At 57.9% G+C, this 56255-nt stretch carries 60 protein-coding genes, 1 tRNA gene and 1 pseudogene (2 of these 62 only partly in view); 49 read left to right on the forward strand and 13 right to left on the reverse strand.

Annotation, left to right across the window (positions count from 1 at the left end):
* The 21 genes from tilS to ACRCJM_RS08195 all read left to right on the forward strand — a co-directional run.
* A protein-coding gene (tilS, locus tag ACRCJM_RS08095) for a tRNA lysidine(34) synthetase TilS (RefSeq protein WP_431464517.1) crosses the window boundary here: on the forward strand, positions 1-434 show its 3' end. 760 nt of this gene lie to the left of the window's left edge; 434 of the gene's 1194 nt are visible here — the last part of the coding sequence; its start codon lies beyond the left edge, outside the window; the stop codon is at positions 432-434.
* A gap of 84 nt (positions 435-518) precedes the next feature.
* Positions 519-1070 (forward strand): hypoxanthine phosphoribosyltransferase, encoded by a 552-nt coding sequence (gene hpt / locus ACRCJM_RS08100; RefSeq protein WP_237222136.1) that lies wholly within the window; start codon positions 519-521, stop codon positions 1068-1070.
* A gap of 213 nt (positions 1071-1283) precedes the next feature.
* Positions 1284-3377, forward strand: a complete 2094-nt coding sequence (gene ftsH / locus ACRCJM_RS08105; RefSeq protein WP_431464518.1) for an ATP-dependent zinc metalloprotease FtsH — start codon at positions 1284-1286, stop codon at positions 3375-3377.
* Positions 3377-3943 carry a GTP cyclohydrolase I FolE gene (gene folE / locus ACRCJM_RS08110; RefSeq protein WP_237242758.1) on the forward strand — a complete coding sequence of 189 codons (567 nt, stop codon included), beginning with the start codon at positions 3377-3379 and terminating at the stop codon, positions 3941-3943. The genes ftsH and folE overlap by 1 nt, the downstream gene beginning before the upstream one ends.
* 6 nt (positions 3944-3949) lie before the next feature.
* The gene (folP, locus tag ACRCJM_RS08115) at positions 3950-4849 is read left to right on the forward strand and encodes a dihydropteroate synthase (protein ID WP_431464519.1); all 900 of its coding nucleotides are present in this window, start codon (positions 3950-3952) and stop codon (positions 4847-4849) included.
* Positions 4850-5103: 254 nt separating this feature from the next.
* The gene (gene folB / locus ACRCJM_RS08120) at positions 5104-5514 is read left to right on the forward strand and encodes a dihydroneopterin aldolase (RefSeq protein WP_237196340.1); all 411 of its coding nucleotides are present in this window, start codon (positions 5104-5106) and stop codon (positions 5512-5514) included.
* Positions 5504-6010, forward strand: coding sequence for a 2-amino-4-hydroxy-6-hydroxymethyldihydropteridine diphosphokinase (folK, locus tag ACRCJM_RS08125; protein ID WP_237205597.1), 507 nt, complete (start codon positions 5504-5506; stop codon positions 6008-6010). Before folB ends, folK begins: the two co-directional genes overlap by 11 nt.
* Positions 6007-6534, forward strand: a complete 528-nt coding sequence (locus ACRCJM_RS08130) for a DUF3180 domain-containing protein (RefSeq protein WP_431464520.1) — start codon at positions 6007-6009, stop codon at positions 6532-6534. Before folK ends, ACRCJM_RS08130 begins: the two co-directional genes overlap by 4 nt.
* 227 nt (positions 6535-6761) lie before the next feature.
* Complete coding sequence (locus ACRCJM_RS08135; protein ID WP_237242761.1) at positions 6762-7319, forward strand: PH domain-containing protein; 558 nt, start codon at positions 6762-6764, stop codon at positions 7317-7319.
* Positions 7320-8975 (forward strand): PH domain-containing protein, encoded by a 1656-nt coding sequence (locus ACRCJM_RS08140; protein ID WP_431464521.1) that lies wholly within the window; start codon positions 7320-7322, stop codon positions 8973-8975.
* A gap of 120 nt (positions 8976-9095) precedes the next feature.
* Complete coding sequence (locus ACRCJM_RS08145) at positions 9096-9998, forward strand: Rossmann-like and DUF2520 domain-containing protein (protein ID WP_431464522.1); 903 nt, start codon at positions 9096-9098, stop codon at positions 9996-9998.
* Between the two features lie 90 nt (positions 9999-10088).
* A complete protein-coding gene (gene panC / locus ACRCJM_RS08150) occupies positions 10089-10955 on the forward strand; it encodes a pantoate--beta-alanine ligase (protein ID WP_431464574.1) in 867 nt (288 codons plus the stop codon).
* 97 nt (positions 10956-11052) lie between these two features.
* The gene (gene lysS, locus ACRCJM_RS08155; protein ID WP_431464575.1) at positions 11053-12510 is read left to right on the forward strand and encodes a lysine--tRNA ligase; all 1458 of its coding nucleotides are present in this window, start codon (positions 11053-11055) and stop codon (positions 12508-12510) included.
* 123 nt (positions 12511-12633) lie between these two features.
* The gene (locus tag ACRCJM_RS08160) at positions 12634-12831 is read left to right on the forward strand and encodes a hypothetical protein (RefSeq protein WP_326504093.1); all 198 of its coding nucleotides are present in this window, start codon (positions 12634-12636) and stop codon (positions 12829-12831) included.
* Positions 12832-13033: 202 nt separating this feature from the next.
* Positions 13034-13387 carry a histone-like nucleoid-structuring protein Lsr2 gene (locus ACRCJM_RS08165; protein WP_431464523.1) on the forward strand — a complete coding sequence of 118 codons (354 nt, stop codon included), beginning with the start codon at positions 13034-13036 and terminating at the stop codon, positions 13385-13387.
* A gap of 324 nt (positions 13388-13711) precedes the next feature.
* Positions 13712-16312, forward strand: coding sequence for an ATP-dependent Clp protease ATP-binding subunit (locus ACRCJM_RS08170; RefSeq protein ID WP_431464524.1), 2601 nt, complete (start codon positions 13712-13714; stop codon positions 16310-16312).
* 397 nt (positions 16313-16709) lie between these two features.
* Positions 16710-17216, forward strand: a complete 507-nt coding sequence (locus tag ACRCJM_RS08175; RefSeq protein WP_431464525.1) for an amino-acid N-acetyltransferase — start codon at positions 16710-16712, stop codon at positions 17214-17216.
* Positions 17217-17306: 90 nt separating this feature from the next.
* Positions 17307-17864, forward strand: coding sequence for a hypothetical protein (locus ACRCJM_RS08180; protein ID WP_237199729.1), 558 nt, complete (start codon positions 17307-17309; stop codon positions 17862-17864).
* Complete coding sequence (locus ACRCJM_RS08185; RefSeq protein WP_431464526.1) at positions 17849-18178, forward strand: hypothetical protein; 330 nt, start codon at positions 17849-17851, stop codon at positions 18176-18178. Before ACRCJM_RS08180 ends, ACRCJM_RS08185 begins: the two co-directional genes overlap by 16 nt.
* A gap of 25 nt (positions 18179-18203) precedes the next feature.
* On the forward strand, positions 18204-18770 hold the full coding sequence (locus ACRCJM_RS08190; protein ID WP_237211898.1) for a hypothetical protein: 567 nt from the start codon (positions 18204-18206) through the stop codon (positions 18768-18770).
* On the forward strand, positions 18764-19063 hold the full coding sequence (locus tag ACRCJM_RS08195) for a hypothetical protein (protein WP_431464527.1): 300 nt from the start codon (positions 18764-18766) through the stop codon (positions 19061-19063). Before ACRCJM_RS08190 ends, ACRCJM_RS08195 begins: the two co-directional genes overlap by 7 nt.
* Here ACRCJM_RS08195 and ACRCJM_RS08200 read toward each other — a convergent pair.
* Positions 19060-20025, reverse strand: coding sequence for an A/G-specific adenine glycosylase (locus ACRCJM_RS08200; RefSeq protein WP_431464528.1), 966 nt, complete (start codon positions 20023-20025; stop codon positions 19060-19062). The two genes, ACRCJM_RS08195 and ACRCJM_RS08200, sit on opposite strands and share 4 nt — an antisense overlap.
* Before the next feature lie 86 nt (positions 20026-20111).
* Between ACRCJM_RS08200 and ACRCJM_RS08205 the strand changes: the two genes are divergently transcribed.
* From ACRCJM_RS08205 to radA, 3 genes are all read left to right on the forward strand, one after another.
* Positions 20112-20912, forward strand: a complete 801-nt coding sequence (locus tag ACRCJM_RS08205) for a hypothetical protein (RefSeq protein ID WP_431464529.1) — start codon at positions 20112-20114, stop codon at positions 20910-20912.
* A gap of 95 nt (positions 20913-21007) precedes the next feature.
* Positions 21008-22075 carry a DNA integrity scanning diadenylate cyclase DisA gene (gene disA / locus ACRCJM_RS08210; protein ID WP_431464530.1) on the forward strand — a complete coding sequence of 356 codons (1068 nt, stop codon included), beginning with the start codon at positions 21008-21010 and terminating at the stop codon, positions 22073-22075.
* Positions 22076-22126: 51 nt separating this feature from the next.
* On the forward strand, positions 22127-23530 hold the full coding sequence (gene radA, locus ACRCJM_RS08215) for a DNA repair protein RadA (RefSeq protein ID WP_135011580.1): 1404 nt from the start codon (positions 22127-22129) through the stop codon (positions 23528-23530).
* Here radA and ACRCJM_RS08220 read toward each other — a convergent pair.
* The gene (locus ACRCJM_RS08220; protein WP_431464531.1) at positions 23527-24936 is read right to left on the reverse strand and encodes an FUSC family protein; all 1410 of its coding nucleotides are present in this window, start codon (positions 24934-24936) and stop codon (positions 23527-23529) included. The genes radA and ACRCJM_RS08220 overlap by 4 nt on opposite strands.
* Before the next feature lie 289 nt (positions 24937-25225).
* Between ACRCJM_RS08220 and ACRCJM_RS08225 the strand changes: the two genes are divergently transcribed.
* From ACRCJM_RS08225 to pstB, 4 genes are all read left to right on the forward strand, one after another.
* The gene (locus ACRCJM_RS08225) at positions 25226-26335 is read left to right on the forward strand and encodes a phosphate ABC transporter substrate-binding protein PstS (protein WP_431464532.1); all 1110 of its coding nucleotides are present in this window, start codon (positions 25226-25228) and stop codon (positions 26333-26335) included.
* 83 nt (positions 26336-26418) lie between these two features.
* Positions 26419-27387: a phosphate ABC transporter permease subunit PstC gene (gene pstC, locus ACRCJM_RS08230; RefSeq protein ID WP_237196385.1), complete on the forward strand. Its 969-nt coding sequence runs from the start codon at positions 26419-26421 to the stop codon at positions 27385-27387.
* A complete protein-coding gene (gene pstA, locus ACRCJM_RS08235; RefSeq protein WP_431464533.1) occupies positions 27387-28484 on the forward strand; it encodes a phosphate ABC transporter permease PstA in 1098 nt (365 codons plus the stop codon). The genes pstC and pstA overlap by 1 nt, the downstream gene beginning before the upstream one ends.
* A 60-nt stretch (positions 28485-28544) precedes the next feature.
* The gene (pstB, locus tag ACRCJM_RS08240) at positions 28545-29324 is read left to right on the forward strand and encodes a phosphate ABC transporter ATP-binding protein PstB (protein WP_431464534.1); all 780 of its coding nucleotides are present in this window, start codon (positions 28545-28547) and stop codon (positions 29322-29324) included.
* A gap of 205 nt (positions 29325-29529) precedes the next feature.
* Here the strand turns inward: pstB and ACRCJM_RS08245 are convergent, their stop codons facing one another.
* From ACRCJM_RS08245 to ACRCJM_RS08260, 4 genes are all read right to left on the reverse strand, one after another.
* Positions 29530-31014, reverse strand: coding sequence for a polysaccharide pyruvyl transferase family protein (locus tag ACRCJM_RS08245; protein WP_431464535.1), 1485 nt, complete (start codon positions 31012-31014; stop codon positions 29530-29532).
* A gap of 2 nt (positions 31015-31016) precedes the next feature.
* A complete protein-coding gene (locus tag ACRCJM_RS08250; RefSeq protein ID WP_431464536.1) occupies positions 31017-31994 on the reverse strand; it encodes a glycosyltransferase family 2 protein in 978 nt (325 codons plus the stop codon).
* Positions 31995-32088: 94 nt separating this feature from the next.
* A complete protein-coding gene (locus ACRCJM_RS08255) occupies positions 32089-33099 on the reverse strand; it encodes an inorganic phosphate transporter (RefSeq protein WP_237185216.1) in 1011 nt (336 codons plus the stop codon).
* Positions 33099-33716: a DUF47 domain-containing protein gene (locus tag ACRCJM_RS08260; protein ID WP_237196394.1), complete on the reverse strand. Its 618-nt coding sequence runs from the start codon at positions 33714-33716 to the stop codon at positions 33099-33101. Before ACRCJM_RS08260 ends, ACRCJM_RS08255 begins: the two co-directional genes overlap by 1 nt.
* Here ACRCJM_RS08260 and ACRCJM_RS08265 point away from each other — a divergent pair.
* Positions 33703-33843, forward strand: coding sequence for a hypothetical protein (locus ACRCJM_RS08265; protein ID WP_237207298.1), 141 nt, complete (start codon positions 33703-33705; stop codon positions 33841-33843). The genes ACRCJM_RS08260 and ACRCJM_RS08265 overlap by 14 nt on opposite strands.
* 367 nt (positions 33844-34210) lie before the next feature.
* Positions 34211-38110: a S8 family serine peptidase gene (locus ACRCJM_RS08270; protein ID WP_431464537.1), complete on the forward strand. Its 3900-nt coding sequence runs from the start codon at positions 34211-34213 to the stop codon at positions 38108-38110.
* Between the two features lie 125 nt (positions 38111-38235).
* On the opposite strand, the gene ACRCJM_RS08275 is transcribed toward ACRCJM_RS08270, so the two are convergent.
* Together ACRCJM_RS08275 and ACRCJM_RS08280 are read right to left on the reverse strand one after the other, a co-directional pair.
* A complete protein-coding gene (locus ACRCJM_RS08275) occupies positions 38236-38946 on the reverse strand; it encodes a hypothetical protein (RefSeq protein ID WP_431464538.1) in 711 nt (236 codons plus the stop codon).
* A gap of 39 nt (positions 38947-38985) precedes the next feature.
* Positions 38986-39738 carry an ABC transporter permease gene (locus tag ACRCJM_RS08280; RefSeq protein ID WP_431464539.1) on the reverse strand — a complete coding sequence of 251 codons (753 nt, stop codon included), beginning with the start codon at positions 39736-39738 and terminating at the stop codon, positions 38986-38988.
* A gap of 106 nt (positions 39739-39844) precedes the next feature.
* Here ACRCJM_RS08280 and ACRCJM_RS08285 point away from each other — a divergent pair.
* Positions 39845-39917: transfer RNA gene (locus tag ACRCJM_RS08285), tRNA-Lys, on the forward strand.
* 88 nt (positions 39918-40005) lie between these two features.
* Here ACRCJM_RS08285 and ACRCJM_RS08290 read toward each other — a convergent pair.
* A pseudogene (locus ACRCJM_RS08290) lies at positions 40006-40221 on the reverse strand (helix-turn-helix domain-containing protein); the annotation flags it as partial.
* Positions 40222-40334: 113 nt separating this feature from the next.
* Between ACRCJM_RS08290 and ACRCJM_RS08295 the strand changes: the two are divergent.
* From ACRCJM_RS08295 to ACRCJM_RS08345, 11 genes are all read left to right on the forward strand, one after another.
* Positions 40335-40577, forward strand: coding sequence for a helix-turn-helix domain-containing protein (locus ACRCJM_RS08295; protein ID WP_431464540.1), 243 nt, complete (start codon positions 40335-40337; stop codon positions 40575-40577).
* On the forward strand, positions 40574-40882 hold the full coding sequence (locus ACRCJM_RS08300) for a hypothetical protein (RefSeq protein WP_431464541.1): 309 nt from the start codon (positions 40574-40576) through the stop codon (positions 40880-40882). The genes ACRCJM_RS08295 and ACRCJM_RS08300 overlap by 4 nt, the downstream gene beginning before the upstream one ends.
* A 5-nt stretch (positions 40883-40887) precedes the next feature.
* Positions 40888-42045 (forward strand): hypothetical protein, encoded by a 1158-nt coding sequence (locus ACRCJM_RS08305; protein ID WP_431464542.1) that lies wholly within the window; start codon positions 40888-40890, stop codon positions 42043-42045.
* A 21-nt stretch (positions 42046-42066) separates the two neighbouring features.
* Positions 42067-42342: a hypothetical protein gene (locus tag ACRCJM_RS08310; protein WP_326504112.1), complete on the forward strand. Its 276-nt coding sequence runs from the start codon at positions 42067-42069 to the stop codon at positions 42340-42342.
* Positions 42343-42398: 56 nt separating this feature from the next.
* The gene (locus tag ACRCJM_RS08315; protein ID WP_431464543.1) at positions 42399-42695 is read left to right on the forward strand and encodes a hypothetical protein; all 297 of its coding nucleotides are present in this window, start codon (positions 42399-42401) and stop codon (positions 42693-42695) included.
* Positions 42696-42729: 34 nt separating this feature from the next.
* A complete protein-coding gene (locus ACRCJM_RS08320; protein WP_431464544.1) occupies positions 42730-43578 on the forward strand; it encodes an RNA polymerase sigma factor in 849 nt (282 codons plus the stop codon).
* Between the two features lie 92 nt (positions 43579-43670).
* Positions 43671-44630 (forward strand): hypothetical protein, encoded by a 960-nt coding sequence (locus ACRCJM_RS08325; RefSeq protein ID WP_431464545.1) that lies wholly within the window; start codon positions 43671-43673, stop codon positions 44628-44630.
* A gap of 100 nt (positions 44631-44730) precedes the next feature.
* Complete coding sequence (locus ACRCJM_RS08330) at positions 44731-45468, forward strand: hypothetical protein (protein ID WP_431464546.1); 738 nt, start codon at positions 44731-44733, stop codon at positions 45466-45468.
* Between the two features lie 90 nt (positions 45469-45558).
* Positions 45559-46215 (forward strand): AAA family ATPase, encoded by a 657-nt coding sequence (locus tag ACRCJM_RS08335; RefSeq protein WP_431464547.1) that lies wholly within the window; start codon positions 45559-45561, stop codon positions 46213-46215.
* Positions 46215-46559, forward strand: a complete 345-nt coding sequence (locus ACRCJM_RS08340) for a hypothetical protein (protein WP_431464548.1) — start codon at positions 46215-46217, stop codon at positions 46557-46559. The genes ACRCJM_RS08335 and ACRCJM_RS08340 overlap by 1 nt, the downstream gene beginning before the upstream one ends.
* A gap of 517 nt (positions 46560-47076) precedes the next feature.
* The gene (locus ACRCJM_RS08345) at positions 47077-47607 is read left to right on the forward strand and encodes a hypothetical protein (RefSeq protein WP_431464549.1); all 531 of its coding nucleotides are present in this window, start codon (positions 47077-47079) and stop codon (positions 47605-47607) included.
* Here the strand turns inward: ACRCJM_RS08345 and ACRCJM_RS08350 are convergent.
* Positions 47604-47708, reverse strand: coding sequence for a helix-turn-helix domain-containing protein (locus ACRCJM_RS08350; protein WP_431464576.1), 105 nt, complete (start codon positions 47706-47708; stop codon positions 47604-47606). The two genes, ACRCJM_RS08345 and ACRCJM_RS08350, sit on opposite strands and share 4 nt — an antisense overlap.
* Before the next feature lie 486 nt (positions 47709-48194).
* Here ACRCJM_RS08350 and ACRCJM_RS08355 point away from each other — a divergent pair, with 486 nt between their 5' ends.
* Entirely contained in the window at positions 48195-48482 is a 288-nt protein-coding gene (locus ACRCJM_RS08355; protein WP_431464550.1) for a hypothetical protein, read from the forward strand.
* Between the two features lie 158 nt (positions 48483-48640).
* Positions 48641-49123: a hypothetical protein gene (locus tag ACRCJM_RS08360; RefSeq protein WP_431464551.1), complete on the forward strand. Its 483-nt coding sequence runs from the start codon at positions 48641-48643 to the stop codon at positions 49121-49123.
* Positions 49124-49505: 382 nt separating this feature from the next.
* On the opposite strand, the gene ACRCJM_RS08365 is transcribed toward ACRCJM_RS08360, so the two are convergent.
* Together ACRCJM_RS08365 and ACRCJM_RS08370 are read right to left on the reverse strand one after the other, a co-directional pair.
* Complete coding sequence (locus ACRCJM_RS08365) at positions 49506-50066, reverse strand: recombinase family protein (RefSeq protein ID WP_431464552.1); 561 nt, start codon at positions 50064-50066, stop codon at positions 49506-49508.
* Positions 50067-50069: 3 nt separating this feature from the next.
* Positions 50070-50417: a hypothetical protein gene (locus ACRCJM_RS08370; protein ID WP_431464553.1), complete on the reverse strand. Its 348-nt coding sequence runs from the start codon at positions 50415-50417 to the stop codon at positions 50070-50072.
* Positions 50418-50888: 471 nt separating this feature from the next.
* On the opposite strand from ACRCJM_RS08370, the gene ACRCJM_RS08375 reads away from it, so the two are divergent.
* Positions 50889-51227: a ribbon-helix-helix protein, CopG family gene (locus ACRCJM_RS08375; protein WP_431464554.1), complete on the forward strand. Its 339-nt coding sequence runs from the start codon at positions 50889-50891 to the stop codon at positions 51225-51227.
* A 398-nt stretch (positions 51228-51625) separates the two neighbouring features.
* On the forward strand, positions 51626-51805 hold the full coding sequence (locus tag ACRCJM_RS08380; protein WP_431464555.1) for a hypothetical protein: 180 nt from the start codon (positions 51626-51628) through the stop codon (positions 51803-51805).
* Between the two features lie 49 nt (positions 51806-51854).
* Here the strand turns inward: ACRCJM_RS08380 and ACRCJM_RS08385 are convergent, their stop codons facing one another.
* The gene (locus ACRCJM_RS08385; RefSeq protein WP_431464556.1) at positions 51855-52259 is read right to left on the reverse strand and encodes a hypothetical protein; all 405 of its coding nucleotides are present in this window, start codon (positions 52257-52259) and stop codon (positions 51855-51857) included.
* Between the two features lie 463 nt (positions 52260-52722).
* Between ACRCJM_RS08385 and ACRCJM_RS08390 the strand changes: the two genes are divergently transcribed.
* The 3 genes from ACRCJM_RS08390 to mobF all read left to right on the forward strand — a co-directional run.
* Entirely contained in the window at positions 52723-53016 is a 294-nt protein-coding gene (locus tag ACRCJM_RS08390) for a hypothetical protein (protein WP_431464557.1), read from the forward strand.
* Between the two features lie 123 nt (positions 53017-53139).
* The gene (locus ACRCJM_RS08395; RefSeq protein WP_431464558.1) at positions 53140-53484 is read left to right on the forward strand and encodes a hypothetical protein; all 345 of its coding nucleotides are present in this window, start codon (positions 53140-53142) and stop codon (positions 53482-53484) included.
* Between the two features lie 529 nt (positions 53485-54013).
* Positions 54014-56255, forward strand: partial view of a MobF family relaxase gene (gene mobF / locus ACRCJM_RS08400; RefSeq protein WP_431464559.1) — the 5' end (the start) only. Its footprint extends 2993 nt past the window's final position; only the first 2242 of its 5235 coding nucleotides appear in the window; it begins with the start codon at positions 54014-54016; its stop codon lies off the right edge, out of view.

Here is a 56255-nt window from a genome sequence, read left to right on the forward strand (position 1 = left end):
TCGCCCGCACCGCTTCCATCGCCGGTGCGGACGCCGACTACCTGGCGTCCGCCGCCCAGCAGGCCCTGCAGGAGGTACTGGTGGGGGCGGACGAGCTCGCCCCCGCAGGCGCCGATATTGAAGGTCTGCTCGGGGTGGAGCCCGCCCGAAAGATGATCCTGCTCAACCGCGCCGCGCTCGCCGCCCTGCACCCGGCCCTGCGCACCCGCGTCCTCGCCCTAGCTCTCGAACAAGCCGGTGGCATCGCCCCGGGCTTCGAGCGTCTTGCCGCCCTCGATGCTTTCGCTGGCGACCACTCGACTGCCGGCCCCCTCCAGCTACCCGGCCATATTTCTGCCTACCGCCGCCGCCCCGGTACCACCATCACCCGGGCAGGTCAGAGCTACAACCTCAAGAAAACCGGCCTTATCGTTTTACTCAACACCGCCCCATAAACCATACTTAAAGATGAACACGCGCTTTGCCCTACCCAACAGGGCAGGGCGCACACCCTTTGAACCAGCAGAAAGCGATCAACCGTGGACGCACTCGACGTACAGAACGACATCAAGCACGTTCTCTTCAGCAAAGAAGAAATCGACGCCAAGATTAAGGAACTTGCCGCCCAAATCGACAAGGACTACGAAGGCCGCGACGTACTGCTGGTCGGCGTACTCAAGGGCGCCATCATGGTCGTAGCCGACCTCTCCCGCGCCCTCAAGGCCCACTACACCATGGACTGGATGGCCGTCTCATCCTACGGTTCAGGCACCAAGTCATCCGGCGTCGTCCGCATCCTCAAGGACCTCGACACCGACCTGACCGGCCGCGACGTGCTCATCGTCGAAGATATCATCGACTCCGGCCTGACCCTCAAGTGGCTCCAGCAGAACCTGGTATCCCGCGGGGCTGCCTCTGTAGAAATCTGCACCCTGCTGCGCAAGCCCAAGAGCGTCAAGACCGACGTTGAGGTCAAGTACGTCGGCTGGGACATCGAACCCGAATTCGTCGTCGGCTACGGCCTGGACTTCGCCGAGCGCTACCGCAACCTGGACTGCATCGTCACTCTGGCCCCCCACGTCTACTCCTAAACAGCGAGCACGCGTCAGAGAGCCCTGGCAGACTCCCCTCCGACGGTGCTTTAGCCCTGAGGTGAAAACCTTGAGGCATCAAGCAAGTACCCAGCAACTTTAGGTACATTAGATAGGTCTAGGCCCACCTGCACCCACTGCCGGGTGCTGGGGCTACCTTTGTGCGGGGCGCACACGGCGCCCCGCCCCGTTATTTTTGTGGAAGGCGCGGCTGTGCAGAATACGGATAACACCTCTGACCCCAAGAAAAAGGGGTTCTTCAGCAAGCTCATCTCAGGGCCCTGGTTCTGGGTACTGCTGGCAGTTCTCATTGCTGTGCCCATGATCTTCGCAAACTCTCTGGCAGCCTCAACCCGCGTTGATACCAACGTGGGTATCGGTCTGCTGAACGACGAGAAGGTCGTCAGCGCCAAAATCTTCGACGGTGACCAGCGCGTAGACCTGGAACTCAAAGAAGACTACGTGAACCCTGCCGGTGAGAACCAGGGCAAGAATGTAAGTTTCTACTACGTTCAGCCCCGCGCCACTGACGTTGTTGCGGCCATGGATGACGCCAACCTTGAGTCCTACACCGATCAGCCGGTGCAGACCAACTGGTTCACCTCCATGCTGTCCTTCATCCTGCCCTTTGTGATCCTGGTGGCCCTCTTCTGGTTCCTGATGTCACGCATGGGTGGCGGCAGCAACCAGATTATGAACTTCTCCAAGTCCCGCGCTAAGAAGTTCAACAAAGACAACCCCACCGTGCGCTTTGCCGACGTTGCCGGTGTTGACGAAGCCCTGGCAGAACTCGAAGAGGTTCGCGAGTTCCTGGCCGAACCTGAAAAGTTCACTCGCCTGGGCGCCAAGATTCCCAAGGGTGTACTGCTCTACGGCCCTCCCGGTACCGGTAAGACCCTGCTCGCTAAGGCTGTAGCCGGTGAAGCCGGGGTCCCCTTCTACTCCATCTCCGGTTCTGACTTTGTTGAAATGTTTGTGGGCGTGGGTGCTTCCCGCGTGCGCGACCTCTTCAAGGAAGCTAAGTCCAACAAGGCCGCTATCATCTTCGTTGACGAAATTGACGCCGTCGGCCGCCAGCGCGGCGTCGGCATGGGCGGCGGCAACGACGAGCGTGAGCAGACCCTCAACCAGCTACTGGTTGAGATGGACGGCTTCGACGGCACTTCTAACATCATCGTTATCGCGGCAACCAACCGCCCCGACGTGCTCGACCCCGCCCTGCTGCGTCCTGGCCGCTTCGACCGCCAGGTCGGTGTAGACGCCCCCGACCTCAAGGGCCGCCAGCGGATCCTCGAGGTGCACGCAACCGGCAAACCCATCGACCGCCGCGTTGACCTGGCCTCCGTCGCCAAGCGCACCCCCGGCTTCACCGGTGCCGACCTGGCCAACGTCATGAACGAAGCGGCTCTGCTGACTGCCCGCGACGGCGGCAACGTGATTGACGAACGCGCTATCGACGAGGCAATCGACCGCGTCATGGCAGGCCCCCAGCGTTCCTCCCGCATCATGAGCGAGCACGAGCGCACCGTCACCGCCTACCACGAAGGTGGTCACGCCCTGGTTGCAGCTGCCCTGCGCAACTCAGCACCCGTCACCAAGATTACGATTCTGCCGCGTGGCCGTGCCCTTGGCTACACCATGGTCATGCCTCAGGACGACAAGTACTCCACCACCCGCCACGAACTGCTGGACCAGATGGCCTACGCCATGGGCGGCCGCGCAGCCGAAGAGCTGATCTTCCACGATCCCTCAACCGGCGCATCTAACGACATTCAGAAGGCAACCGACACTGCCCGCAAGATGGTCACCGAATACGGCATGAGCGCAAAGGTCGGCTCAGTACGTCTAGCTGCCAAGGAATCCGACCCCTTCCTGGGCGGTGGTGTTGGCGGCGGCAACAACTTCTCTGACGAGATGGCCTACCTGGTGGACCAGGAAGTCGCCGCCCTGCTGGAGCAGGCCCACGATGAGGCCTACGAGATTCTGCGCGATAACCGCGATGTACTCGATGCCCTTTCCCTGGCCCTGCTCGAGAAGGAAACCCTCCTCGAGAACGACCTGGCAGAAATCTTCGCGGGCGTGCGCAAACGCCCCGAACGCGACCACTGGTACTCCAAGTCCAACCGCGAGCCCTCAACCCTACCTCCGGTTAAGGTAGCTAAGGCAGAAGCTGATGAGGCTCCTGCCGCTGAAGAGCCCATCGTTCAGCAGCCCACCGTGGACCCCATGGATCCCGGTAACCCCCACCCCGGTGCCGCAGGCCCCGCAGGTAACCCCGACGTTGACCCCCTGGGAGGGCCCCGTTAATGGCAGTTGACCAGCCCCGTATCGAGGCCGCCGTCCGCGAGATTCTGCTGGCTATCGGCGAAGACCCCACCCGTGACGGTCTGCTCGACACCCCCGCCCGTGTAGCCCGTGCCTACGATGAGATGTTTGCTGGTCTGCACCAGAGCGCCGGCGATATTCTGGGTACCACTTTCGACATCGACCACTCCGAGCTGGTTCTGGTCAAGGACATTCCCTTCTACTCGACCTGCGAGCACCACCTGGTGCCCTTCTTCGGGCACGCCCACATCGGTTATATCCCCGGTGGTGACGGCAAGGTCACCGGCCTGTCCAAGCTTGCCCGCCTGGTTGATATCTACGCCAAGCGCCCCCAGGTACAGGAGCGTCTGACCACCCAGGTTATTGAGGCTCTCGAAGAGCATTTGCAGCCCACCGGCGCGATTGTGGTGATTCAGGCTGAGCACATGTGCATGTCTATGCGCGGTGTGCGCAAGCCCGGGGCGAAGACGGTGACGAGTGCCGTCCGCGGGGCCCTGCGCGATCCCGCTACCCGTGCCGAGGCAATGAGCCTGATTAACGCCTCCTGATTTCTCATGACTCTTCCCCACGCGCACGGCTCCTACGAGAATCTGCCGACCGACCGCACCCTGATTATGGGTATTCTCAACGTCACCCCCGATTCCTTCTCTGACGGGGGCCTGCACGCGGACGCCGCCACGGCAGTTGCGCACGCCAAGGCCCTGGTCACCCAGGGGGCAGACATTATTGATGTGGGGGGCGAATCAACCCGCCCCGGGGCTACCCGCGTTGACCTGGCTGAGGAGCAGCGCCGCGTCCTGCCCGTTATTGAAGCTTTAGCTGCTGAGAACATCGTCATGTCGGTTGATACCCTCAACCCCGAAACCGCCCGCGCCGCCGTGGCAGCTGGCGCCCACATCATCAACGACGTTGCCGGCATGAACCTGCGCGAAGACATGATTGAGACTGTCGCCGAGCTGGGCGTGCCCTACATTCTCATGCACTCGCGCGGTACCTCCATCACCATGGACTCCCAGGCCGTCTACACCGATGTTGCCGGTGAGGTCTTTAGCGAGCTCTTTACCCTGCGCGAGCGACTGCTTGCCGGGGGAGTGGCACCCGAGCAGATTATTCTTGACCCCGGCCCCGGCTTTGCTAAGCAGGGGGAGCAAAACTGGCAGATTTTAGCGGGTCTGCAGACCCTGGCCGACGAGGGGCACCGGGTGCTGGTGGCTGGTTCCCGCAAACGCTTTATCGCCCGGCTTTTGCAGGAGCAGGACGCCGCAGCCTCCGGTCTGCCGGCAGAGCAGGTTACTGAGCGCCCGGCTACTGAACGGGATGTTGCCAGTGCAGCCCTTTCGGTGATGGCTGCTGAGGTAGGAGCCTGGGCCGTGCGCGTCCATAATGTGCAGGCGACCGCCGATGCCCTTGCCGTGCGCGCAGCCTGGCGGCGGGCGTCCGCTCTCTCAAGCTAGCCCTACCCCGCGTGACACAGAAGCGTCATAAATGAAAATGTCTTTGTGACTTTAAGCGCTTTAGAGGTGGTGCTTTAGACCCGCTTAAGTACTATCCTTCCCAGCAAATACCCGGGTGAGACTATCTTTAGGCATGTCGAAGGGCACACATAACGGTCACTAACGGTTGCCCCCGCTGCGTGGATAATGGCTACAAAGCACCGGCGCTTCAACTCTGAACTGCCACCGGTGACCAGACTCGGTGAAAGGTGACCATGCACGATCACAGCTCATCGGCAGATACGCGAGACTACTCGCGCGCTGACCGCATAACGCTCACAGGTGTGGGTAGCGTGGGCTACCACGGGGTGCTCGACTCTGAAAAGCAGACCGGCCAGCCCTTCTTCGTCGATATCACCATGTTCACCGACTTTACCCGGGCCGCTGCCACCGACGATGTGGCGCACACCGTCAACTACGCCGAAGTAGCTGAGGTCATCCGCGAAATCGTCACTGGTGAATCCCTGGACCTCATTGAAACCCTGGCTGAGCGTATCGCTACCGCTGTGCTTGAGAAGTTCCCCCTGCTGGCGGTTGAGCTGACCGTACATAAGCCCAAGGCCCCTATCGAGGTGACCTTCGCCGATGTGTCGGTGACGATTTTTAGGGAGAAGCATGCCGGTTAAAGCCATTCTTGCCCTGGGCTCTAACCTGGGCAATAGCGAAGACACCCTGATTAAGGCAATTGGCGATATCTGCTCCCACGAGAAAATCGCGGTGACCAAGATTTCCCCCATCGCTATCACAGCTCCCGTGGGCGGCCCTGCCGGCCAGCCCGACTACGCCAACATGGTGGTTGAGATTGAGACCAGCCTGCGGCCCTTCATGCTGCTGGAATACACCCAGCAGATTGAGCAGAAGCACCACCGCACCCGCGACGTCCGCTGGGGCCCGCGTACCCTGGATATCGACATTATCGACATCGCCTCCCTGGAGATGGACGACCCCGACCTCACCCTGCCCCACCCGCGGGCCGCTGAACGGGCCTTCGTACTGGAGCCCTGGGCCCGTATGGACCCCGCTGCCCTCCTTTTGGGTTCATCAGTGCGCCAGCTGGCAGATGATGCTGCGGACGCCGGTGGCATCCGCGAGTTCCACCCCGCCCCGGTGGTCTGCGCGTGAAACTGCGAAGCCGAGCTCTTGCCTTCCTAGCGGCTGTCGGGGTTGCAAGCGGTGCTGTACTGAACTTCCTGAGCGTGAGCTCTGGCGGGCCGGAGCTCTCCCTGCCCGCCCTGACCGTAGTAGCGGCTCTGATTCTTGGCTCCCTGGCCCTCTACTTCGCCCGGCAGGTGCTCAAATTCAGCCGGGTTGAGACTCGTAAGAATGCCGGTTCCATGAACCCCCTCATGGCCGCCCGTGTAGCGGTCTTCGCTCAGGCTCTTGCCCTCACCGGTGCCCTGGTGACCGGCTGGCAGGTGGCTATCCTGGTCTACCAGCTGGGTCTACTGACCTCCCGTGCTTCGGCGCAACCGCTGGTGGAAAGCTCTGTCGCTTTAGCCGGTGGGCTGGTGATGCTGGTTGCCGGTATCGTCGCTGAGAACTGGTGCAAGATTCCTCCGGGAGATAAGGACGCCGGTGGTGGGGTTGGCGAGGTCAGTCCGCAGACCGGTCCCCTGGCTCGCAATAAGCCGGACTCTTCTTCCTAGTCGGTAAGGTTTAGGCAAGCTTTCCCTCCGTGCCATAATGGTGTAGACCACATTTGAAGCATATAGAGGGTTTTTATAAGGTATGCCAGGCTCACGCTCGCTGCCGACCCTCTCGCTGGTTCGCTAGCGCTCACAAGGCGATTCACGCCAGCCCCGAGCCAGCAGCTTCGCTGTGAGCCTGCCTACCTACTTTTATGAATAAGCCTTATACGTAACGAGAGAGCACCATGAACGAGCCGCAATTTACACCTACCCTGCCCCCGCTCGACCTGGATGGCCTGGGCAAGCAGACTATAGATCTGCCCGAGGTCAGCTGGAAGCGGGTCTCGCCCAAGTACGTTCGGGTTAAGCTCATTACCTCTTTGATCTGGTCTCTTATTCTGTTGGGGCTGGCGTCCTTGCCGCTTATCATGACGCTTGTGGTGGAGAGCTGGAACTGGGCCCCTTGGGCCTACTGGGGCCTGTTCGGTCTGGTGCTTATCTGGCGCGTGTGGGCTCTGGTGCTGGTCAAGCGCCGGGTGCAGGCAATCGGCTACAGCGAACGTACTGACCACCTGCTCAAGCGCTCTGGCCTGCTCTTCCGCTCGGTCACCGCCGTGCCCTACGGGCGTATCCAGTACGTCGATGTTTCCTCTGGCCCCCTTGAAAACGCGCTCTCCCTGGCCAGCGTTGAGGTAAAAACCGCAGCGAACAGCATCACCATTCCGGGCCTGGCCAAGAGCGATGCTGACCAACTGCGCGAGGTACTGACCGACCTGTCGGACGCCAGAATGGCGGGCCTCTAAATGAGCGAACAGGTACCCACTTCAGAATCCCCGGCTGTTTCCACCGATATCACCGCCCGCGAAGAAGCCGCCCTCACCTGGCGTCGTGCCCACCCGCTCTCGCCCCTGGTACGGGCCTGGCTGATTATCGTCGTTTTCATCTACACCATCGCTAATAACCTGGTTGACGACCTCTTCACCGGCGAAGAACCCCTTGACCTGCGCGAGCTGGGTGAGGTTGGCCCACCCGACACTGTCTTCCTCTCCTGGACGAGCATCTTCGGGGGCTTCTGGTTCCTGGGTGTACTGGCAGTTTTCTTCCTGCTCCTTTTGCTGCCCTTCCTCTCAACCTGGTTCTTTTACCGTTTTGCTGTCGATGACCGCAATGTCTACATCAAGAGCGGCATGCTCTTCAAAACCGAGCGCAAAGCCCGGCTGGACCGTGTGCAGTCCATCGACGTGAACCGCCCGCTCATGGCCCGCTTACTGGGCTTAGCTGAGCTTAAATTCGATGTAGCAGACGGTGATTCCTCAGCCCTGCGCGTGCAGTTCCTCAAGTACTCCGAGGCCCGCTCCCTGCGCGAGCAGCTACTGGCTCAGGTGCGCACCCTCAAGGAGGGGTCAGCAACCTCACCGGCGGCGTCCGCCCCTGTTGAGCAACCTGCCCACCGCGATATTGCAGACCGCCTGGGTAACCATCTCACCGAGAATTTTCTGGGGGTTAAGGACGCCGGCGAGCAACTGATTGTCAAGGTACCAGTAGCGCGGTTATTAGGGTCCATGGTGCTGAGCCTGGGCTGGCTTGTGGGTCTTCTCTTCCTGCTGAGCCTGGGCGGCCTCATGCTCTGGGCAGAGATATCCTTGGGCGCTATATTTGCCTCGAACGCGGCTGTTATCCTGGCTATCGTCTCGAGCACCTGGAAGCGCTTTAACACCGGTTTTAACTTTTCACTCTCTACCAGCCCGGACGGGCTGAAAACCCGCTTTGGCTTTACCGATACCACCACCCAGACCCTACCCGAGGGACGCGTCCAGCGTATTTCGGTGGAGCAGCCCCTGCTCTGGCGTATAACCGGCTGGTACCGGGTCAAGGTGACCCTGCTGGGCAAGACCGGCGACCAGGGTGAGTTCGCCGGGGAGCTGCTCCCTGTGGGCATCCTTGATGACGTGATGCGGGTGCTACCCCTGGTGGTGCCGGCCCAGCAGGACGGTGGTGTTTCGCCTGCCCAGCTCATGGCCGGTTTGGCAGGTAGCGGCGCAGAACAGGACTTTACGGTCTCCCCGGCGTCCGCCCGCTGGTTTGACCCCCTGACCTACCGCCGCAACGGCTTCGCGGTAACACCCCTGCTCCTGCTGGTGAGGTCAGGTCGTTGGGTGCGCCGCCTCTCCTATGTTCCGCACCTCAAGGTGCAGAGCCTTGAACTGAGCCAGGGGCCCCTACAGAAGCGGGCTGGGCTAGCTCACCTGTCGTTGCGGGTTGCCGGGGGAGCCCTGTCTACCGCAGTGCATAACGCGGACGCCGAGGTCGCCCGCGCCCTGACCGTCCGTCTGGCTCAGCTGGGGGTTGCACCTGCGCCGGTGCCGACATCTGCGGAGGCCGGGAAAGTCTCCGGTACCTCTTCGCAGCTCCCGCCCTACGAGCTCCTACCTCTGCCCTACACAGCGACGGATAACTAATATACCCACCAAGACCCCGCCGATTCGCTCCTAACCCCGGGGAACATCACCATAGGAAGGAGTGAAACAGCGGGTCGGTCGGTAGACTAGGCATGCAGAACGCAGACAGAAAGGTGCCCCGTGCAAACCAGCAACCATCTTAAGCCCGCCCGCCTGGGCATTGGCGTGATCTCAGCAGGCAAGGTGGGGGCCGTGCTCGGCGCAGCCCTACGCGCAGCTGGGCACCTGATTACCGGCGTCCATGCCGTCTCAGAAGCCTCCCGTACCCGGGCTGAGGCTCTGCTCCCCGGCGTCCCCGTCTCCAGCATCCCAGAGATCATTACCACCAGTGAAGTGGTGCTCCTTGCCGTACCCGATGATGCCCTGCCTGATCTGGTTAAAGGTATCGCCGAAACCGACGGCTGGCGCCCCGGGCAAATCCTCATCCATACCTCAGGGCGGCACGGTACCTCCGTCCTTGCTCCCGCCACCGCTCAGGGAGCTATCGGCCTCGCCATCCACCCGGCCATGACCTTCACCGGCCTCTCCCTCGACCTGCCCCGCCTGGCCAACACCAGCTTCGGCGTCACCGGCCCAGCCCCTTTCACCCCCATCGCCCAGGCCTTGGTCGTTGAGATGGGGGGAGAGCCCGTCCTGATAGCCGAAGGCGACCGCCCCCTCTATCACGCCGCCCTTGCCCACGGCTCCAACCACCTGGTTACCATCACCGGCCAGGCCCTCCAAATCCTGGCCTCCATCGGCATCGAAAACCCAGCCCGCTACATAGAGCCCCTGCTCAGAGCATCCCTCGACAACGCCCTCGCCAACGGCGATAGCGCCCTCACCGGCCCCGTCGCCCGAGGGGACGCCCACACCGTTGCCGCCCACGCCCAAACCCTAGCCAGCTACGCACTCGAAGAAAACGCCGACGACGTCCCCGCCGCCTACCTGGCCCTGGCCCGCGCCACCGCCGAACGTGCCCACAGCCGCGGCGCCCTCACCGATGAGAGCTACCAGGCTGTGCTTAAAGCGCTCGCCGGGTAAACTAGGAGGGCGCAAAACACGAAAGGACCCCTCACCACCGTGACGAGTCAAACCCCCATCGCACACACCATCACCGACCTCGGCAACGAAATGCTCCTGGCCCTCACCACCGCCAGCCGCCGCCGAGACACCGGTGAAACCCTCGCCGCAGAGAAGCCCCTCACCGTAGGCTATGTAGCCACCATGGGTGCCCTGCACGACGGGCACGCCACCCTCATTCGCCGCGCCCGTGAACAAAACGATGTTGTGGTGCTCTCCATCTTCGTCAACCCCCTCCAGTTTGGGCCCAATGAAGATTACGACCGCTACCCTCGCACCCTCGAAGCCGATGCCGCCTTGGCAGCTGAAGCTGGCGTCGACGTCATTTTCGCCCCCACCGTTGAAGACATGTACCCCGGTGGCGACCCCAAAATCACCGTGGTCTCCGGTAAACTGGGCACCCTCTTTGAGGGCAAGACCCGCCCGGGCCACTTCGACGGGGTGCTGACCGTGGTCAATAAGTTCTTCAATATCCTCAAGCCCCTGGTCGGGGAGGCTAACCTCAACGCCTACTTCGGGCAGAAGGACGCCCAGCAGCTGGCCCTCATTCAGCGCATGGTTAAGGACTTCAACCACCAGGTGACCATCAAGCCTGTGCCCGTGGTGCGCGCGGATGACGGGCTGGCCCTCTCATCACGCAACCAGTACCTGAGCGCTGAAGAACGCGAAGCAGCCCTGGTTCTGTCCCGAACCCTGGCCACCCTGCGCGAAAAGTACATCACCGGTAGCTTCACCGCTGAGGATATCGCCCAGGCCCGTGCCACCATCGACAGCACCGACGGCGTACGCCTGGACTACCTAGAAGTGGTCGATACCGACACATTCGAGGCCCCCCAGAGCGAACAGGCACGTGTGCTAGCGCTCGTGGCAGCCTACGTGGGCTCCACCCGCCTCATCGATAACATGGAAATCAACTAAGACCTCTATACCCAACCTAAGAACAGGTACATCATTGACTGAACAGGGCAATACCCCCGCCGAAACCACCGCTTTCGACCACGGCGTCTCAGAGCAGATGCAGATCCGCCTCGAAAAGCGCGCCAAGCTGCTCGAATCTGGCCGTGAAGCCTACCCCGTGGGCGTCCCCGTCACCCACACCATCACCGAAATCCGTGAGAAGTACGACGGCAAGCTCGAAGCAGACCAGACCACCGGTGACATCGTTGGTGTGGCCGGACGCGTCGTCTTCGTTCGCAACACCGGCAAGCTCTGCTTCGCCTCCCTCCAGCAGGGCAACGGCACCCGCATCCAGGCCATGATTTCCCTGGCCAGCGTAGGCGAAGAATCCCTGGCAGACTGGAAGGCCCTGGTTGATTTGGGCGATTACGTCTTCGTCAAGGGCGAGGTTATTTCTTCCCGCCGCGGCGAGCTCTCCATCATGGCCGAAGAATGGCAGATGGCATCCAAGGCCCTGCGTCCCATGCCCAACCTGCACTCTGACCTGAACGAAGAGACCCGCGTGCGCCAGCGCTACCTTGATCTGATGGTGCGCGATGAAGCCCGCGACCTGGTGATTAAGCGCGCCAAGATTACCCAGACCGTGCGTAACGTCCTGAACGACCACGGCTATATTGAGCTGGAGACCCCCATCCTGCAGCTCATCCACGGTGGCGCAGCAGCCCGCCCCTTCGAAACCCACCTGAACGCTTTCGACCAGCCCATGACCCTGCGCATCGCTACCGAGCTCTTCCTCAAGCGTGCTGAGGTCGGTGGCCTGGAACGCGTCTACGAAATTGGCCGCGTCTTCCGCAACGAGGGCGTAGACTCCACCCATAGCCCCGAATTCACCACCCTGGAATGCTACGAAGCCTATGCCGACCAGTTCGTCATGGCCAAGCGTATGCAGGAAATTATCATGGCCTGCGCTGACGCCGTAGGCGTACACAAGATTGAAACCGAAGCAGGTACCATCGACCTCACCGGCGAGTGGAAGTGGCTGGGTGTCTACCCCGGTCTCTCTGAAGCTGTAGGCGTTGAGGTCACCCCCGCCACCACCGCAGAAGAACTGCGCGCTATCGCTGAGAAGCACGAGGTTCCCGTTGACCCCAAGTGGGACGCCGAGAAGCTAGTCGTTGAGCTCTTTGGCGAAATCGTGGAGCCCACCCTGATTAACCCCACCTTCGTCTACGACTACCCGCCCTCAGCCCAGCCACTGGCCCGCCAGCACCGCTCCGAGGCCAACCTGATTGAGGCCTGGGACCTGATTATCGGCGGTATGGAGCGAGGCACCGCCTTCTCCGAGCTCATTGACCCCGTGATTCAGCGTGAGCGCCTCACTGAGCAGTCCAAGCTGGCTGCCGGTGGCGATGATGAAGCCATGCAGCTCGACGACGACTTCCTGCGCGCCCTTGAATACGGTGCGCCCCCCATGGGCGGCCTGGGCCTGGGCATCGACCGCCTGATTATGCTCTTCACCGGCGTAGGTATCCGCGAGACCATTCTCTTCCCGCTGATGAAGCCCGAAGCCGAGTAAAGCGTCCTAACGCTCTTGTGCCAGCCTGGCAGCCTGCCAGGCGGGCTTTTGTTTGCCAGCCCCTCTACACCGCCGCCTAGGGTAGATTGGAGGGAGCATAAACCCGAGAAAGGTAGAGAAGAGATGGAATTCCTGATTGGCCTGGTTCCCTCCATAGGCGCGGGCCTGGTGCTTTATTTTATTTTGCGCTGGATGAATCGTGCTGACCGCACCGAGCGTGCTGCCCGCCGGGATATCGAAAAGGACGCCGAAGCCTGGTACCGCTCTGTAAAAAACGCGGACGGAACCCGGGACCCTTTTGGAACATCAGAAACTAAATAAAAGTCTTTTTGTTCTCTGAAGCGTGACTTTATTTCCTTTTTGAGAAAAGAATATGTACTATTTATTTTAGTCATCAAGGGTGACTAACTCGATTGCGTACCCCACAGAAAAGGGTAGAAGGCGGATATTCCCTATACGTCTCCCTGCCCAAAAACGCGGTTGAGTTCATATTCCCTAAACAGCCTCATCCAAGGAGAAAATAATGGCTCAGAAGGTCAAGATTATTCTTGAAGACGATCTCGACGGCGGCCCCGCAGAAGAAACCGTACGTTTCGGTCTCGACGGCGGCCAGTTCGAAATCGATCTTTCTAGCGCTAACGCTGCCCGCCTGCGCGACGCCATCCGTCCTTTCGCCGCTAAGGCCCGCCGCGTTCAGGGTGCCCAGCGCACTCCCGGCCGCCCCGCAGGTTCACGCACCACCGCTAAGCGCAACCCCGAAATCGCTAAAATTCGTAAGTGGGCCCAGGAAAATGGCTACGAGGTTTCAAGCCGCGGTCGTATCCACCAGAACATTCAGGATGCCTACTACAAGGCGATGGGCAAAGAAAGCAAGTAAATAATCTTCTTCTTGTCTCTCTGAGGCGGAACCCGGTCAGCGGGTTCCGCCTCATTATTTATAAGCAGCCTATAAAGCACGGGCATGGAAAATGCTGGATAAACTCCAGGCGCATCTGACCGAGTAAATATAGAGGGGTATCTAGATAAAAAGGTGGGCAACCTTGGAGTCGCGCAGCTGACTGAATACCAGCTCTCTTGTCGGCATAAGGCATGGGAGCTTTCCCTCCCTGCGAACACCATTCATTCCGTGGCGAACAGGGCCCCGCAGGCTGAGAAACGCGCGTAATCTTTTGGGTAATAGTAAGTTTCCAAGGAGTGTTCAATGTTTGAACGGTTTACCGACCGCGCCCGCCGCGTCATCGTGCTTGCCCAAGAAGAAGCACGCATGCTGAACCACAACTACATCGGCACCGAACACATTCTGCTCGGTCTGATTCACGAGGGTGAAGGTATTGCGGCTCGTGCTCTTGAGTCGCTCGGTATTAATCTCACTGCTGTGCGCGACCAGGTGCAGGACATCATCGGTTCCGGCCCCCAGGCTTCCAGCGGCCATATTCCTTTTACCCCGCGCGCCAAGAAGGTGCTTGAGCTCTCCATGCGCGAGGCCATTCAGCTGAACCACGGCTACATCGGTACCGAGCACATTCTGCTGGGTATGGTGCGCGCTAACGAGGGTGTGGGCAACCAGATTCTGACCAAGCTGGGCGCTGAGCCCGCTAAGGTCCGCCAGACCGTGATGGATCTGATTTCTGGCTACCCCGGCAACAACAACGGTGAGGGCGGCAAGGAGACCGCCGGTGTCGGCGCGGGTAACTCCCGCGAGGGCACCCCGGCTGGCTCTGCCATTCTTGACCAGTTCGGACGCAACCTCACGGCTGCGGCGCGCGAGGGCAAGCTTGACCCCGTGATTGGCCGCCACAAGGAGATGGAGCGCGTTATGCAGGTGCTCTCTCGCCGTACCAAGAACAACCCCGTGCTGATTGGTGAACCCGGCGTGGGTAAGACCGCTGTGGCTGAGGGCCTGGCCCAGGCAATTGTGCACGGGGACGTCCCTGAGACCCTCAAGGACAAGCACCTCTACACCCTGGATCTCGGTTCCATGGTAGCCGGTTCCCGCTACCGCGGTGACTTTGAAGAGCGTATGAAGAAGGTTCTGAAGGAAATCCGCAATCGCGGTGACATCATCCTCTTCATCGACGAAATTCACACCCTGGTTGGCGCAGGTGCCGCCGAGGGCGCAATCGATGCAGCTTCAATTCTTAAGCCCATGCTGGCCCGCGGCGAGCTGCAGACCATCGGTGCAACCACCCTCGACGAGTACCGCAAGCACATCGAGAAGGATCCTGCCTTGGAACGCCGCTTCCAGCCTATCCAGGTAGACGAACCCAGCCCCGAGCTGGCTGTTGAGATTCTCAAGGGTCTGCGCGATAAGTACGAAGCTCACCACCGCGTCACCATCTCAGATGAAGCCCTGGAAACCGCTGTTAACCTGGCCCACCGCTACATCTCTGACCGCTTCCTGCCCGATAAGGCCGTCGACCTGATTGACGAGGCCGGTGCCCGCCTGCGCATTAAGCGCATGACTGCCCCGCCGGAAATCAAGGTACTTGAAGAGCGCATCGCCAAGCTCAAGGGCGAGAAGGAAGAGGCTATCGCGGCTAACGAGTTCGAGAAAGCAGCTGACCTGCGCGACAAGGAGCAGAAGCTGGCTGCTGAGAAGGAAGAAGCCGAGCAACAGTGGCGCAATGCCGGCGATGCTTTCGGTGAGGTAACCCCCGAGGTTATCGCCGACGTCCTGGCCTTCTCCACCGGCGTTCCGGTCTACAAGATTACCGAGGAAGAATCCGGCCGTCTGCTCAAGATGGAAGAGGAGCTGCACAAGCGCGTCATCGGCCAGGAGAACGCCATCAAGGCTCTCTCCCGTTCAATTCGCCGTACCCGTGCTGGCCTCAAGGACCCCAAGCGCCCCGGCGGCTCCTTCATCTTCGCCGGCCCCACCGGTGTCGGTAAGACCGAGCTGGCTAAGGCTCTGGCTGAGTTCCTCTTTGGGGATGAGGACGCCCTCATCACCTTGGATATGTCGGAGTACCAGGAGAAGCACACCGTTTCCCGCCTCTTCGGTGCCCCTCCCGGCTACGTCGGCTACGAAGAGGGTGGCCAGCTGACCGAAAAGGTCCGCCGCAAGCCCTTCTCCGTTGTGCTCTTTGACGAGGTTGAAAAGGCTCACGCCGACCTCTTCAACTCCCTGCTACAGATTCTGGAAGACGGACGTCTGACCGACTCCCAGGGCCGTGTTGTGGACTTCAAGAACACCGTCATCATTATGACCACCAACCTGGGCTCCCGCGAGATGGCCCGCCGTGTACCCGTTGGCTTCCAGCAGGTGGGTGACGACCAGGGCTCCTACGAGCGTATGCAGGGTCGCGTGATGGAATCCCTCAAGGAGCACTTCCGCCCTGAGTTCCTCAACCGCGTGGACGACATCATCGTCTTCCCCCAGCTCTCCGAGTCTGAGATCCTGCAGATCGTTGACCTCTTCGTTGCCCGCCTGGCTAAGCGCCTGGCCGAGCAGGATATGTCCATCGAGCTGACCGATAAGGCTAAGGCTCTCATGGCAGCTAAGGGTTACGACCCCTCCATGGGTGCCCGTCCGCTGCGCCGCGAGATGCAGCGCAATCTGGAGGACCCGCTCTCTGAGAAGATCCTCTTCGGTGAGATCAAGTCCGGTGAGAAGATCACCGTGGACGTTGAGGGTGAGGGTGACCTGGCTAAGTTCACCTTCTCGTCAGCTCCCCTGGGTGAGCTGGACGCCGAGGCCTTTGACAAGGCCTTTGGTGAGGACGAGAAAGAGCTGCCCGCAATCCCCGAAGCTGAGGTAGCGAACGATACCGCCGAGCAGCGCTTCGAGGCCGACGAACGCTAACCTGCGTTTATAACCGTAAGCCGCCTGTGGCGTCCTGATACCAAGGACGCCGCAGGCGGCTTTGTGCTGCGCTGGTAGGTTCGTGATGTTTCTGTGATGGCGCTTGATAAATGTAACCAAAGCTTGACCAAGTTTTCAGCTTGTGCCCAGCTCTTTAAGGCTTGCGCTCAAGGCTGGCTTGCCATACTTGAGCCATACGGTTCGACAGAGCCCCTGAAGACTCAAAGCCCCGGTGTGTGGGGCTGCTTTAGGACAAGAAGACTCTTGTGTGTATGTGTGTGTAATGATGTAAATCAGCTCTCGCACCGCTTAGCGGTCGGGGGCTGATTTATTGTTTAAGGGCCTCTGCGTCTCACGCGGCTTTGGCCCCGAGCAGGCCGGGCAGTAGCCTTGAGGAATGACTGATGTGACCGTCCGCCCCGCCACCGTGCACGATGTGCCCGCTATTCAGGGCCTGGTGCGCCCCCTGGCCCTTGAAGGAATCCTGCTCGATAAAGAGGCTGTGGCCTACTATGAGGCTATCCAGGAGTTCCTCATCGTTGAGGACGCCGCCGGGCAGGTTCTCGGCTGCGGGGCCCTGCACGTGATGTGGCAGAATATCGCTGAAATTAGGACGCTGGCGGCAGCTCCCGCGGCACGCGGTCGGGGAGTGGGGCACGCCCTGGTCGCTGCGCTGGTAGAGCGGGCTAGGCAGCTTGGCGTAGCCAGTGTTTTCTGCCTGACTTTTGAGGTTGATTTCTTCAAGCGCCAGGGGTTTAGGGTGATGGAGAACCAGGATCAGATTGATTCTGAGACTTTTATGGAGCTGTTGCGGTCGCACGATGAGGGTGTGGCGGAGTTTCTTGACCTTGCCCGGGTAAAGCCCAATACGCTGGGGAATACCCGGATGATTTTGGAAATCTAGAGAAGGTGCTGGAGATTTTTCCTCTACAGGTCTAGAATGTGCCCAGCTTTTTGAGGTAATCTAGTTCACAACTTCTGAAAGGTGTGAACCATGAATCGTCAGGATTTACAGGGAACATACCGTCAGAAAAAGCGACCCGGCATCGTTGCCGGCGCCGCACTCGGCTTGAGCCTCTTGCTCGCCGTTGCTGCCTCGTTTTTCCTGGCGGGAACTTCAACTTTAGGGCGCTCACCGAGCAGCGAGCCTATTGAACACATTACGGTGACCCGCAAGGCAGCGGTCCCCGGCTATTCCGATGCCCAGTGCTGGCAGGCTTTCACCCGCGTTGCTGAAACGAATATTCTGGGCAAGGAGCTTCTGGCCCATAAATTCTCCGTTATCTGGTGTGCGAAGGACGGCGGCATCGTCTACCAGCAGGACGCCACCACGGTCGACTACACGGGCCCTAACATGCGCTCAGAGCCGCCTGCTAACCCCGATTATTCACTGGCCTATGAGCTGGATTCTCTCGAGTCATACCGCACGGTTATTAGCCGCATGGTGAATAACAGTAGCGGCCTGCCGAGCTACGGTTTCGAACGGTGCGTGGCCTTTACCCTCGATGCTGAGGGCACAGCGGAAGGAGAGCTCTCGTGCGTCGCCAACTAGATCTAGAGCAGGTACCCGGTACGGTTTTGGCAGAGAACGGTTGCCCGGTCTTTTTGCAGACAGTACCCGGCCTCTTTGCGACCTGGGTTTATCCGCTTGCTCTGATTCTGCTTTTGCTGGTGAACCAGCCCCTAGCCCTGTGGCTGGTGCTAGCCGCTGGTGTTTATGCCCACGGGGTGCGCTACCCCAGGGTCTATGAGGTCTTTTACCCGGTCTACTTCTATCTTTCGGTAGTGCTTGTGGCCCTCCTGCCCGTGGTGCATCTGGTGCTTACCCTGGCAACCGGGGTGAGTGTGACGGACGCGCGCCCCTAGCCCCGGAGAGAAAGCGAGGAGAACGGTGAAAACGAGGCATCACACCATCCTGCTGGGGCGGGTATGTACCGCCGTGCTGGTTATTCTGCCCCTCTTGCTGGGCTGGCTTGTCTCTAGCCAGCAAATGAAGAACTGGGACCACATGCAGAATAATGACGGTGCGCTACTTGTATCGGTGAGTCCCTGGAGCGTCAGCAACCTGGTGACGGGATCAACCCGCGATAAGATCACCGAAAAAGAGGCAGCCCTCTATGCAGACCATCAGTGCTGGCAGGCGAGCACACCGGTGACAGAAGAAAATCTGCTGGGTTCTGACCTGACCACCACGGTTTTCTCCCTGGGATGGTGCACCGACGGCTCCGCCATCACCTACCTGAGCAACCTCACCTACACCTCATCCAGCTTCTCCCTGCTTGGCGATAACTCGGTCTACGACAGGGAGCCTGAGATATGGGAAGAAAAGGGGCCTGCCGCCCGGGTATCGGTGGTGAGAGAGTTCAACCGCACCAGCCTCAACAGCTATGGCTACACCCGTTGCGTGAACTTCTCCATTGACAGCGAGGGCACCGCAGAAGCGAGACTGACATGCTAAAGAGAACAGACACCCACTACGACACCACCGGCCGTCAGGTTTACCTCAACTACCGGCCGGGCTTCTTTGCCCAGCCCTGGTACCCGGTGCTGGTCTTTGTGCTCCTTATTCCCTCTGCTCAACTCCTGTCCCTTATTCTGCTCATCGCAGGCACATACGCAAACGGGGTGCGCTACCCCCGCCAGCACGGGGTCTTCAAACGAGGCTACTTCTTCTTTTCCTTCATCGCCGGAGTGGTTATTCCCTTCGCAGCGATTTTCTGGGGCAGCGCAACGACCGTGAGCTTCGGTTAAAGGCTGACCCTGCCGCCCTCAACCTGCCGGGCGAGGCCGTCCGCCAGGAGTCCCGAGAAGCAACGCTCAACCTGCTCCGGCGGGGGAGTGAGCGCCCGCAGCTTCGCAACAGCAGGAACAAGACCCTCGGGAACAATCATATCTACCCGCCCCACACTGGTCAGCAGCTGGGCCGGCACCGGCTCCTGGGCGGCGCGCAGCACGCCCATCATGGCACCCCGCAACTGGCGGTCGGTACCGGCCCAAGCCTGGCCCTTAGGTACATAGTCGGCCTCGGGGCATCCTGCCGCAACCCAGGCACAGGAATCCAGCACAGGGCAGCGCTCGCAGCTTGGAGCTTTAGCGGTGCAGATGAGAGCCCCTAGCTCCATGACCGATACATTCCACAGGCAGGACGCCGCCAGATCGGCGGGCATGAGCTCGTCAGCTAAACGGGTTTCGGCTGCTGTGAGTGCCTTAGACGGCAGCGCCTTGCCCGAGATAAGGCGGGCATGGACCCGGCGGATATTGGTATCAATCACCGTGGCCCTTGCACCAAACGCAAAAACAGATATAGCTGCCGCGGTATATGAGCCCACGCCGGGTAAGGCCAAAAGCTCCTCATAGCTACCCGGAACCTGGCCACCGTGCTGCTGAACAATAGCCTGCGCCGCAGCGTGTAGGCGAAGTGCCCGGCGGGGGTAGCCCAGACGTCCCCACGCTCGCACAGCCTCGCCCGAATCTTCAGCCGCCAAATCAGCGGGGGAGGGCCAGCGCTCTAACCAAGTTTCCCAGACCGGCAAGACCCGCTTAACCGGAGTCTGCTGCAGCATAAACTCGCTGACCATCACCTCCCAGGGCGTATTACTCCCGGTACGCCAGGGCAAATCACGGCGGTGCTCCAGGTACCACCCGTTAATCTCGGTGTGCAGGTTTTCAAGTTCCTCGGGAGTGAGCTGGCTCAGCGGCAAAGTAAAAGACACTCCAACACTCTAAAACACCTGTAACCAGGAGGACGAACACAGCCCAAAAGTTCCGCAGGTGGCATAGAAAAAGGTACTCTAGATGTATGTCTGAAAACGTTGATTCACAGGTGGAAGAAGTCTCACCCGAGGTCTACCGCCGCCGCCGCATTGTTGCCGTCCTCATCCTGGTCCTTGTCCTGCTCCTCATTATCGGCCTCATCAGCTGGTTAGCAGGCCGCGGTAATAGCTCCGATAACGCAACCGCCACCGCAAGCACCTCAACCAGCGCCGAAGCTTTCAGCGACTTTAGCCAGCGCGCCACCGAGTCAGCGACCCCTTCAGAAAGCGCTGAAGCCAGCGAGTCCGCAAGCGCCAGCGAATCAGCGTCAGCCGAAGCCAGTGAATCAGCTACCGCTAGTGAAAGCGCAGAGGCTACCGAATCAGCCGAGCCTACTGAGTCTGCTGAAGCTACCGAATCAGCTGAACCCACTGCGTCCGCTTCACCCACCGAAGCCGTGGTAGCAGCCTGCACCGCAGCCGACCTGCAGGTAAGCCTGACCGCCGACCGCAACAGCTACGCAGCGGGCCAGAACCCCGCCCTGGCTGTCACCTACACCAACACCTCGGGTAACCCCTGCATCGTGACCGGCGGCGTTAACAACGTAGACGTTAACATCACCTCCGGCCCCGCCCAGGTCTACAACTACGCCCAGTGCTACGCCAACCCCGTAGAAGACGCTGAAGTTGCCGCAGGTGCCACCAACACCACCGCCCTGACCTGGAACCGCTCCCTCAACGTCCTGGGCTGCAACACCTCAGCAACCATCCAGCCCGGCTACTACTGGGCAACCGCAACCGTCAACGGCGTGACCTCACAGCCCGTCCGTATCATCGTCACCGGCTAAGAACCTTAGCCTCACAGACCGCTACCGCCCCGGCCCGCCCTGCGCGTGCCGGGGCGGTGCTGTTTCTAGCCCCTCTGTGCACTAAAATTGGTGGAGTGCTAACGGTTTATAGTGAATCCCTGCTGAAAACAATCGCCCAAATCGCCCCCGGTACCGAACTCCGCGAGGGCCTGGAACGAATCTTGCGCGGCCGCACCGGTGCGCTGATCGTGCTGGGTAGCGATAAGACCGTAGCGCAGATGTCATCGGGCGGGTTTGCTATCAACACCGAATTCTCTGCCACCCGCGTGCGGGAGCTCGCCAAGATGGACGGCGCGATTGTTTGCGACAAGGACGCTTCCACCCTGCTGGCTGCAGGAGTGCAGCTGCTGCCTGACCCGTCCATCGACACCAATGAGTCGGGTACCCGCCACCGCACCGCAGAACGCGTGGCAAAACAAACCGGCTTCCCCGTCATTGCGGTGAGTGCCTCGATGTCCCTGATTTCGGTCTATACTGAGGGGATTCGTTACACGGTCGAAGATACCCAGTCGCTCATGAGCCGCGCCAACCAGGCTATCCGCACCCTCGATAGCTACACCGAACGCCTTGAACAGGTGCTCCACCAGCTGTCCTCCCTCGAAATCGAAGCTAACGTAACCCTGCGCGACGTAGCCAGCACCCTACAGCGCATGGAAATGGTTCGTAGAATCACCGTAGAGGCGGGCCATTACGTGGTGGAGCTGGGCAACGTGGGCCGCCTGGTCGCCCTGCAGCTTGAAGAACTGACGACCCATAACCTGCCAGCCACCTGGGTAGTGCTGCGCGACTACCTGCCGTCTGAGACTACCCCTGAAGAGCTTCAAGCCGCTGTAGATGCCCTGGCCCAGCTCGACGATAAGGAAATCGTTGACCCCCTGACCATCGCCCGCACCGCAGGGTTGGGTGAGGAACTAGACGCTCCGCTCCACCCCCACGGGCACCGCCTACTGGCCGGTATCAAGTCCATGCCCGGGGCGGTCGCTGACCGCCTGATCGACCGCTTTGACGGCCTACAGTCGCTGATGGCTGCCAGCCTCGATGACCTGCGGGCTGTTGAGGGTATCGGTGAACAGCGCGCCCGCGTAATTCGAGAATCCCTCTCCCGCATGGCCGAAAGCTCGCTCTTAGAGAGATTTATGTAGGCTTTAGCTGGCAGCGCTTAAAGTGTCAGCCACCGGCCTTATGCTGTTGATATGGCTACCCGTAAAACAACCCGCTCACGCTCCGCTAACGCCTACCGCTGCACCGAATGCGGCTGGACCACCGCTAAATGGGTGGGGCGTTGCGGCGAATGCCAGTCCTGGGGCACCGTAGAAGAAGCTGTCGGGCCGGTTGCCGCTAAAACCACCGTGGCATCGAGTGTGCAGACCCCCGCCCAGCCCATTGGGCGGGTTGATTCCACCGTGGCTCAGTATATGAGCACCTGCAACCCGGAGTTCGACCGTGTCTTAGGCGGCGGCCTGGTGCCCGGGGCCGTGATTCTCATGGCCGGTGAACCCGGCGTCGGTAAGTCCACTCTGCTGCTCGACGTGGCCGCTACCTTTGCCCGCGGTGAGTCAACAGGAAAGCCCCACAACGTGCTGTATGTGACCGGCGAAGAATCAGCCGCTCAGGTCAAGCTCCGCGCCGACCGCATTGGCGCCCTGGCCGATACCCTCTACCTGACCAGCGAAACCGATCTCGGCACCGCCCTGGCCCATATCGAGCAGGTCAACCCCGACCTACTGATTGTGGACTCGGTGCAGACCCTGGCCTCATCCGAGGTCGAGGGGAGCGCTGGCGGCGTCACCCAGGTGCGAGAGGTGGCCGCCTCGCTGATTGCTGCCGCTAAACGCCGCAACATGTGCACCCTGTTAGTGGGCCATGTGACAAAGGAGGGCACTATCGCTGGCCCCCGCCTGCTGGAGCACCTGGTTGATGTTGTCTGCCAGTTCGAGGGCGATAAGCACACCCCTATCCGTATGCTGCGGGCTATCAAGAACCGCTTTGGCCCCACTGACGAAGTGGGCTGTTTCGATATGCACGAGGACGGCATCGCCCCCGTCACCGACCCCTCGGGTCTCTTTGTCTCCCGCACCCCGCACCCGGTCTCGGGCACCTGCGTCACCGTCACTATGGAAGGCCGCCGCCCCCTGCTCGCCGAGGTTCAGGCTCTGCTCGACACCAGTGCCACCCCGCAGCCCCGAAGAACCACCAGCGGCCTCGACAGCTCCCGTATATCTATGCTGCTGGCTGTGCTCCAGAAGCGGGCCGGGTTCAACGTGGGCAAGCTAGACTGCTATATCTCAACGGTGGGCGGAGCTAAGATTTCTGAGCCGTCCGCCGACCTGGCCTGCGTCATCGCCCTGGCCTCCGCCGCCCAGGATAAGCCCCTGCCCCGCAAACTGGCGGTCTTTGGCGAAGTCGGTCTAGCGGGCGAGGTACGAGCTGTTCCCGGCATCCGCCAGCGTATCGCCGAGGTCGGGCGACTGGGCTTTACCCACGTGATTGTGCCTGCCTCACCGGCCGGTGTGGGTGATGTACCCGCCGGGGTGTCGGTACGCGAGGTCGCCTCACTGGGGGAGGCTCTGGCCCTGCTCTTCCCCGGCCAGGGCTAGTCGCCCTTCTCCTTCTTGAGGTTCTGCTCGATTACGGTCAGCTGGGCTGTGTTCAGGGCCTGCTGCTTCTCAACCCTAGCGGCGCTGTCGAGCATCTGGGAGGACGCGTCCGCCCCGGTTCCCGCAGGCGGTACGGCAGGCATACTGCGGGGGTCGCGTACCGAGGCTTCGCGAATCTCCCGAATGGGGGCGCGGTCTTTTGCGCGAAGAACCGTGGTGAGCTGACGGGTATCGTCCCGGTGCTTCTGCTCCACCCGCTGCCGTTGGGAACCCTGCTGACTACCGGCATCCGCATCAGCCTGCACCGGGAGCATCGTAGTGGTGGGGGCGTGCTCCGTCATGGAATCACCCAGGGGCACCAGCATATCGACCGCCTGCTGGTGGGTCAGGCCCGAAGCCTCCAAAAGGTCGACCACCAGGGGGCGGAGCATCAGCACCAGGGCCTCAGCCTCCATGGTGCGCACACCCATCATGTGCGGCTCCAGGCGACCAGCCAGATGTGAGAGATCACGGCGGGCCTTTATCTTCCGCTCGGTACGGACGTCCGCATCGGGGGCAGACATACCCTCACCCAGCGCCTCCACCGCGTCACCAATACTCTTGAGCGCCTCAGCGATAGAGGTGATAGCCTCTTGCGAAACCTGCACGTTATTGATGGTTGAAGCGAGTCGGCGGTTGAGCACCCGGGTGTTGCGGATAGCGTAGTCAATCTTGCTCAGAGCCTGGGAATAGCGGTCGAGCTCCTTCATATGAGACCGGCCTGTCCAGGCCAGCTGGGCCATGCCCTTTGAAGTAATAATGTCCTTCTCACAGGTGTTATAAAGCGGCTGTAGACGACGGGCGGACGCCAGGGCATGCCAGGCCTCCTTGCCGTCGTAGTGCTCCATGGCCTCACCGGCGTCGCGGAAGACCGTAGCAAAAGCTCTCATCATCTTTTTAGCGTTCTCACGCGGAGTACGACGGGGATCCTTGGGGAAAAGGAACATGAGCAAGAAGGCACACAGCCCACCCACAATGCCATCTAGACTACGAGCAAAGGGGCCATCAACATTTGGAGGAAGCAGCACCACCAGGCAGGACTGCAAGCCCATCTGAATGGTGAAGAGAATACCGTTATCCAAAAAACGGGCCAGCATAATCGACAGGAACATGACCAGGCCCGCCTGCCAGATACCCCGACCCAGGGCGAGCATCATCATATCGCCCATCAAAATACCCAGGGTCACACCCAAGGAAACCTCAAGAATGCGGCGGGCATGGGTCGCCCCGGTGATGTACCCCAGAGACACAATCGCAGCGGTTGCCGCAAAAATCGGTTCGGTATGCCCCAGCACCTTTTCTGCAAAAAGATAGGCTCCGATACCCGAGACCACAATCTGGAGCGACTGGAAAAAGCCATCCTTCATGCGGTGCCACCCCAGACGGCTCCGCTCCCGCGCTCGCTCCCTTAAATTCTCAACCTGCTGACCAAAACCCATACCCACCATTCTAGCCCGCCCCCGAAACCCGGCCACCGGCGTCCTTAACCCTAACTGTGTGCCCCCTGTTCACCCACCGTTCACCCACTGCTAGCCCACCTGCTACCTAACGCTCCTAAAGTCAGATGCGTTAGACACCGTTCCCACCTGCTCACGGCCTCGCCACAGTTCACATCACGAGGCTGGGCAGGGCACACAAACTCAAAGGAAATCACCTGTGAAGGCTAAGTCACTTGCTCGTTGGGGCTCACTTGCAGCTGTAGGCGCACTCGCATTCACCGCTTGCGGTTCAGACAACGCAACCGGCACCGCCACCTCATCAGACGCAGGCTCCAGCGCAGCTTCCCTGCCCTCCACCCCCCTGACCGGCGTCGGTGCCTCATCCCAGCAGGCCGCAATCACCGCTTGGGAAACCGGTTTCGCTAACCTGGGCGGCACCGTACAGTACTCACCGGACGGCTCCGGTGCAGGCCGCGAGGCCCTGCTCGCTGGTGGCGCTAAGTTCGCCGGCTCAGACCGCGCTCTCAAGGCTGAGGAATGGGAACAGTCCAAGGAGGTATGCGGCGACGGCGGTGCTATCAACATCCCCGTCTACATCTCCCCCGTAGCCGTAGCCTTCAACCTGCCGGGCGTCTCGTCCCTGAACCTGGACGGCGAAACCATCGCCAAGATCTTCAAGGGCGAAATCACCACCTGGAACGATGCCGCTATCGCCTCACAGAACGAAGGCGTTACCCTGCCCGACACCAAGATTACCGTTGTCCACCGCTCAGATGACTCCGGCACCACCCAGAACTTCACCGAGTACCTGGCTGCCGCCTCTAACGGCGCCTGGGACGTAGAAGCAGACGGCAACTGGCCCTCCCAGTACGCCGGTGAATCCAACAAGGGCACCTCCGGCGTTGTCTCCACCACCTCATCCACCGAGGGTGCTATCACCTACGCGGACGCCTCAGCCATCGGCGACCTGGGCAAGGTCAACGTCAAGGTCGGTGACTCCTACGTTGAACTCTCAGCAGAAGCCGCTGCCAAGACCGTAGAACTTTCTGAGCGCGTAGGTGGCCAGAACGAAAACGACATGGCGATCGAGATCAACCGCACCCCCGAGGACTCCACCGCCTACCCCGTTGTGCTGGTTTCTTACCACATCGTCTGCTCCGGTTACTCATCTGAAGACGACGTCACCCTGGTCAAGGCCTACGAGAACTACGTAGTCTCCGAGCAGGGTCAGCAGGACGCCGCCGATGCAGCCCAGTCAGCCCCCCTGACCAGCGCACTGACCGCTGACGCCCAGAAGGCTATCGAATCCATCACCGTTACCCAGTAACACCGCGTTCATCAAGGTGCGGCCAGGTTTCCGACCCGGTCGTACCTTGACCCGCGTCAAAACGACAAAGGTTTCACATTCCCATGTCAACCACAGCAGCACCGCAGTCGGGCACCAGCAGCGCCCGCGCGAAAACCAAGGACCTTCCCGATGTAGGAAACCCGGCGGCAGATAAAATCTTCTCGGGTATCTCCCTCGGCGCCGGCGTCCTTATTCTTATTGTCCTGGCAGCTGTCGCTATCTTCCTGGTCGCCCAGGCCCTGCCGGTTTTCACCGCAGACCCAGCAGACCTCACCAGCGGCAGCTTCATTCAGTACATCATCCCGCTGACTATCGGCACCCTCATTGCCTCGACCATTGCCCTGCTCCTGGCAACCCCCATTGGTATCGGCGTGGCTCTGTTCATCTCCCATTACGCCCCCCGCAAGCTGGCTAAGGGTATCGGCTATGTGATTGACCTGCTGGCCGCTATCCCCTCCGTTATCTTCGGTGCCTGGGGTGCCTCAGTACTGGCCCCTAAGATTGTGCCCTTCTACGACTGGCTCGCCACTTACCTGGGCTTTATCCCTATCTTCGAAGGCCCCGCCTCACAAACCGGTAAAACCATTCTGACTGCGGGCATCGTGCTGGGCATTATGATTCTGCCGATTATCACATCCATGTGCCGCGAAATCTTCATCCAGACCCCTACCCTGCAGGAAGAGGCAGCTCTGGGTCTGGGCGCAACCCGCTGGGAAATGATTCGCATGACCGTCTTCCCCTTCGCCCGCACCGGCATCATCTCCTCCGTCATGCTGGCCCTGGGGCGTGCCCTCGGTGAAACCATGGCAGTGACCCTGGTGCTGGCGTCCGGCCCGCTGACCGCCTCCATCATCAAGTCCGGGAACCAGACCTTCGCCTCAGAGATCGCCCTCAACTTCCCCGAAGCCTACGGCCTGCGCATGTCAGAGCTTATTGCAGCAGGTCTGGTGCTCTTCGTCATCACCCTCATCGTCAACATCCTGGCCCGCATGATCGTGGCCCGCTACAAGGACTTCTCAGGAGCTAACTAATGTCTGTAGCTACCACCTCATCCCGCTTCGCCAGCCGCCAGGCCCCCAAGTGGCTGCCCCTGGCCGTCGGCGCAGGCTCCCTGATTCTGGGTGCCGCCGCCAGTGCCCTCACCGGCTTCTCCATCGCAACCTTCGCCCTCTTTGCAGGCATCATCTTCGTGATTGCCGGCCCCCTGGCCGTCACCTCCTTCGAAGGCAAGCGCAAGGGCCAGGACGCCTTCGCCCGCTACCTGGTCTACGGCACCTTCCTCATCGCCCTCATCCCCCTGGTCTCGGTGCTCTACACCGTACTCGCCAAGGGTGTCCCCGGCCTGTCAGGTAACTTCCTGAGCACCTCTATGAAGGGTGTCACCGGCGTACACGATAACGCCGCCGCTGCAGGCGAAGGCCCCGTGTTTGGCGGTATCTACCACGCCATCATCGGTACCCTCGAAATTACCCTGCTGGCCACTGTCATCTCGGTACCCATCGGCCTGCTCACCGCCATCTACCTGGTGGAATACGGCCAGGGCAAGTGGCTCTCCAAAGCCATCACCTTCTTCGTGGACGTCATGACCGGCATCCCCTCCATCGTGGCGGGCCTCTTCGCAGCCTCCTTCTTCGCCCTGGTATCAGGTAACCCCATGAACCGTATGGGCCTGGTGGCTGCGGTCGCCCTGTCCGTCCTCATGATCCCCACCGTAGCGCGTAACGCCGAAGAAATGCTGCGTATCGTGCCCAACGAACTGCGCGAGGCGTCCTACGCCCTGGGCGTCCGTAAGTGGCGTACCATCATGAAGGTCGTTATCCCCACCGCTATCTCGGGCATCGCATCGGGCGTAACCCTGGCTATCGCCCGCGTCATCGGCGAAACCGCCCCCATCCTGGTGACCGCAGGCTTCGTCACCTCCATCAACTGGAGCGCCTTCAGCGGCTGGATGGCAACCCTGCCCACCTACATCTACTACCAGATCATGACGCCCACCAGCCCCACCGCCGCCTCGGTCTCAGAGACCCGTGCCTGGGCTGCCGCACTGATCCTGATTATCATCGTGATGGTACTCAACCTCATCGCTCGAGCCATCGCCAAGATCTTCGCCCCCAAGACCGGCCGATAAGACCCACGAAAAGCCTATGAGCTTTACCCGGCCCCAAGACTTTTAGAAAAAGGAAACTCCATGTCAAAGCGCATCGACGTTGAAAACCTGAACGTGTACTACGGCGACTTCCTCGCGGTAGAAGACATCTCCATGGAAATTGAACCCCGCACCGTCACCGCCTTCATTGGTCCCTCAGGTTGCGGCAAGTCAACCTTCCTGCGCACCCTCAACCGCATGCACGAGGTAATCCCCGCCGCCCGTGTTGAAGGTAAAGTGCTGCTCGACGGCGAAAACCTCTACGGCAAGGGCGTTGACCCCGTGGTCGTCCGCTCCCAAATCGGTATGGTCTTCCAGCGCCCCAACCCCTTCCCCACCATGTCCATCCGCGAGAACGTGCTAGCGGGTGTGAAGCTCAACAACCGCAAGATCTCCAAGACCGACGCAGATGAGCTGGTCGAATCCTCCTTGCGCGGCGCTAATCTCTGGAATGAGGTCAAGGACCGCCTCGACAAGCCCGGTTCTGGCCTCTCCGGTGGCCAGCAGCAGCGTCTGTGCATCGCCCGTTCCATCGCGGTCAAGCCCGATGTGATCCTCATGGACGAGCCCTGCTCCGCCCTCGACCCCATCTCAACCCTGGCCGTTGAAGACCTCATCAACGAGCTCAAGGAAAACTTCACCGTCGTCATCGTGACCCACAATATGCAGCAGGCAGCCCGCGTCTCAGACAAGACCGCCTTCTTCAACATTGCGGGCACCGGCAAACCCGGCAAGCTCATCGAGTACGCCCCCACCCAGGAAATCTTCAACAACCCCAGCCAGAAGGCCACCGAAGACTACGTCTCAGGCCGCTTCGGCTAAGCCTAGCGCCCCGCTAGCCGCCCGTTAGAAGCGGGCATACAAAACTTCCCTCACCCCGTAGCTGTGCGGGGGAGGGAACACCATGGGAATGTGTGTGCCGCCCGGCCCCGTAACTCCTTTCGCTGCTGGAAAGGACGGGGTCGGGCGGCTTTTTAGCGTGGCACCCCGGCTTATACCGGGGTGTCGCGTATCTGCCGGTGCTTGGCTACTCGCCGCGCATCTTGCGGCGCATCCAGCCGCGCAGGGTGGCGTTTTCTTCGGCCTCAATAAGGGAGTCAGCCAACTCGGCGTTACGACGCTCCAGCTCATCGGCACGAGCCTGAGCTCGGTCGCGCTGGAGTAGACGCTGGTAGTCCCAGGAGAGGGCCCGGTCGGTTTCTGCGCTGGCACGGGCAGCAGCCAGTGAAATGTCTGCGATATCGTCGCGCACTAGCAGATTGGTTATGTTCCACTCGCCGGTAAAGATGGTGGGGGTGTTGCCCAGTTCGCGGACGGCGGGAGCCGCCTGCCCTGCCCCGTGCAGGAGGACGTGGGAGGCGGCGTCCCACCAGCTAGCGGAGAAGCCGCGGAGCTGCTCAGCCCGTGCTAGCAAGGTTTCAGAGAGCTCATTGCGGAGCTGAATGACCTCGTGCAGGGCCTCGGCAGGTGCATCAGAGTTGAGCAAAGCCAGAGGGATAGCGTAGTTTTCAGCCCCGTACTGCTCCATCATGCCGCGTACCCGCATATCGGTGAAGGCATCGGGTAATAGGGCGACAAAGGGAACACCTGCTGACAGGGAGAAGACGCCGGGATGGTAGCGGGTAGAGACCGCGATGAAGGCACCGCGGTGAACCTGCACGGCGTCGTCCGCGTGCACCATGGGTAGCTGCACGGGATCGGAGAACATGTGTGAAGCGATTTCGGCGTGCACTGCCGCATCGCCCTGGTCGGTCAGGGGCTCGCCCATGTGGGGCAGGAAAACGGTGCGGAGGCCGTATTCGCGGTGCATATCGTCAAGCAACTGCCCGATAACCCGAGCCTGCCCCGGGGCAAGACCCGAGAAAGTAGCGCAAATGTAGTGTTCGGGCAGATCAACGACCGGACGGCCCGGTAGGGAGCGCTTCTGATGCTGGTAGAAGGTGGCGTCATCCACAATCAGGTGGGCTTGAACACCCTGCTGGGTAGCCCAGGTATAGGAGGACTTTTCCCGCATACCCACAAGCTGGGCAGAAGAAAGCATGTCGCGCAGGGTGTCGGCATCGGCCTCTGTAAGTACCGGCCCCACCGACTGGCCAGAAATCACCAGGGGAATCTCATGCTGACGGGCGATGAGTGCATAGGCTGCCCGCTCGTACAGGAGCCAACCGTAGGTTGAGTTCATATTACCGCCACCGGCGATCACGATGCCGTCCATATCGGCAACCTGGCGCACAAAATCAGCTATTTCAGGGCGGGCACTGTCACCGGCGAGGTAGGCCTTGAGGTCGCCCAAAAAAATTTCGCGCTCTGCAGGCGGCCAGGGGAATTCGAGGGTTTTAATGTAGCCAGTAGCGGAACCAATGTAGGCCTGGGAATGCTCAACAGAGCGGGTAGCGATATAGACTTCGTAGCCGCGGCGGGTGAGCTCAGCGGCGGTTGCGATGCCCATAGCTTCGTCGCCAACGTGGTACACAGACTGCCCTAGGTCTGCGAGCACAAGAATGCGAGGCATGATTAGCGGTTTCCTTTCACAAAGCGTGTGAGGCGAGACTTGAGAGACAACGCCCGCTCGATGCGTTCGAGCCGCTCTGAGGTGGTGCGAGTGGTTTCTTCTATACGGTCTAGTTTGACACTAATCGTCCTCAGCTCGTCAAGAACACGGTGGGTGAGGTCGATGTTATGCCCCACGCTGCCATCAACCTGGTTTGCGAGATGAGCCTGGTAGAGGTAGGAACCGAGGTGGCCGTTGTTTGCTAAATCATCACGAATAGCTTGCGCCCGCACACGCCCGTCGTAGATTCCGTGCAGAACTTTGCCCGCATGAACGCTATTAGCGAGTGCACCCTCTGTCTGGTCAGGGCGTTGCGACCAGTGAGCAAGCAGCTCGTCGATAAACAGAATGGGGTATCGGGCCGCGACGCGTAGATTGAATTCCCAGTCGCCTACCACGGGTAGGTTCTCATTATAGAAACCAAGTTCATCGTGGAGGGACCGGCGGTGCAGGATTGAGATAGGAACTGCGCGGTTGATACGGGTCAAATCTTGAACTGTGATGTCCTTAAGAATTGCCCAGAAAGGGCGTGAGTCGATGAACTCGAATGTTCCGTTGTCGGTAATGCGTTCAAAGTATTCGTCAGTGCGTACCGTTACCATGTTTTCCCCGGTTTCTTCGAGGCGGTGAACGGTTGTTTCGAGGAAGGTGGGTTCCCATAGGTCATCGTCATCATGGATGGCGATATAAGTGGACTGTGTAGCTTGAATGCCTTGGTTTGAGGCGGCCTCCATGCCTCGTGACTCTTCATTGTGAATAGTCAGCAGCTCTTTGATACGGGGTTCTTGGGCTATGACGCGCTCTACGGTTTGTTGGTTGCCACCGTCATTCACTACCGCAACAACATAATCGGTAAATGTTTGTTCCGCGATGTTAGCTAGGGCTCGCTGGAGGAAGATGGGGCGGTCTTTTGTGCGAACAATGATTGAAACTGTAGGCATGCTGCTCTTTCACGTGGACGGTGCGTAGTCTTAGTCCCCAATATATCGAAGAGGTGGCTTTCTTGCCGAGAGCGCGCCGGAGCAGGTAGGAGCGCTACAGCAGGGGGGAGAGTGCCAGGAAGAGAATAGCGGCGAGCAGAAAACAGGCTGGCATGGTGATAAACCAGGTGAGGATGATGCGGAGCACGATTTTGTGGCGTACCGCGGCGAAGCGCTGGTTGACTCCTGAGCCGAGGACGGCGGAGGCCGCTAGGTGGGAGGACGAGACCGGGGTGTTGAGGAAGAACTGGAGAAATACCAAGGCCAGGGCTGTTGAGCTTTGGGCTACTGCCCCGCGGAAGGGGTCAACTTTAACCATTTGGTGGGCGAAGGTGTAGCCGATGCGAGAGCTGCCCCGGGCGGTGCCGAAGCCCAGCACCATAGCAAGGAAGAGGGCGGAGATGATGTAGGTGGTGGGGTGAACTTCGAGTCCGGCGGAGAGCAACAAGACGGCGTAGATGACGACAGCGCGTTGGCCGGTTTGAATTCCGTGAATCAGGGAGATCAGCGAGTTGGCGAGGGACAGCACGCTGCGGGAGAAGCGGTTGACGGTGGAGGGGTAGGAGCGTTGGAGCAGACCGTAGAAGGGGAAAACTGCCGCCCAGGCCAGAACGAAGAGGACGATGGGGGCCAGCACGAGGGGTACGAAGAGGAAGGTGGCAAGGGGCTCAGAGAAGGGGCTGAAACTGCCTAGATCGGTTGAGCGTGCGGCCCAGGCAGCGCCCGCAAGCCCCCCGATGAGGGCGTGGGTAGATGAGGACGGGATGCGGAACCACCAGGTGATAATGCCCCAGGCTACCGCTGAGATGAGGGCGGTGAGTACCAGCCCCAGACCAGTGTTGTTGTGGGGGACGGTCAGCCAGTGGGTGGTGACTGAGCCTAGCATGATGCCGGTCATGGCCATGCCGACGGCGTTGAAGAGGGCGCTGGTTCGTAGGGCGATTTTGGGGGTGAGGGCCCTGGTTTTCACGGGTATGGCGGTGGCGTTGGGGGCGTCTCGAAAGCCGGTGACGAAGGTAAAGGCAATCAGTGCTAGGCAGCCGAGGGTGAAGAGGGCGAGCGTCACTAGGATTCCTGCACGATAATGCGGCCGATTTCGGTGGCAACGGTACGCATAGCTTCGGATGCTTCGATGAGCTTACGCACGAACTGGGTGGTTTGCAGGTAGCGGGTCTGCTTGTAGCGGTCCTGAATGTCGGCGTCGTATTCTTCAGCTATGCGTACGGCCTGCTTGGCGATGCGGAGCATAGTAATCCAGTAGTCGTCCAGGTCGCGTAGGGTGCTGAGTTTGGGGATGATTTCGGTGGTGAGTACAGCCTGGCGCTGGATGAGGTCGAGCAGGGTCGCTGCCTTGGGGGAGAACCGCACGATGTGGTAGAGGTGCAGAATGTTGGCGGCTGAGGTCAGCTTCTCAACGACATTGTTGAGTGAGACAGCCAGGGTGTAGATGTCTTCGCGGGGGATAGGAGTTGAGAAGGAGCTGCGCACAGCGGTCATGGTGGTGTGCAGCATGTCGAGGGTGGCAGCTTCGTGGGTGAGAGTGCGCTCGAGTAGCTCGGGGTAGCGGTCTTCGGGGGAGCCCACCATTTCTGAGAGCAGGGCTGCAGCACCTGTAACCTGCTCTGAGAGTGTGGCTAGGGCGGTCAGCGAGGTGTTCTCTTGGGGGAACATGCGTTGGAGCATGGGCCAGCTCTCCTGGGTGTGGGCGGGTGGGCAGGTGCTGAGCTTATGGTACCGCGCCAAGGTTAACGGGGGAGAGCTCGGTGAGATTCCCGGTGCGGACGCAAGTGCCGAGCTACCTGCCTCATAGAAAGAGAGGCGGAGCCCGGCACCGCGATATGAAGTTTAGCGATGTCAGGCTGGGAGCGCCTCTCGGCGGAAGGCCGCTCGAAGCGGCTAAAGATTTGGAGCCCGGGGCTACTTAGCAGCCTGACATCTTGGTATCCATCATTCTCCTGTTGGAGTGGGATGTCAACCCTGGGTATGAAAATGGTTTCCTTGAAGAGACTTTGGGTTGACATGGATGGATATCTCATATTGTGACAAGTTATATAAAAATTTCGAGCAAAATCCGGGTTGGGTATTGACCAGCAGTTGTGATGTGAGTCATGGTTGAAGCACTCGTAAATTTAGCGGTATACACCACAACGGATCACTTGGATAAAGGAAATCCTTCCATGACGAAAAAATACACACCCAAGAAGGTAGCCCGCAGCGGTGCGGCCTCCCTGCTTGGCCTCGGTATGGTTCTCTCTATGGGCCTGCCTGCGGCTAACTCTCTGACCGATGCTGACCTGTTCCAAAGTGCTACTCAGACCATGAACGAACAGGTGCTCACTCCTTCCATGAAAGCGGCTGAGGGTACCGTTAGCGTATTTGTCCAGTTCAAGGGCAAAGGTGCCTATGAGAGCACCCAGCCTGCCGCCGTCCTGCAAGGTAAGCAGGCTCCTGTCGATGCCCAGGCAGAAGTTCAGGCCATTGCTGCGGCCGTTGAGCGTCAGGGGCGAGCAGTGGCTGCTGAAACTGGCGCAAGCGTCCTCTACACCGCCCATAACTCTGTCCGTGGTGTAGCAATTCGCGGTGACGCTGAGAAGATTCGTGAACTGGCTTCTCGCAGCGATGTTGTCATGATTTCCCCCATCGTGTCGAAGACTCCGTCCAATACCGGCACCGTCATCGATACCCAAGCCATCACCAGCTGGCAGCAGACCGGCTACACCGGTAAGGGCGTCAAGATCGCTATTATTGACACCGGTGTTGACTACACCCACACCCAGTTCGGTGGCCCAGGTACCGCTGAAGCCTACGAAAAGGCTTCCAAGATGACCGATATGCCGGCCGCTGACTCTGGCCTATACGACCCCGAAAAGTACCTCGGTGGCTATGACCTTGCCGGCGACAACTACGACTCAGGTAGCGATGCTGCTGATGCCTTGCCTCAGCCTGATAATAACCCGCTTGACTGCCGCTTTGCAGGGCACGGTACCCACGTTGCAGGTACCGCAGCGGGCTACGCTGTCAACGCTGACGGCAGCACCTTCAAGGGCGACTACACCAAGATCACCGAAGAAGAGATGAAGGGCATGAAGATCGGTGCTGGTTCAGCTCCGGGCGCCCAGATCGTTGACTTCCGTGTCTTTGGCTGTGAAGGGTCCACCGACCTCACTGGCCAGGCCCTCGACCGCGCCCTAGACCCCAATAACGACGGTAAGTATGACGACCGCGTTGATGTAGTTAATATGTCCCTGGGCTCTGACTACGGTGCTACCGACGACCCCGAAAACGTCATTGTTGACGCCCTGACCCGCCAGGGTGTCCTCTCTGTCGCTGCAGCTGGCAACTCCCGTGCGGCTAACGGCAACGGCGATACCTACTCTATTTCCGGTAACCCGGCTAATGCCCGCTCAGCTCTGGCTGTTGCTAACTCCATCGGTTCTACTGCCGCTATCGACAAGGCTAAGGTTCATTCCCCTGCAGGTCTTGCCGGTGACCTCAGCGGTGACTACTCTGTCAGCTTCGATTACTCAGCTGCTACCCCTGAGCAGCTGATTGGTGAGGTTGTCAAGAGCACCCCCGAGAACCCCTTCGGTTGTGATGCCTACCCCGAGGGCACTGACTTCGGCGGCAAATGGGTTTTCATTGACTGGACCGATAACTTTGAAACCTTCCCCTGTGGCTCGGCTGTCCGCTTCAACAACATTGAAAAGGCAGGCGGTAAGGGCGTAATCCTTGCCTCCAACCTGAATTACGAGACGGTCGGTATCGCAGGTAACTCAACCATCCCTGGCATCCGCCTGGTTGCTCAGGATGCTGAAAAGGTTCGTGCCGCTCTCGACGCCGGTGAAGAAGTCAAGATTGAGCTGAAGAACGAATGGATTTCCTCCGTTCTCGTTGAGCACGGCCTCTTTGACCAGGTCAATGAATCAACCGGCCGCGGTGTTCACGGCACCGCCGGTTACACCAAGCCGGACGTCGCCGCCCCTGGTACCGGCATCGGTTCAGCTGCTGTTGCAGGCGGCTCCGAAAAGGCTGTCATGTCAGGTACTTCCATGGCATCTCCCCACGTTGCAGGTGTTGCAGCCCTGGTATACGAAGCCAACCAAAGCTACTCAGCTCCCCAGGTCAAGGCTGCCATCATGAACTCAGCTGTTCATGACCTGACGACTGAAGACGGCGCCGTCCACTCCGTAGAGCGTGTTGGTTCTGGCCGTGTTGACGCCCTGAAGGCCGTCAACCAGAAGGTTCTAACCTACAGTGCTGACCACCCCGACCAGGTCTCTGAAAGCTTCGGCGTGATTGAAGTTCTCCCCGATGCTGGTGTTCAGACCTTTACCCGCAAACTCACCGTCGATAACTCAGACAACAAGGCTCATACCTACGAGGTTTCATTCGCTGCTTCCTCCGACCTGCCCGGTGTTGAGGTATCGGCTCCTAAGACCGTATCTGTTGAGGCTGGTGGAAAGACCACCTTCGTCGTTACTGTCACCGTTGACCCCTCCAAGCTGGAAAAGAAGCTTGAATCGGCCAGCTCAGCCCAGCAGCTGGGTTACGATCGCCAGTTTATGAGCATTGAATCTGGCCGTCTCCTGCTGACTGAGAATGGTAACGAGATGCGTCTGCCCCTGCAGATTGCACCCAAGCCTGTATCAGATATGAAGGCTGCTGCAAGTACCGTTGAATTCGGGGAATACAGCCTTAAGAGCACCATCGACCTTGAGGGGACCGCCGTTAATCAGGGTGGTTATAAGTCTCTGGTCGGTGCTTTCGAGCTCGGTGCTGTTTCTGAACGCAAGAAGACCTCTACCCTGGGTGCTGTTACCAGTCAGCGCGTTGACCTTCAGTACGTCGGTGCTTCTACCAACGTTCCTGCCCTGCAGGCAACTAGCGGAGATGTCGCCAAGGACGGCATGATGAGTATCGGTGTCTCCACCTGGTCCAACTGGGAGAACCTCACTAACCCCACCAGCATTGAAGTAGCTTTCGATGTTGATGGCAATAACCGCGCAGACTACTACGTCTACACTAACCGCATTGCTGGTCTTGACTACCCCGTTGCAACCCTGGTTGGCTATGTCAATGGTAAGCTGACCGCCCTGGACCACCAGCCCATCAATGGGGCTTTCGGTAGCGTTGATACCAACACCTTCGACAGCAACGTCCTAGCCCTACCTGTACAGCTATCCAAGATGGGTATTACCGCTGATAACGCTGGCGACCTGCGCTACAAGGTAGACACCTACTCCTGGTACGAGAACGGCCGCCATACCGATGCAACTGACTGGGTTTCCTTCAATCCCCACAGCCCCAACCTGTGGTTCGAAGGCACTGCGTCTGACGCAAGCGGTTTGTTCATTGACGCCCCCGAGGCTGATATCACGGTTAACCGTGGCAGCGTCAACGTCAAGGATGCTCAGGCACTGCTCCTGCACATGCATAACGGTACTGGCGACCTGAGTGGCGTCAAAGCCGGTGAAGACGGCGGCAAGGCTGAAATCGTATCACTGGTTCAGGAAGAAAAGATTCAGAACCCCCGTTTCAAGGACGTCAGCCCTGACGATCAGTTCTACAAGGAAATCGCTTGGCTGGCTGAGCGCGGTATCACCACCGGCTACCCTGACGGCACCTTCAAGCCCCTAGATAATGTAGAGCGTGGCGCTATGGCTGCCTTCTTCTACCGCTTGGCCGGTAGCCCCCAGTTCACCGCTCCGAGCGAGTCTCCCTTCAAGGATGTAGCTACTGACCACCAGTTCTACAAGGAAATTGCCTGGATGCACGCTTCTGGTATCAGCACCGGTTGGGCAGATGGTACCTTCCGTCCCCATGATTCCGTCAACCGTGACGCTATGGCTGCCTTCTTCTACCGTTTTGCAGGTGAGCCTGAATATGTGGCACCCCAGGGTGGCCAGTTCTCTGACGTTGCTCCCAGCACCCAGTTCTACAAGGAAATTTCTTGGCTGGCTGAGTCTGGTGTAACCACCGGTTGGGCTGACGGTACTTTCCGTCCCGTTACCCCCATCGCCCGTGATGCAATGGCTGCCTTCCTCTACCGTTTCGACCAGAATGTTTCTCCCCGCTAAGGTTGGTGGTGAAAACTTCATCTGGGTCCTGTAGCTAGGTTTCTAGCAAGACCTGTTGAAACAAGACTCGGCCCCCTCTTCCAGCTGGAAGAGGGGGCCGAGTCTTTTTTGCTATTGGGCCTATATTAGTCCAGGGTTCCAGCCCGCCAGTTGATAGCGGCTTCTTCGAGCTCGCGCGCGGTTCCGGTGAGCCTACGGGCAGCGGTTCGCAGGCGGACGGCCCGCGCAGCGGCCTCGTCGCGCACCTCGGCTGAGGGGCGGTGTAACTCGGCCACCTCATCGGGGTGACCGCCCCTGGGCGAGACCCGCTGGCCGTGCCTCAGCTCCAGGGCGACGTCGTCCTGCCCCAAAGCCAGCACGCGGCAGAAAGCCGCAAAGCGGTTGAGGGCGACGTCGAAGTCGCCGGTGTAGGCGCCTGCCAGAATAGCATCGACGGTGGTGCAGATTTCGTCGGCGGTAGGCGGCGAGGGCACCCCGGCCAGGGCCTGAGCCAGGTAGCTGGAGTGCATGCCGCGCTCGTAGTAGTGGCTCATGAGCTGGGAGTTAGCACGAATGACGCCGCGCAGGGCATAGATACGCCAGAGGGCCCCGGCAACGGTCACGGGGGCTGCCCGCGACCAGAGTTCAGCTACGGCCTCGATACCGAACTCGTCGGTGTAGTGCACCAGGCGCTTGGTGACGGAGGGGTCTTCGTTGGCGCGTCCGCGGGCTAGCAGGGCACGGGCGGACGCCTGGGCGGCGGCAGCTAGGTCTTCTGGGCTGCCAGCACCCTGGTAGCGTTCGAATTTTTCGGTGGAGAGGCGGACGGGGCGGTGAAAGCGGGCGTCAGAAGGCATGCCTACCAGTGTAGAACTGCTGAGGTGCTCAGCGGAAGGCTATGCGCTGAGAGGTAAAACTCGGGTGCGGGTGATAATGCTGGTGAGGATCAGGGCTGCGATGGTTCCTGCCAGGGTTTGGCCTGCCAGGACAGCGATTTGGAGCTGGGCGGCGAGCAGGGGAGAGGCCCCTCCCATGAGGGCGCCGACGAAAGTTCCGGGCAGGGTGACGAGGCCGGTAGCACGGGTCTGGTCAAGGCCGGGTGTGAGGGCCTCGGTGATAGCGGTTTTGGTGATGTCGCGATAGGCGACCGGGGCGGTGGCTCCCAGCGCTAGCCAGCCTTCTATTTCGCCTTGTCGGGCGGTGGCGAGGGTTGTGAAGTTGCGCGCGGTAAGGGTTGTGATGGTCATGGTGCCGCCGATGATGATTCCTGCAACCGCTACCAGGTTTTGGGTGGAGTAGGGCACCAGGCCAAGGGCGAAGATCAGCAGGACAGCAAGGAGGGCGCCTACGGTGATGGAGAGAGCGGTAGCTGGCAGGCCCCGGTGGAGCTGTTTGCTGTGCCTGCCGGAGGTGATGGTGGCGGTGGTGAGCATGAGGGCAACGAAGAGCACTAGCGCCCAGGGGGCAGCCAGAATGCCCTGTAGCAGGAGAGCAATGATGGCAAGCTGTAGGCAGGCCCGCAGAATCGAGAGATAGGGCTGCCAGCGGAGCTGGATCTTCTGGGTGGCAAGCAGGGCTGTGGTGAGGCCAACGAAGAGCAGCAGGGCTGCGGCGTAGTGGGTGATGGGGCTGTGCAGGAGTGCGTTCACACAGCTATTAGAGCACGGCGGCGGCGCGGACGCCTGCTGCGGCCGGGTTTTTGGAGCTTTGCGTCACGGGGTGTATAGTGGAAGACGCTGAGTTTACTCAGTGGATGCGCCTTTAGCTCAGTTGGTAGAGCATCGGACTTTTAATCCGTGGGTCGTGGGTTCGAGCCCCACAGGGCGCACATCTTCACCCCGTTCCGGCGACGCCGGAGCGGGGTTTTCTGCGTCTGGGCTGAGAAGCGGGGTGTGAACTAGGCTCCCAAGTAGGTCAGCTAGGGTGATTCCCAATGCTGCGGCGATGGTGCCGAGATCATTGATGGAAAAGGCATTGATGCCACGAAGCTTCTTAGAAGCGTTCGATGGGGAAATGGAGAGAATTGTGGCTAGGTCTTTACCTGTTAGGCTTCGTCTTCCCATCCACGCTTTGATTTCATCGCGAATGGCAAGCTCGAACTCTGACACGGGGGAAGTCGTTGACTTGGGCATAAGCTTTCTCCTTTGTTCTTCTAGGAAGATTTTACACCTAGAAAGACAAAAAAGGAGTTAAAAGTGCAGTAAATTTCTTGCTCAATGTCTCTTAAGGACATACCATGTAGTTTATGGACATTCGAGAAGAAGTTACACGAGAAACCATCGCCCGCAACGTCCGCCGAGCCATGTTCGAAGCAGACCTAACCCAAGCAGCCCTCGCAGAACAAATGACCATCACCCGCGAGACTCTGCGCCACCGACTCAGTGGTAAAAAGCCTTTCACTACTGACGAGCTGGCTCAGATAGCAGTCGCTACCGGGGTTCCCTTCTCTGAGCTTGTCAAAGTCACTGAAAAGGCAATAGCAGCATGACCCACCAACCAGCCAGCGACCTAGGCATCAAGCCAGCAAGACTCAGCGCAGGCAAGCAGGATGGCAAACAGAATCATCCGCTTCACAAGGAGTTGCAAGCCCTGCTAGAAGATACTCACCGGCAACAGAAAATAGCTACCTTCGAGCAAACCCATAGGCTCCCCGTCCTTGAACCTTCACCTACGGCTCCACATGCCCGAGAAATCCGCTACCTACTCACCTCAGATAGTGGCCCCATCCTTATCGAGGCTGCCCGTAAAATCACCTACCCACCCCTCTGGTACGCCCTAGCAGGAATCAGATAGAAACCATGTCCCTAGAAATGATCACCTGGGCAATGAAACAGGACGTCAAAAACTCCCAGTTTCAAGTGCTCATAGCTATCGCTAATGAAGCAGATTCAGACGGCCTGTGCTTCACAGGCCAGGCCAAGCTTGCATACAAGGCTAACGTCACCGAGCGAACCTTGCGTACCTGCATCGTCCAGTTCCGCGATATGGGTCTACTGCACACAGAACGACGAACGATGACCTTCGGCCGCGGACGTAAAACTGATGCCATCATCCTCCACCCTGAGGTCACCGCCTACGAAAAAGCCCCCTACCCTCATGCAGAAGCAGACCGTAAAAAAGCTGCCTACAACCGCAAGAAGTACGAGGTGGTAGACACTTTCGAACCTGTGGATAACTCACGTAGTGACCAACCGGAAAATTTTTCCGGTAGAAAAGAAATCCCTAGTCAGGCTCAACCGGAAAATTTTTCCGGTAGAACGACCAACCGGAAAACTCACGCTGACCAACCGGAAAACTCAGGTATTTCAACCGGAAAAATTCAACCTTATCCACAAGGTGCCCTTAAAAGGAACGCGCGCGCGTTTAACCCGTTTAAAGACCCGTCAGTCCCTCAGTCGGTCAGTAGCACCGCACCTGTGGATAAACCACAGGTGGACGGACTGATCGACAGAAAGCACATCAAAGAAATCTCTTCGGCTGCAACCGATGTGGTAAACGCGTCTAAGGCTCTTGAGGTAGCACCTGAACCGGCGCAGACCCCGGCCTGGATTACTCGAGGGGTCAACCACACCAAGCTCCGCCAAGAGCTACACCAGGCCCAGCTGAACATCAGCAGCATCAACGATGACATTCTCAGCCAAATGATTATCATCGTCCTCTCCCGTGCCACCCAGCCCGTCCGCAGCCCCCAGCGATTCGCCTACTCTTGCATCGCAAAAGAGTTCTACGAGCTGATCTCCCTCGCTCAATCAACCCTCAAACCCCAAGAGACTGCCTACCTCGCTTTCTGCGAAGTGCATACCCGTGAGCACAGCGGCACCTGCCCGCTTTGCGTGAAAGAAACCACCGGCCATTTAGTCACCGTTGAAACCGAACCTCCGGCTGACCCTGAAGCCGGTAAAGCCCTGCTGGCTAAACTGCGTGCTCGCCGCCTAGCCCAAAACCCAGCCACCTAACCACGAGGGAAGAACACACCAATGAACGCCAACAAACCCGCCCAGTCACCAAGCATCATCCGCGTCATCCTCACCAACATCACCGGCTACCTACTACTGTGCTTCTGCGCCCTGGTATGCATGGTAATCGGTGGTCCAATTGCCCTAAAAAACCACAACCCCGCACTAGAAGCGCCCGGCGATGAAGAAATCATCTATGCCACCGGTGGCCTCTACCTCTTCTACGCAGTGATGGGCCTCTACTTCATCGGAAAAACCATCCGTGAGCTGTACCGCCGCAAGAAACTAGCCGCCTAAACCACCCCTTGGCAACTAGCTAAGCCACCATGACCGCACCCACAGGAGAAAAACCCATGGACACCACCCTCAGCCCCGAAGAAGCCTTCCGCCTAGGAAGCTTCATGCGCTGCGACTGGATAGCCATAGCCCTAGGCTACAAGCTTCGTATCTGGGAAATGATCGGTTATGAAAGCTGGGAAGAGTACCTAGCCTGCGAACACTGGGAGTTGAACTATCAACCTGGCCGATTCCAAAACCCCGACCTAGCTTTCTGGGCTTCTTATGGCATGAGCGTAGAGGCCATTAGCCGGATTACCACCTTGGAACCTGAAATCATCCGCGCTGAACTAGCAACAGCTAACGCTGCCTAGCCGGCAGGCGAAAACAGCAGAAGAGACAACCACTATGCAGACAACCACCAGCGCCTTCTGGACACCAGAACGCCTAGAGACCTGGCAGGGCACCAGCAAAGTCATTTACACAGTGCTGGCTAAATTCCCCCATATCCACGACCTGCCAGCAGCGGTAGAAGATACTCACCAAGAAACCTTCCTAGCAGCCCATCAGGGACTGCATACCTTTGACGAAACCAAAGGGGACTTTGGACCTTGGATTCGTAGCATCGCCGTCAGGTGCGCCTACGCCCACCTGCGAAACCTCAAAAGCGATGACCGCACCCAAGCAGAAATCACAGCCGAAGCAGCCCTCACAGGTTTGACCTCAGAGTCATCTCTCGAAGTTCTGCTGGCCCTAAGCCACGTGGAAGAGAAACTTCAGGACCTAGCAGCGGTGCTAGGTATCGCAGTCAAAGCCCTCGGAGACGTCGAGCTCATCACCCGAGTGCTGAACCTGATTCTGGCTGAGGAGCCACTGAGCTACCGAGCCACAGCCGAGGTGCTCGGTATCGCCGAGAAAACTCTTTATAAGTCCAGCACCAAAGTACTCATGTACACCGAGGTCATTTACCGGGCCCTGCTGATTCACCGCTACCGAAAGGAAGAAGGGCTGGGGGCAGCACCGGTACTCATGCAGGAGGTCATCTCCTGTCTGCCCCAGAGCAAACTGGGCAAGGCTCCGCACTTTACGCACAGGGTTACCGAGGCCACCCTGGACGCCGGACACGTAGACGATATTGACGTGGTAGCCCTAGCCGGGACCTGCAACTGGAGCTATGCCTACGCCCAGCGGTGCATTTCCACGACCTGTCAGCTTTTCAATCTAGCCTTAGCCGTTATTCAGCGAGGAGACATATAGAACAGAACAAAACACAACAGAACTATATAAAACACAATTGTTTAGTTATGGTCCCGTAACTACCATACAATCCACGATAAGAAAGAGACTCTATGAAAACCCCTCACGTCACCGGTACAGCGGTAGCTCTTGCCGCAACTTCCCTACTAGCGCTGGGCCCAGTAGCTTTTGCCGATGAAAATGCTCAGCCAGTGCCTGCTGCAAGTGCTGCTCAGCTATCCACTCTGGCCCAGACCGCACCCACTGCTGAAGACCAGAAGCCAGCTGAGGAGGAAACTCCTGAGCCAATCGAGGTTATTCCAGTGCCTACTCCATCTGATGACGCTGAACCTACCCCGGCCCCTAGTGAACCAGCAGAACCTTCACCGGAACCTACTGAGCCACCCGAGGAGACCCCAGAGCCTATCGAGGTTGTGCCGGTACCTAGCCCTGAGCCCTCAGAACAGCCCAGTGAACCAGCAGAACCCACCCCCGAACCGGTTGAGAGTGAAACTGCAACCGCAGAGCCCACCGCTGAACCAACTGCCGATGCAACTGTCGAACCTTCAGCTGATCCCAGCGAGTCTGACAATGCCCCGGTGCCGGTAGAAACCATCGCACCGACGTCAAGTGCCTTTGCCGAAGAGGCAGCACCTGAAGCCAGTGCTGAAGCTGTTCCGGTTCAGGTGGACGCCGAGCAGAACATTTTGCTCACTGGCACCGTTACGCAGGAGCAGACCACAGAAACCGGCGAAACTATCGTGGTAACTGAAGAAGTCACCGCAGCAGGAGAGCAAGTCACCACTGAATTTGTGGTTAACCCAGCAGAAGGACAGACTACCGTCACCCAGACTGTGACTAACCCTGCTACCGGCGAGAAGAAAACTACCGAGCGTAAGGTACCTGCAACCACCTTCAAGGCAGGCGGCGCAGCATCTATCGAAGCGGCCTCCGCCCCAAGTCGAAAGAGCGAAGCAGCCCCCCTTCTTCTAGGTATCGCAGGTGCTCTAGGAATCACCCTGGCCGCAGCAGGAATCATCCTCTACCGCCGCCAGGCAACCACCGCTTCCTAAGAAGCTATAGAGAAAGCCGGGGGTGCTATCGCCTGCGAGAGTACCCCCGGTTCCTCCCCTCCCTTCCCCTTCCCTCTCTGAAGACAAAAGGCTAGAGCCCATGAAAAAATATCAGGCACTTCTACTCACCGGCACTGCCTTGACCCTAGCGGCAGGAGGCGGGTTCGTACTCACACAGGCATATCAGGAGCCAGCCCCAGCCGTCGTGCAAGAAATCGCCCAAGCGCCATCACCTGATCGTGAGTTCATGGACTACCAATGCCCACCACCAGAGCAACTACCGCAGGATGTAGACATAGCCCCGGGCAGCTGGTACTCACCAGCACTAGAGGCTGGAGCCAGCTTTAGCCCGAGTAATTATCTGCCCGCTGAGTCCATCAGTGATGATGGAATCATTTACGCTGCTTCAGAAGCTGTCGAATCCCCCGAAGGGGCGTCCTTGTTGGTCGGGCATGTTGATTTACAGCCGGGAGTCAAAAGCCCTAAAGGTGGTGAGCTTACTGCCTGGGGCAACCTGCATAAGCTCCAAGCCTGCGATCTGATTTATACCAAGGCAGAGGATGGGACCTTAGTTATCTCGCAGGTCACTAGCGTGATTGTGGCTCCGCAATTTGACCCAGAGTTAGAAGCTAAAGCAGTGGCAAACCCAAGTGACACAGCCCTAGCTGAACAGTTACGGGAGCAGCGAGATATTGAGGCCCGGATATTCCGTGCGACGGGGAAGAAGACTATCGACCTAATGACTTGCTCAGGCCCCTCTGTTGAGGACGTCGGGGGAGAGTTTCAGTTCCGCTACGCCGACAACCTCATCATTGAAACTACTCCAGTCAGTCTGTAAGCCGCCACTGTTCACCATTACATAGAACTCAACAAAACAAAATTGTTTTGTTCTGTTGTGTTGTGTTCTATTAGCTGTTAGGATGGAGCCATGATTTTACTAATTGCTCACCACAAAGGCGGGGTTGGCAAGTCCACTCTCGCTGTCAATCTAGCCGTAGCTTTTCAGCAGCTCGGTAAAAAAGTTCACGTCTTGGAGACCGATCCGTCAGTGCGTACTGCTTCCCGTTGGGCAGACGATCGAGAAGAGCTGGGGCATGCCCCGGTTATCACCACCCGCAAAGAAGGCAAGCTCTCAGCCACTCTCAAAGAGATGGACGAGCAGAACGATATTGTCATCATCGACACGGCGGGTAAGGATTCCAAGGAGACTCGCTCAGCTATGATCGCAGCCGATATTCTTCTGGTGCCCACCGGAACCTCACAGGCTGACTTGGACTCCACACTTGATTTGGCGGATACTATCGACACCGCGAGAGACTTTAACGAAGGACTCAAGACTCTTATCGTGATCTCCAAGGCTTCAACTCATGCTTTGAGCGATGAAATTCAAGAAGCGCGAGACTACCTAGAGGACTTCCCCCAAGGTATCGAAGCTGAGGTAGCCGATGTGGTGATCTATCACCGCAAGGTTTATCAAAGTGCCATGAGTGAAGGTATCTCTGTAGTGGAAGCTAAAGACGCAAAGGCTAAGGCAGAAGTGCAGCTGCTGGCCCAAGAAATCCTGACCCTGAAAGAAGGCCACTAATGGTTCGTAAACGCAGCACTGAAAAAACTGCTGATGACTTCATTGAGGCAGCAGAAAAAGATGCCAGCTGGAAACAAGAAGAGCCCCCAGTAGCTGTCAAGAAGGTTGCTAAGACCCAGGCGGTAGAGATGCCTGCTGATACCAAAGATCGGGTCAAAGCCCGAGCTAAAGCCAGCCTCAAGCGCGGTATCTACACCATCCAGGCTACTGAAAGCCAAAAGGAGCTGATGAACTACGCGGCAGAGCAGCTGGATATCAGCAAGGCACGGCTTTTAGAGCGCTACTTCTTCACTGCCCTAGAAGAAGAGTTTGGGAATGATGTCCCTATCACTAAAGAAGCGTAAGTTGCTATGCGTCGTTATCCGCCGCAGTACAGGAAACCACCACTGAGATACCGGCTCTGGGAGTTCGTGCGGACAGTCCATCGGGTTATCTGGATGATGGGGTTGTTCGTGGGGATTCCTGCGGCCATGATTCCTGTGCTGGGGCGGTTCTCTCAGATACGCCAAGCTATTGGATATTGCATCCTCTGGGGCCTGGCTATAAGTTTCATCGTTTACCTTGTTCGCTCCCTCATATCAGGTGAGAGACCACTGGGGGTATGAGACATCTGGGGGAGAGATTGAATTATCCCGTACAATGGGTGCTGGCGCTTTAGGCGCTAGTAAAATCATGGCACTTACTCTGATTCTCTGGTGTTTTCAAACCCTTTCTTGCATGAGGGGCTCTCTTGACACCGGGGGAGAGGGGCTAATGCCTACATCTGCCTGAATCTTGTGGTGAGATGATGGCAGGAACGCCGCTCTGTTTCTTGGAAGCAGGGCGGCGTTTTTTGTGTCTCTATGTGCCTATGATGAAACTATGAGTAATTGGAACTTACCGAAGGAAGTAGTTGCCCTATCCCGTGCTGATAATTTCGAGGCAGCCCGGCACGAATGGGATCTGATAGACCGAGATATTGACCCTGATTGCTTGCAAAACTGTGTTTGTGGCAAAGATGGGCTGAGGTATCTCTTCACTATCCGTAACCGTGAGACCAGGGCAAAGCTCTATCCCATCGGCTCTAGCTGCATTGAGCTGTTCGGGCGCAAAGACCTTGACCAGCAAGTTAGCGTTGCTAGGCAGATGTATGAGGTCCTTGCAGAGTACAGGGAAACTGAATCCTTGAGGCTCAACGGTGGAGCCATAACAAGAGCTGTGTTGAAGCAGCTGTATGAAGAGGGTTGCTTTGCCCCTAATTCATATAATGATGGCAACCCTGATGTTGATTATCAGTTCTTGGTCAAGATGTTCAATCGGCGTAATGAGCTTAGTGAAGGGCAACGAAGGAAGGTCTGGGTGTTGCTCAATAGGACTGTTGGGCCTTATTTGGAGCGCACCCTAGGGTCCTAGCTGTTACGATTCTTTGCCTTGAGACGAGTAATCGTAGAACGCGAGACCCCTAGCATGGTGGCTACTTGGTTCTCGCTCATGCCGTTGTCGATAAGGTACAGCGCTGCTTACTGGGATCTAAAGCCGTGGATTAGAGTTCTCTCTAGTCCACGGCTTTATCGTTGGTTGGGTCTATGGGGGCCTACGCGGCCCCCAAACCCCCGCGCAAGCTGTCCCCAGCTTGACCGGGCCTGCCGCGTGTTTCGCTACGCGACTCCCAGCGCTGGGGCGCTGTGAGCCCTCCGGGAACACTTGCCTAGGAAAAGTGTGGGCAAGTAATGCTATGAAGAGGAAGATGGTAGTTTTCGAAGTATTGAAAGTTGTTCTGTGGTGGGCTTGAAAGGGGCCTGTGATAAGGAGGAACACTGTTTGATGCTTGATTTCTTCTTTGTAGTCTGTGGGTGTTTGGTGTGGCAAATTTTTCCATTTACCCCGAGGGGAAACCTACCGCATTTAGTTGATGTTTGATATACTATAAGTGTAGTTCAAGGGGAGGTAGAAAACCCCACGAACCACACCCCAACAAGCACCAACAAAGGAGAATCAAAGTGTCAAACATCGACTTCTGGGCAAACATAGACACCTTCCTTGCGCAGGCCAAAAAGACCAGCACCGCCCAAGAATTGATTGACCTTATGCATACACGCTTCCCCAATGAAGAATATGTCCAAGGTGACGCCTTTTTTCCTGGCAGTGGCGGAGACGGCAAGCTCTCTCACTCTCTGCGTGAGGCTGGGTGGCTCGTGAAATACATTGAGGGTAGCTACTGGTGGGGGGCCAAAGCCCTCAATGGGGATATAGTCGAATATATCGAGGGTGATGTTTACATTCGATAAACCCCATAATGGCCTGGTCAAACCTTTTTGGCCAGGCCATTTTTTTGCCCAAACTACTACCCCTTTTAGTTGATATTTGATATACTATAAGTGTAGTTCAAGGGGAGGTAGAAAACCCCACGAACCACACCCAACAAAGACCAACAAAGGAGTCCCCGATGACCAGCAAGGCAACCGCCACCCAGCTAGACCAGCTCAACCTAGAAACCGCAGCAGCACGCAACAAAGCAGTGATCGACCACAAGGTTTCACTGATTCAGCTACACAACCAGGCGAAAGAAAAATTTTCAAACGACCCCCAGGCCGCCCGAGCCCTACGTTACTTTGAAGAATCAGCAAGTGCAGTCACCCCCGCAGGAATCCCAGGCGCAACACAGGCAGACTTGGAGATAGGCCGAGCAGTCGTTGCCTGCCACATCCGCCAAATCACCGAAAAGCAATTCCAGGACACCGCCCATCAGCTCACCGACGCCGAGCTAGGGCGCCGCTACCTCTCAGAAGAGGTCAGCGAATGGGAAAAAGTCATTATCGAAGGCCACCTTACCGACCGCTACGAAGAGCAGCAGGGCGAAGATGCCTTAGATGAAATCTTGGAAGATGTGGACGGGGTGGAGGCCATCGCCAACAGCTTTACCAAGTAACCACCACCAATAAAAGCCCCCTGGCAGGCAAGCGGCTAAAACAGCTACTTGGTAGAAAATGCCAGGGGGCCACAACACCCAACAAAGGAAGGAGTGTTATGGGTAAGACTACCAAAGAAACAGCAGTTTTTTACTCCGCCAAGGAGGCCGCAGCGCTCTTAGGTATTAGCTATCAGGGTTTTGTGCAGCGACGCGAGAAGCCGGAGCCTGACGCGCGAATAGGTAAGCATGTGGGCTGGACTAAAGAAACCTTGCTTGCTTGGGACGCCACTGTGAAAAAGACCCCAGGGAGGGCCCCATCTAAGGCCCGTAAAGACGTATGACCATAAGGGTAAAGGAAGGGGGCTACACGCTATAGCGTGTAGCCCCCCTACTGTGTTCTTTATTGTTTGTTGGCTCGTTTGAGTCTAGTGATGGTGGAGCGAGAGACCCCAAAAGTCTGAGCCACCTGGGCCTCACTCATTCCACTAGCTAGGGCGGCAAGGGCCGCCTGTTGTTGTGTTTCATCGAGCTTGGGGCGACGCCCGCCAACCCGGCCCTGTGCTCTGGCATGCGCTAGGCCCTCACGGGTGCGCTCTACGATTAGGTTGCGTTCAAATTCAGCCATTGACGCGAGAACCGAGAGCACCAGCCGCCCCGCAGGAGTGCGAGTGTCTAGCTGGGTATCCAGAGCTTCTATGGTTATACCGCGCGTGTCCAGGTCTTGAACGGTACGGAGAATATCGACTGTAGAGCGCCCTAGTCTATCGAGTCGGGTTACTACTACAGAATCACCTTCTCGTGCGTAGTCTAGTGCGGCTGCAAGACCGGGGCGACTACTGCTAGCTCCTGAGATTCGGTCAGCATATATCTTTTTACAGCCATAGCCTTCCAGCGCTAATTTTTGAGCATCTAGCGAGTCCTGCTGATGATGCGTTGATACACGCGCGTAGCCTATTTTCACTGACTACTTAGTTTCAGCAATTCCTGTTCGGATTAGTTGATTGACTTCATCAACTACCCGGTTGTAAATCTCCTCGTAGCTTCCCATACCGCTTTTTTCTGGGTTCGTGTCGTATGAGGTATCACCGAACAGAGTCGTAATGTCTACGACTGATTCAGTGGGGGATTCATGGAACACTCGGATAGAGGAGTCTTCAGGGTGTCGCCAACCTCCGGCATTCACTACGTGCACTTTTGCGCCAGTCTCTAGGTTAATCCAGGATTGGGTGCTCAGATAGTCATCGTTACTTGTAATTGTGATGCCCATCTTCGCATGTAGTTCGGGGATGTCATGCACTTTTACCCAAGTCATTTTTACTCCTTGTGGGTGTCAATAATGTTCGTTTTTGACGCAACCTAGTCTACCGGCGTCGCGGGGGAGTGGGAAGCCCTCTTTCTTGCGTCAGAAGTCTGAGTCAAAACCTGAGTGAGTCATAACCTGTCAGTGAACATTTTTGACTCAGTTCCTGTGCGGCTATTTACTGTAGTCGTTTATTCGGCTACAATATAGGTATGGCAGTTGAATTTACCCCTAGCGCAAGCAAGCATGGCATCTCACAGCAAGATGCGATCTACGCGATCTTGCACCACGAGGTAGCAGCAGACATCCCCGGTCGTGATGGATTCAAGCCCGCCACTCTATATATCGGGCACCCTCACAGTCAGACTGACCGGTATATCGAAGTTATCGCAGAGGTAATCCCACCAAGGGGTCTGAAGATTTTTCACGTCATGCCCCTGGGGTCCAAGTATCGCAAGTACCTTTAAAGAAAGGAAGGAAACGATGACCTACGGAACTAACGAATACTACGAAAAATACTCACGAGCTATCGAGGCAGGCGAAGTTGAAGCGGACCCCAGCACCATCCGCCGAGATAACGCTGGGGCTCTTGAGTTGATTCTTGCAGCTACTGGCGCATCCAGCGAAGAGGAAGCTCTGGCCATGTTCGCCCCTGGTCGCCCGCAGGTAGGGAAAGAGCGTGGAGAGTCTCCATCTATCCGTGCACGAGTACCCCAGCAGCTTAAAGACAGCATCGCTCTTCTGGCTGAACGCCAGGGCAAGAAAGAATCTGAAATCGTGCGCCTTGCCGTTGCAGAGTACGTCAAGGCACACGCAGCATAAGGAGCAGGACTAAAGCCTAGGCTCAGACATAATCCCAGCTGGCCGGTGTAGAGGAATCTACACCGGCCAGAACCCTTTTAAGAGCTTGTTGAAACAGATACAGTAGTGCCATGAGTGCAGAAGAACAACGATTTTTCAGCCATGTTGTCAAAGGCCCTATGTCAGAATCCTGTTGGATTTGGACTGGGGCTATCAGTGACGACGGCTACGGAATCTTTTGGCGCAAAGACTCCAATACTGGCAAAGACGCGCCTATACGTGCTCACCGCTACGCACTCTCCCTCATACACGATGACCTTACAGATCTACATGCCCTACACCGTTGCGATAACACATTATGCGTTAAAGCAACATCTCAGGCTGACACGCACCTAACACCAGGAAGCCGAGCTGAAAATATGAGTGACCGCTCCAGAAGAGGACGCTCTAACCTTCAAAGAAGGCCTACTAAATCAAAAACTGACCGAGCGGAAGCTGCACGCACCCTGCGCGAAATTACCCTTAAGGACGGCTACAAGCAGCGAGCTGTTGATGAACTCATGAAAGGCATACCGGCAGAACAACTATCCCTCTTCTAGAACGAATGGTGGCTCTACCCTCACTGGGTAGAGCCACCATTCTTTCTATCTATACCGCAGTATCTGAAGGGGAATCTTCGCTGTCATTCGTAGAAGATCCTTCACTTTGCTGGGGAGCCATCTTCAGAAGCCTACGCGCTTCAGAGGGAGAAATTGCTAAACGTTGAGCAATCTCGCCCACAGCAATACCTTCAGTTTTCATCCGAACAACTACGGTAGCCTGTTCAATCTGTGAGCTTTCCTGTTGCTGATTAATCTTTTCGCGCAGTTGCTGAATTTTTACTTCTAAATCCTCAATTTGCTTCTCCAGATCGCTAACACCGTTCTTCTCAGGAATAGAGAAAAACTCAGCTGCAAGTTCCAACAAGCGATCCTGTTGTTGCTGAAACTTTAGAGCAGCTTCTGCTGCCTTCTTCTGTGCATTAATGGCTGCGCTACTTTTACGGCCTGCCATAGTTCCTCCTCATAGAGTAATGAAGTTCTCTTGCTTCTAGACTACCTGAGAGCCTTCTTCTTTAACAGAGCTTGCTGATTTTTGCGCAAGAAAAGGGCATCGTCGCTGCCGCGCCGCTGGCTCTGCTAGCTTCACCGCAGGATCAGTAGCGGCTTACTTCCAGCCAAAGCTTAAGTTCTATTTGCGAGGCCGCTACTGATCGCGGTGATAGGAGGTGCCGGTTGCCTACGACAAAGATACTGAGCCAAGAAAAAATGCAACTGCTCGCAAGCTCGCAGCGGTGGTTATCCCCTTTTTCTTCGGCGCTACGCTTATTTCCTCAGAAAAAGTGGTGCCCCACCGCCCTAAAGGGTTGCCATTTTTTCTTTGACGGCTCAGTTCTCTTTGCTTCGCCAACCGGCACAGGGCGGGCTCCCAGCCACACATCTAACCCGCCCCTCTCACCTAGCGAATGGAGAACATCATGGTTCAGGCAGGCGATATTTTTTACACCTCATGGGGATACGAACAGACGAACGTCGAGTTCTACCAGGTCATCAGAGCCACCGAAAAAACTGTGTGGGTACGCGAGATTAGCGGAGCAAATTCCGGTGATTGGTGGAGCGGACACACCGAGCCAGCTAAGGACAGTTTTATTTCAGATAAGGTTCTCAGGCGCAAGCTCAAGGGCGGAGAGTCACCGTTCTTTTCTGTGAACGCAGTGGCAGACGCTTGGCCCTATGAGGGTCAAAAGCTCTACTACTCAAACTACGCCTAGAGCTTGTCGTTAGAGATAAGAAAAGCGCCAGGACACTTAAACAAAGTGTCCTGGCACCCAGAAAATCTTAGGTTCAAGTTTTACCGGCTTTACCTAAGACCGTATAGAAAGGATACCGCCAAAATGGCAACCTCAGCAAGTACTGAAAAGCTCATGACCCGTCTGATGTTTGACGAGGAAGGCACCGGGGCAGAAGTTGCATACTACCTGGAGACTGAGCCGACCGAGCATGAAGTACATCAGCCCTCACAAGGAATCTGTATCTACATTCCTAAGAAGTATGTTCACCTGGTGACTTGCTTTGTGAATTGGAAGAAGCCTACCAAAATGCGGGGCTGGTGCTCATTTGAGTTGGTACGCGATAAGGGCGGGCAGGACATTCCCAAGTATCTTCCTGAAGAAGTGCGCTACCACCTGCTCATGACCAGCGCCGGAGTTTTTGAGTATCTGGCGGATATGACCAGCTAACCAGAAAGGTAAGTGCCCCCGTGACCACCTAACGGTCACGGGGGCACTTCGCGCGCCGGGCAAGGCCCGGCGTACGGTTTTACACAATCGGCACGGATACGCAAACCGAACGTGCTGACTCAAGCATTATTGCTCGTACCTCGTGTGCTTGTCGAGTCAGCACTGTGTTTGCTACTTGTGGAAAAGCTGTGCACAGCTAAAGTCTCCTCCGCAGGCTCCCCCGACTTTAACTGCGGTCAACTTTCCCACAAGAACCTCAGCCCTGATGCACAGACCTGCCCACAGATTCCTCCGCAGGCTCCCCCATCTATGGACAGCTCTGTACACAGGCTGGCCTCATGTGCAAAACCGCGGCAAGTCTGCCGGACGAAAAGCCACTAGAACGTTTCTGCTGCCTCTTCCTCCGCAGGCTCCCCCAGAGACGAAACCCCTGTTCTAGCGCCCATTTTTTCGTCACACCTCATGCATCCAATAAATCAGGAAGTTGCATTATGAGTAATTCATAATAAGCGGGTGGTATGATATAGCCATGATGACCGTGCATAAGCTCTCGGCGGGCGATGGGTATCGCTACTACACTGGCGAAGTAGCCAGTGCCGATGTGCTGCGCGATAAGAACCGTGAGCTGGGCGATTATTACACGGTCACCGGTATGCCGCCGGGTCAGTGGGTTGGTGCAGGTGCTGCCGAACTAGCCCTTACCGGTCAGGTCAATGAGCGCCAGATGAAGGCTCTTTTCTCCGGTCAGCAGCTGCCGGTCACCAGTGAAGAGCTGGCTGAACTTCTGGCGCAAAAGCCGGATAAATCAGAAGCAATCTACGCCTCAACCCTGGAAGAAAAGCGCCTAGAATACGCTACAAAAGCCTGGGATGTTCACCTGGCTATCAAGCAGGGTAAGACCCTAGAAGAGGTAGGTAATAACCTACTCAACGGCATTAGTCACCAGGCAGTAAGCAAGAAAATTGAGGCCTATAAGGCAGCAGGAAATGACTTCTCCAAGGCCAATAAAGCCGTCTACCGGACCCCTGAAAACCTAGAAGAACTCAAAGAAAACTTCCTGGCTAACTACCAGATGACCGAGACGCAGCAGGCCCGCGCCCAGAAAGCAGCGGCCCGAGCAGCAGGTCAAGAAACCGGCATTCTCTCCCGACGCAACGCTGAACCAGCCCACACTTTTGATACGGTCAAGACTCCCTATGTCAAGAAACTAGTTGAGGAAAAAGCCCGCTTCCTGCGCCAAAATGACCGCGAACCCACCAAGGAAGAAGCCCGCGAAATCCGTAACCGCGTGGCCGGTCAAACCTTCCGTGAAGAGCACCGCCGTGAACCCCGTAGCAAGGAAGAACTTAAACGTTGGGTTGCATCTCAAACCAAACCCCAGCAGCAAACTGTGGCCGGTTTCGACCTGGTATTTACCCCCACCAAATCCGTTTCAATTGCCTGGGGACTGGGAGATGAAACTCTACGCAAGGGCATTGAGACCGCTCACGAAAAAGCCATTCAAGACGTGGTGGCATACCTTGAAGAGAACGTCATCTACACCCGACGCGGTAAGGGTGGTATCGCCCAAGAAGACGTGAAATCAGGCATCATCGCCACTAAGTTCCGCCACTATGACTCCCGCAATGGAGACCCCAACCTTCACGACCACCTAGTAATCGCTAACAAGATTCAGGGCCAAGATGGACGCTGGCTCACCCTGGACGGGAGGATGCTCTACTCCTACAATGTGGCCGCCTCCGAGCTCTATAACTCCAAGATCGCTGAGCACATTCACGCAGATTTAGGTCTTGAGTTCGTGGGCGAAGAACGCAAAGGCCGGATGATTCATGAGCTAGCCGGTATTGACACTGGGACCATTCAAGCTTTCTCCTCTCGCTCCACCAATATCAACAAGATCCTGGCTGAACTGGAAGAAAAGTACATTCAAGAACACGGCTACGCACCCAACGATAAGGCTCGTATTGCCTTGCGCCAACAGGCAACTTTAGCCACCCGTCCCCATAAGGATGGGGCACACTCCCTGGCTGAATTGAACACTCAGTGGCGCGAACAGGTGCAGGTGAAGGGGCTGAATTTGCCTGTGGGTGAAGCACTTTACGCCCATCTGCAAGAAGCCTCTACCAAGCAGGCCGAGAAGGTTATTGAGGCCAAATCCCAGGCACTAACAACTCCTGAAATTGAGCACGCCGAAGCTATCATTGAGCGTCTTCAAGCTACTCGCTCCACCTGGAAGATTACCCATATTCAGGCTGAAGCCGAACGCTATTTTAGGGATATAACTTCTGGTTCTGGTGTAGACCGGCAGAAAGTTCTTGCTACCGTTGCAGCGGTCAAGAACCAGTCTGTATCCCTGAATAACTTTGGTGAAGCGGTAGAGCTTCCCGCAGCTAAGCTGCGCCAGGACGGTACTAGCGTGTACCGTCGGGCAGACTATGAGCTCTTCTCTTCACATGCTGTATTCTCCGCTGAGCGTTCCCTCATCAATGCTGCTACCGTAGAAAAAGTTATCCCAGTTTCCACCCATGATGTCTTTGATCGTCAGGTTGCACAGCTCAAGGCTGAGGGCGGTCGGCTTTCCTCCACTCAGGAGGATATGGCCCGAGCCTTTGTGACCGACGAACGCCTGCTGGTGGTCGGTATCGGTCCTGCCGGTGCCGGTAAAACTACCTCGATGAAGGCCGCTGTGGATACCGCCAGAGCCAGCGGGCACAGGGTTATCGGTCTAGCCCCGACTGCTGTTGCTGCCTCCATTATGGAGAAGGAACTCG

Source organism: Rothia sp. L_38 (assembly GCF_050689125.1).
GTDB lineage: Bacteria > Actinomycetota > Actinomycetes > Actinomycetales > Micrococcaceae > Rothia.

Coding starts and splice junctions, on each gene's coding strand:
- folE (WP_237242758.1), top strand. CDS start 3,377: ATGGCAGTTGACCAGCCCCGTATCGAGGCCGCCGTCCGCGAGATTCTG.
- folP (WP_431464519.1), top strand. CDS start 3,950: ATGACTCTTCCCCACGCGCACGGCTCCTACGAGAATCTGCCGACCGAC.
- folB (WP_237196340.1), top strand. CDS start 5,104: ATGCACGATCACAGCTCATCGGCAGATACGCGAGACTACTCGCGCGCT.
- folK (WP_237205597.1), top strand. CDS start 5,504: ATGCCGGTTAAAGCCATTCTTGCCCTGGGCTCTAACCTGGGCAATAGC.
- ACRCJM_RS08135 (WP_237242761.1), top strand. CDS start 6,762: ATGAACGAGCCGCAATTTACACCTACCCTGCCCCCGCTCGACCTGGAT.
- ACRCJM_RS08140 (WP_431464521.1), top strand. CDS start 7,320: ATGAGCGAACAGGTACCCACTTCAGAATCCCCGGCTGTTTCCACCGAT.
- panC (WP_431464574.1), top strand. CDS start 10,089: ATGCTCCTGGCCCTCACCACCGCCAGCCGCCGCCGAGACACCGGTGAA.
- lysS (WP_431464575.1), top strand. CDS start 11,053: ATGCAGATCCGCCTCGAAAAGCGCGCCAAGCTGCTCGAATCTGGCCGT.
- ACRCJM_RS08160 (WP_326504093.1), top strand. CDS start 12,634: ATGGAATTCCTGATTGGCCTGGTTCCCTCCATAGGCGCGGGCCTGGTG.
- ACRCJM_RS08165 (WP_431464523.1), top strand. CDS start 13,034: ATGGCTCAGAAGGTCAAGATTATTCTTGAAGACGATCTCGACGGCGGC.
- ACRCJM_RS08170 (WP_431464524.1), top strand. CDS start 13,712: ATGTTTGAACGGTTTACCGACCGCGCCCGCCGCGTCATCGTGCTTGCC.
- ACRCJM_RS08175 (WP_431464525.1), top strand. CDS start 16,710: ATGACTGATGTGACCGTCCGCCCCGCCACCGTGCACGATGTGCCCGCT.
- ACRCJM_RS08180 (WP_237199729.1), top strand. CDS start 17,307: ATGAATCGTCAGGATTTACAGGGAACATACCGTCAGAAAAAGCGACCC.
- ACRCJM_RS08195 (WP_431464527.1), top strand. CDS start 18,764: ATGCTAAAGAGAACAGACACCCACTACGACACCACCGGCCGTCAGGTT.
- ACRCJM_RS08205 (WP_431464529.1), top strand. CDS start 20,112: ATGTCTGAAAACGTTGATTCACAGGTGGAAGAAGTCTCACCCGAGGTC.
- radA (WP_135011580.1), top strand. CDS start 22,127: ATGGCTACCCGTAAAACAACCCGCTCACGCTCCGCTAACGCCTACCGC.
- ACRCJM_RS08220 (WP_431464531.1), bottom strand. CDS start 24,936: ATGAAGGATGGCTTTTTCCAGTCGCTCCAGATTGTGGTCTCGGGTATC.
- pstC (WP_237196385.1), top strand. CDS start 26,419: ATGTCAACCACAGCAGCACCGCAGTCGGGCACCAGCAGCGCCCGCGCG.
- pstA (WP_431464533.1), top strand. CDS start 27,387: ATGTCTGTAGCTACCACCTCATCCCGCTTCGCCAGCCGCCAGGCCCCC.
- pstB (WP_431464534.1), top strand. CDS start 28,545: ATGTCAAAGCGCATCGACGTTGAAAACCTGAACGTGTACTACGGCGAC.
- ACRCJM_RS08245 (WP_431464535.1), bottom strand. CDS start 31,014: ATGCCTCGCATTCTTGTGCTCGCAGACCTAGGGCAGTCTGTGTACCAC.
- ACRCJM_RS08250 (WP_431464536.1), bottom strand. CDS start 31,994: ATGCCTACAGTTTCAATCATTGTTCGCACAAAAGACCGCCCCATCTTC.
- ACRCJM_RS08265 (WP_237207298.1), top strand. CDS start 33,703: ATGCGTTGGAGCATGGGCCAGCTCTCCTGGGTGTGGGCGGGTGGGCAG.
- ACRCJM_RS08260 (WP_237196394.1), bottom strand. CDS start 33,716: ATGCTCCAACGCATGTTCCCCCAAGAGAACACCTCGCTGACCGCCCTA.
- ACRCJM_RS08270 (WP_431464537.1), top strand. CDS start 34,211: ATGACGAAAAAATACACACCCAAGAAGGTAGCCCGCAGCGGTGCGGCC.
- ACRCJM_RS08275 (WP_431464538.1), bottom strand. CDS start 38,946: ATGCCTTCTGACGCCCGCTTTCACCGCCCCGTCCGCCTCTCCACCGAA.
- ACRCJM_RS08295 (WP_431464540.1), top strand. CDS start 40,335: ATGGACATTCGAGAAGAAGTTACACGAGAAACCATCGCCCGCAACGTC.
- ACRCJM_RS08300 (WP_431464541.1), top strand. CDS start 40,574: ATGACCCACCAACCAGCCAGCGACCTAGGCATCAAGCCAGCAAGACTC.
- ACRCJM_RS08305 (WP_431464542.1), top strand. CDS start 40,888: ATGTCCCTAGAAATGATCACCTGGGCAATGAAACAGGACGTCAAAAAC.
- ACRCJM_RS08310 (WP_326504112.1), top strand. CDS start 42,067: ATGAACGCCAACAAACCCGCCCAGTCACCAAGCATCATCCGCGTCATC.
- ACRCJM_RS08315 (WP_431464543.1), top strand. CDS start 42,399: ATGGACACCACCCTCAGCCCCGAAGAAGCCTTCCGCCTAGGAAGCTTC.
- ACRCJM_RS08320 (WP_431464544.1), top strand. CDS start 42,730: ATGCAGACAACCACCAGCGCCTTCTGGACACCAGAACGCCTAGAGACC.
- ACRCJM_RS08325 (WP_431464545.1), top strand. CDS start 43,671: ATGAAAACCCCTCACGTCACCGGTACAGCGGTAGCTCTTGCCGCAACT.
- ACRCJM_RS08330 (WP_431464546.1), top strand. CDS start 44,731: ATGAAAAAATATCAGGCACTTCTACTCACCGGCACTGCCTTGACCCTA.
- ACRCJM_RS08335 (WP_431464547.1), top strand. CDS start 45,559: ATGATTTTACTAATTGCTCACCACAAAGGCGGGGTTGGCAAGTCCACT.
- ACRCJM_RS08340 (WP_431464548.1), top strand. CDS start 46,215: ATGGTTCGTAAACGCAGCACTGAAAAAACTGCTGATGACTTCATTGAG.
- ACRCJM_RS08345 (WP_431464549.1), top strand. CDS start 47,077: ATGAGTAATTGGAACTTACCGAAGGAAGTAGTTGCCCTATCCCGTGCT.
- ACRCJM_RS08360 (WP_431464551.1), top strand. CDS start 48,641: ATGACCAGCAAGGCAACCGCCACCCAGCTAGACCAGCTCAACCTAGAA.
- ACRCJM_RS08370 (WP_431464553.1), bottom strand. CDS start 50,417: ATGACTTGGGTAAAAGTGCATGACATCCCCGAACTACATGCGAAGATG.
- ACRCJM_RS08375 (WP_431464554.1), top strand. CDS start 50,889: ATGACCTACGGAACTAACGAATACTACGAAAAATACTCACGAGCTATC.
- ACRCJM_RS08380 (WP_431464555.1), top strand. CDS start 51,626: ATGAGTGACCGCTCCAGAAGAGGACGCTCTAACCTTCAAAGAAGGCCT.
- ACRCJM_RS08385 (WP_431464556.1), bottom strand. CDS start 52,259: ATGGCAGGCCGTAAAAGTAGCGCAGCCATTAATGCACAGAAGAAGGCA.
- ACRCJM_RS08390 (WP_431464557.1), top strand. CDS start 52,723: ATGGTTCAGGCAGGCGATATTTTTTACACCTCATGGGGATACGAACAG.
- ACRCJM_RS08395 (WP_431464558.1), top strand. CDS start 53,140: ATGGCAACCTCAGCAAGTACTGAAAAGCTCATGACCCGTCTGATGTTT.